Raw genomic sequence first — 56,487 nt, 5'->3', positions numbered from 1 at the left:
CCCTGGCGGACAACGAGCGCCTGGCAGAGGACCTTCGGTTGCTCTACGTCGCGCTGACCCGCGCACAACATGCGTGCTGGCTCGGAGTGACGGATCTCAAACGCGGCAATCACAGCAGTTCGGTGTTGCACCTTTCTGCGCTGGGCTATCTGTTGGGTGGCGGCGCAATGTTGAATGAGTCCAGCGGATTGGCTCGTTGGCTGAGCGATCTTCAACAGGATTGTCCGGCGCTGAGCGTTGTTGAAATGCCGGAGGCTACCGGCGAGGAGTATCAGCCCCCGCGTAACGAGGCCACGCTACGTGCCACCCTTTTACCGGCTCGCAAGGCCAGCGAGAACTGGTGGATCGCTTCGTACAGCGCCTTGCGCATCAGTGATGTGCTGAGCGTCGGCAACGATGAAGCTCCCGACAGTCCGCAAGCGCAAAAGCTGTTTGACGACGAACGCCTCGATCCCGAAGCTCCACGCGAGATCATCGCCGGCGGGGCTGACATTCACCGTTTCCCCCGTGGACCGAATCCTGGAACGTTTCTTCACGGTTTGCTGGAGTGGGCGGGGGAGGAAGGGTTCGCGGTGACTCGCGAGTCGCTGGACGACGCGATTGCCAGGCGTTGCAATCGGCGGGGCTGGGAAGGCTGGATCACCACCCTCGGTGACTGGTTGCAACACTTGCTCAAACTGCCACTGCCTGTGGGCCTCGACCAACCGCCAGTGGTGCTCGAGCAATTGAAGCAATATCGGGTCGAGATGGAATTCTGGTTCGCCAGCCACAAAGTCGACGTGCTCAAGCTTGACGAGCAGGTGCGACAGTTCACCCACAACGGTGTTGCCCGGGTCGGTGCGGAGGCGGTGCAGCTCAATGGCATGTTCAAAGGCTTTATCGACCTGACGTTCGAGCATGAAGGTCGTTACTACGTGGCCGATTACAAATCCAACTGGCTGGGTGTCGATGACGCTGCGTATACCGAACGCGCCATGGAACAGTCGATTCTCGACAACCGGTACGACCTGCAATACGTGCTGTATCTGTTGGCTCTGCATCGTCAGCTCAAGGCGCGGCTTGTCGACTACGACTACGACCGGCATATCGGCGGCGCGTTGTATCTGTTCCTGCGCGGGACGCGCGCCCCTGGCGGTGGCGTCTACTTCGCGCGACCACCACGGGAGCTGATCGAGCGCCTGGACTTCATGTTCCAGGGCAAACCGCAACCCAAGGCCGAGCCCGCGTGGGAACAGGGAGTACTGCTATGAGCCGGACATTCACCGACCTGCTGCCAACGCCACTGACCGCCGAAAAACTCGCGCAACTGACGCCCCTGACGCGTGCCGATGATCTACTGCTGTTGCTGACCCAATGGGTCGAGCGTGGCTGGTTGCGGGCACTGGACAAAGCCTTCGTGGCCTTTCTTCATGAGTTGGCACCCGATATCGATCCGCTGGTATTGCTCGCCGCCGCATTGACCAGTCACCAGCTCGGCCATGGTCATGTCTGCCTGGATCTGTTCGAAACCCTCAAGGCGCCGGATTTTGCTCTGTCCCTGCCGCCGGAGGGTGATGCACAACTCGGCGTGTTGCTGCTGCCATCGCAACTGCTGGATACCCTCGACGGAGCGCACTGGTGCAAGGTGCTGGCGGGCAGTTCTCTGGTGGCGCTGGGCGCCGACGAAGGCGCGTCGGCTCGGGAGCGCCCGCTGGTGTTGTCCGGCAAACGCTTGTACTTGCGGCGCTATTGGGCCTACGAGCGGCGTATCGACAACGCATTGCGTCAGCGCCTCGCGGAGCAGGAAGCGACACCACCCGATCTCGCACGCCGGCTGGACACACTGTTCGATCCGGCCCAGCGCGCAGATGTCATCGACTGGCAGAAACTCGCCTGCGCCCTGGCCACCCGAAGTGCCTTCAGCATCATCACCGGCGGTCCGGGCACCGGCAAAACGACAACGGTGGTCCGTCTACTGGCGCTGCTCCAGGCACCTGCGGTCGAGGCGCGTCAACCATTGCGAATTCGGCTCGCGGCGCCTACCGGGAAAGCCGCGGCGCGGTTGACCGAGTCCATCAGTCAGCAGGTGCAATCGCTGAAGGTCGCTGACAGCGTCCGGGAAAAAATCCCGACCGAGGTGACCACGGTGCACCGCCTGCTGGGCAGCCGTCCCGGCACTCGGCATTTTCGCCATCATGCCGCTAACCGTCTGCCCCTGGACGTGCTGGTGGTCGATGAAGCGTCGATGATCGACCTGGAAATGATGGCCAACCTGCTCGATGCCTTGCCGCCTCATGCCCGGTTGGTGTTGTTGGGCGACAAGGATCAACTGGCCTCGGTGGAGGCTGGTGCAGTGCTGGGGGATTTGTGTCGCGATGCCGAAGCGGGTTGGTACAGTCCGCAGACCCTCCAGTGGTTGGAAAGTGTAAGCGGCGAATCCCTGCAGGAAAGCGGCTTGCACGAAGGCTCTGACGGTTCGCACCCGCTGGCCCAGCAGGTGGTGATGCTGCGTCACTCGCGGCGTTTCGGCGAGGGCAGCGGCATCGGCCAGCTGGCGCGACGGGTGAATCAGCAACTTCCGATTGAGGCTCGGCAGTTGCTGGAAGCCAATGCTCATGGCGATGTGTTTTCGTTGCCGCTTCAAAACGAACACGACCGGAAACTCGAGCACCTGGTACTCGATGGTCACGGCGAAGGCCCCCACGGTTATCGACACTATCTGAGCGTTTTGCGCGATCGACGCCCTGCGAGTGGTACGCCGCTTGAGCATCCAGGCTGGGTCGATTGGGCGCGTGACGTCCTGCAGGCCTTCGATACCTTCCAGTTGTTGTGCGCAGTGCGCAAAGGGCCGTGGGGTGTCGAGGGGCTGAACCAGCGCATCACTGACGCGTTGCTCAAGGCGCGGCTGATCGAGAGCGACCAGCAATGGTACGAAGGTCGGCCGGTGCTGATGACTCGAAACGACTACGGTCTGGGGCTGATGAACGGTGATATCGGCATCGCCCTGAAATTGCCCGAGCGCGATGGACCGGATGCCGGTAAGTCCGTGTTGCGAGTGGCGTTCCCGCGTAATGACGGGCGCGGCGGTGTTCGCTTCGTGCTGCCGAGCCGGCTCAACGATGTCGAGACCGTCTTTGCGATGACTGTGCACAAGTCTCAGGGCTCGGAGTTCGCCCATACCGCGCTGATACTGCCGGACGCCCTGAATCCCGTGTTGACCAAGGAACTGATCTACACCGGAATTACCCGGGCCAAGGACTGGTTCACCTTGATTGAACCCCGCAGTGGCGTATTCGAGGAGGCAGTACAACGTAAGGTGAAGCGTTTGAGCGGGCTGATGCTGGAACTGGAAGAAGGGACTACGCCTCGAGGATGAAGGGGCTTTCGATTACTGCCGATCTTTGACCGGCCGGTCAGGGGCGCTGTATCGCTGGCGTTCCAACGCTGTGCTATCGTTGCGGCATCATTTCGTAACGATCCAAGAGAATCCTTGCATGAAGGTGGCTGTCTGGGCGACAGAGCGCGTAGTTGGCTGCAAGTGGGCATTGCTTGCCGGTGTGCTCTTTTGGTTCACGGGTGTGGCCGCTGCCCAGACTCAGACCCCGGTGGGCATGGCCGAACAGCGGGCCAAATCCGTCACCCAGGTTGTCCTCGGCATCCTCAGTTATGCGCGCTGGCCGGTAGAGCCGGCGCAGTTGCGTCTGTGCATCGTCGGCCCGACCGAGTACACCGACGACTTGGTCAAGGGCACGACTCAGGCCACGGGGCGTCCGGTCATCGTGCGTCGACTGTTGGCCGACAACCCGGCCCTCGTCAGCGAGTGCGACGCGGTCTACATCGGCAAACTCACGACCGACGAACGCAGCCGGCTGTTCGCGTCTCTGATCGGCCATCCGGTGCTGAGCATCAGCGAAGGCGGTGATCAGTGCACGGTCGGCAGCCTGTTCTGCCTGCGGGTCGGCGATGAACAAGTGTCGTTCGAGGTCAATCTCGACTCCGTCGCCCGCAGTGGCGTGCGCATCCATCCCAGCGTGCTGCAGTTGTCGCGCCGCAAACCGGCGGTGCCATGAGACGCGACAAATCCACAGAGCGTCCGACCCTGGGCTCGGTCATCGGCCGTGGCAACCTGATTGTGGCGCTGGTTGCCGTGGCAATGGCCAGTGTGTCGCTGACGCTGCTTGGGGTGCTGGCACTGCGGGTCTACGCCGATCACAACCTGCATTTGATCGCCCGCTCGATCAGTTACACGGTGGAAGCCGCCGTGGTGTTCAACGACAAGGCCGCCGCGACCGAAGCGCTGGCATTGATCGCCTCGACCGAAGAAGTGGCCGATGCCCAGGTGCTGGACACTCAGGGTCAATTGATCGCGCGCTGGCAGCGTCCGGAGAACGGCCTGTTTTCCGAATTGGAGATGCAGGTCGCGCGGGCCATTCTGGAAAAACCCATTAGCCTGCCGATCCTGCACCAGGATCGAGAGATCGGTCGCATCTTGTTGATCGGCCACGGCGGCAGCCTGATGCGCTTTCTGTTGAGCGGGCTGGCGGGGATCATTCTCTGCACGGCGATCAGTGCCTGGGTCGCGCTCTTTCTGGCGCGACTGCAGTTGCGCAGGATCATCGGCCCGTTGCACAGCCTGGCGGCAGTGGCGCATGCCGCCCGAAGTGAGCGGGCGCTGGACCGACGCGTACCTCGGGCGAAGATTGCCGAACTGGATAACCTCGGCAATGACTTCAATGCCTTGCTCGATGAGCTCGAAGACTGGCAAACCCACCTGCAAAGCGAGAACGAAACCCTCGCCCACCAGGCCAGCCACGACAGCCTCACCGGATTGCCGAACCGGGCCTTTTTCGAAGGCCGCCTGATCCGTGCGCTACGCAACGCTCACAAACTGAACGAGCGCGTGGCGGTGCTGTTTCTCGACAGCGACCGATTCAAGAACATCAACGACAGCTTCGGTCATGCCGCCGGCGACGCAGTGCTGGTGGCGGTGGCCAATCGGGTGCGGGCGCAGCTGCGTGAGGAAGATCTTGTCGCGCGTCTGGGCGGTGATGAGTTTGCAGTCCTGCTGACGCCCTTGCACAAGACCGAAGACGCCGAGCGCATTGCCGACAAGATCCTCGCCAGCATGGACACCCCGATTGCGCTTCCGGGCGACAGCAGTGTCGTGACGTCGCTCAGTATCGGCATCGCCGTTTACCCCGATCATGGCGCCACGCCCGGCACCTTGCTCGATGCGGCAGATGCCGCGATGTATCAAGCCAAGCGCTTGTCGCGCGGCGCCCAATTCACGGCCGGGTCGGAGCACCCGGTCGATCCCGTTCAAACCAGGAGCTGATGCCGTGTTCTCACTTTCCATTCGACTGTTTTCCACCCTGTTGCTGACGGCCATGCTGGCCTTGACCGGTTGCCAGACCGCCCCACAAAAAGGCCTGACGCCGGCTCAGGTCGCTGTCCTCAAGCAACAAGGCTTCGAGTTGACCGATGACGGCTGGGAGTTCGGCCTGTCGGGCAAAGTGTTGTTTGGCAGCGATGTCGAAAGCCTGAACCAGCAAAGTACCGAAATCGTCGAGCGTATCGGCAAGGCGCTGCTGGGTGTCGGTATCGAACGGGTGCGGGTCGATGGTCACACCGACGCTTCGGGCAAGGAAACTTATAACCAGCAACTGTCACTGCGTCGCGCGAAAAGCGTCGGCAAAGTGCTGACCTCGGTCGGCATGAAGGAAGAGAACATCCAGCTGCAAGGCCTCGGCAGCCGCGAACCGGTCGCTTCCAACGACACTGCAGCCGGCCGCACCGAAAACCGCCGGGTGTCGATCGTGGTCAGCGCCGATTAATCGGCGAACTGCATTTCACGTGTCTCACCCATCAACAGACCCTGATTGCGCTCGGTCACCTCGCGGATGTAATCCCACAACAGGGTAATCCGCTTGAGCTTTCGCAGATCCTCCCGGCAGTACATCCAGAACTGCCGGGTGATGTCGATTTCCTCCGGCAACACCGGCAGCAGACGCGGATCCTGAGCCGCGAGGAAGCACGGCAGAATCGCCAGCGACCTTCCTTGCTGCGCCGCCACGAATTGGGCGATCACGCTGGTGCTGCGCAAATGGGCGCTGGCGCCGGGCAACACGTTCGCCAGATACAGCAGCTCCGAGCTGAACGCCAGGTCATCCACGTAACTGATGAATTGATGCTTGCCCAGATCGGCGGGGCGGCGGATCGGTGGGTGTTTGTCCAGGTAATCCTGGGTCGCGTAGAGCTGCAAGCGGTAGTCGCAGAGTTTGCAGCACACGTACGGTCCGTGTTCCGGGCGTTCGAGGGCGATGACAATGTCGGCCTCGCGCTTGGACAGGCTGATGAAGTGCGGCAGCGGCAGGATGTCCACGGAGATTGCCGGGTAAGCGTCGACAAAGTGGCTCAGTTGCGGGGTGATGAAGAAGCTGCCGAATCCTTCCGTGCAGCCCATCCGCACATGCCCGGACAGCGCGACGCCGGAGCCGGACACCTGCTCGCAGGCCATGTGCAGCGTGCTTTCAATCGACTCGGCATAACTCAACAGACGCTGGCCTTCGGCAGTCAGCACGAAACCGCTGGTGCGCGACTTTTCGAACAGCAAAGTGCCGAGCGCCGCTTCCAGCGAACTGATCCGCCGCGACACGGTGGTGTAGTCCACCGCCAGGCGTTTGGCTGCCGTGCTGGCCTTGCGGGTACGGGCGACTTCGAGGAAAAACTTGAGGTCGTCCCAGTTCAGCGAGCCTAGAGAGGTGATGTTTTTTTGCATGATGGACGGGCTTATATGTGCGTTCTTATTAGAAGTTTGCACATCTATACTCCAAAAACAGTCCGACAACCAATTCGTGACACACGCCTCATCTCAAGGCGGATCTTTCGCCTTGGCTCCCAAGATAAAAACAATTTCCGGAGACCAGCATGAACGCATCGCTTACGCCCAACGAAACCACGATCCAAAAGGTCAAGCTGCTGATCGACGGCGAGTGGGTCGAGTCGCAGTCCACTGAGTGGCACGACATCGTCAACCCGGCGACCCAGCAGGTTCTGGCCAGGGTTCCGTTCGCCACCGCCGCTGAAGTCGACGCCGCCGTCAGCGCCGCCCAGCGCGCCTTCCAGACCTGGAAGCTGACCCCGATCGGCGCGCGCATGCGCATCATGCTCAAGCTGCAAGCGTTGATCCGCGAGCATTCCAAACGCATCGCCGTGGTGCTGAGCGCCGAGCAGGGCAAGACCATTGCCGACGCCGAGGGCGATATTTTCCGTGGCCTGGAAGTGGTCGAACACGCCTGCTCCATCGGCAGCCTGCAAATGGGCGAGTTCGCCGAGAACGTCGCCGGCGGCGTCGACACCTACACCCTGCGCCAGCCGATCGGCGTCTGCGCCGGGATTACGCCGTTCAACTTCCCGGCGATGATTCCGCTGTGGATGTTCCCGATGGCCATCGCCTGCGGCAACACCTTTGTACTCAAGCCATCCGAACAGGATCCTCTGTCGACCATGCTGCTGGTGGAGCTGGCGATCGAAGCCGGCATTCCGGCCGGTGTATTGAACGTCGTGCACGGTGGCAAGGACGTGGTCGATGGCCTGTGCACCCACAAAGACATCAAGGCCGTTTCGTTCGTCGGTTCGACCGCCGTCGGCACCCACGTTTATGACCTGGCCGGTAAACATGGCAAGCGCGTGCAATCGATGATGGGCGCGAAGAACCACGCGGTGGTGCTGCCGGATGCCAATCGCGAGCAAGCGCTCAATGCACTGGTCGGCGCCGGTTTCGGTGCGGCCGGTCAGCGTTGCATGGCCACCTCGGTGGTGGTGCTGGTGGGGGCGGCCAAACAGTGGCTGCCGGATCTGAAAGCGCTGGCGCAGAAACTCAAGGTCAACGCCGGCAGCGAGCCGGGCACCGATGTCGGTCCGGTCATTTCGAAAAAGGCCAAGGCGCGGATTCTCGATCTGATCGAAAGCGGTATCAAAGAAGGCGCCAAACTCGAGCTGGACGGTCGCGACATCAGCGTGCCGGGCTACGAGAACGGCAACTTCGTCGGCCCGACCCTGTTCTCCGGGGTGACCACCGACATGCAGATCTACACCCAGGAAATCTTCGGCCCGGTGCTGGTGGTGCTGGAAGTCGACACCCTCGATCAGGCCATTGCGCTGGTCAACGCCAACCCGTTCGGCAACGGCACCGGCCTGTTCACCCAGAGCGGCGCGGCGGCGCGTAAATTCCAGACTGAAATCGACGTCGGCCAGGTCGGCATCAACATCCCGATTCCGGTGCCGGTACCGTTCTTCAGCTTCACCGGTTCACGCGGTTCGAAACTCGGCGACCTCGGCCCGTACGGCAAGCAAGTGGTGCAGTTCTACACCCAGACCAAAACGGTTACGGCGCGCTGGTTCGATGACGACAGCGTCAACGACGGCGTGAACACCACCATCAACCTGCGCTGAGGAATGGCCATGAAAATCGCATTTATCGGTTTGGGCAACATGGGCGCGCCGATGGCGCGCAACCTGATCAAGGCCGGGCATTCGCTGAATCTGGTGGACCTGAACAAGACCGTGCTGGCGGAACTCGAGCAACTGGGCGGCACCATTCGCGCTTCGGCTCGCGAAGCTGCTGAAGATGCAGAACTGGTGATCACCATGCTGCCCGCTGCGGTGCATGTCCGTAGCGTCTGGCTTGGTGAAGACGGTGTTCTCGCGGGTATCGGCAAAGGCGTGCCGGCAGTGGATTGCAGCACCATCGATCCGCAGACTGCGCGCGATGTGGCGGCCGCGGCTGCCAAACAAGGCGTGGCCATGGCCGATGCACCGGTGTCCGGTGGTACCGGCGGCGCCACGGCGGGGACGCTGACCTTCATGGTCGGCGCCACTGCTGAACTGTTCGCCACCCTGCAACCGGTGCTGGCGCAGATGGGCCGCAACATCGTGCATTGCGGTGAAGTCGGTACCGGCCAGATCGCCAAGATCTGCAACAACCTGTTGCTCGCCATTTCGATGGTCGGCGTCAGCGAAGCGATGGCGCTGGGCGATGCGCTGGGGATCGACACCACGGTGCTCGCCGGAATCATCAACAGCTCGACCGGTCGTTGCTGGAGTTCGGAAATGTACAACCCGTGGCCGGGCATCGTCGAAACGGCGCCGGCCTCGCGCGGCTATACCGGTGGCTTCGGCGCCGAGCTGATGCTCAAGGATCTGGGGCTGGCCACCGAGGCGGCACGTCAGGCCCATCAGCCAGTCATGCTGGGCGCGGTGGCGCAGCAGTTGTATCAGGCGATGAGTCAGCGCGGGGAAGGGGGCAAGGACTTCTCGGCGATCATCAACAGCTATCGCAAGCCGCAGTAATCGTCGTCAGATCCAATGCAGTAGGTGTTGCCGGGAAATCACGTCGGGTGGTTTCCCGGCCTTTTTGTATCAGGCGAACACGAAATATTTGCGCACGGTCTCGACCACTTCCCAAGTGCCTTTCATGCCCGGCTCGACCACGAAGATGTCGCCGGCGCGCAGGTGGATTGGCTCCATGCCGTCCGGGGTAATCACGCAGTAGCCTTCCTGGAAATGGCAGTACTCCCACTTCACGTAATCGACCCGCCACTTGCCCGGCGTGCAGATCCAGGTGCCCATGATCTTGCTGCCGTCTTCGCTGGTGTAGGCGTTGAGGTTGACGGTGTGCGGGTCGCCTTCGAGCTTTTCCCATTTGCAGGCGTCGAGTACGGGCAGCGGGTGGGTGTCGCGCAAAACGGTGATAGGTGCGGTCATTGGTGAGTTCCAGAATGGGCCTTTGTACGGAATCTGCACCCTATAGCGCCGGGTACTTTGCCAATTGTCTGGGCTCGACATTCAGTTGCTCATAAACGCAACAACGATTTGCACTGAACGGTTAATCAATAACCCTTGGAACATTAATCAAAGCAATGTACTGATCTGGAACAAGGGTTATGAACTTATAACAAAATTACTTGCTTTAATTTCGCAGGTGATACGCCAGCGAAGTCATCGCTAAGTTGCTTTCCATAGTTGGGCTGAGCGCGGCGGGGCGCTCCATCCTACCCGGACATTGTTAAGTAAATATGTCGCTCCGACCCATCGTCCGCACCAATCGAGTGCAGCATTTACGGGCGTGTGCATGTCCGTCTCAGATCAAATAAAAAACTTTGAACAGCTCGTTGACTCTCCCCTTAAGGGCAGAGTTTAGATTTCCGCCGCGCGAGAAGTTGCTGTAGGAAAAGTTACTTCTCGTATGCGGAAAATATGAGTCAGCCACGACATATAGGGAGATAGAAATGAACAATCCATTGGACTTGGAACAGGTCATTGGCAGCACCCGCGCCATTCTCGCGCAGTTGCTAGTAATGAGCGCCGATGAAATCGATGAGCACAGCAGCATCGTCGAAGATCTGGGGGCGGATTCGCTGGACATCGTCGACCTCAGCTTCCAGCTGGGCCGCCAGTATGGTTGCACCTTGCCCAAGACCAGCGTGCTGGACCATGCGGTGGCTGTCTGCGGGGATGCCAGTGAGTTTCTGGCCAACGGCCGGATCACTGAAAACGGCAAGGCCCTGCTGGAGCAGAGCCTGAGCGCCTACGCACCGGACCAGCTCAAGGCCGGCATGCAGCCGGCGCAGGTGTTCGCGGCCACCACAGTTCTCAACTGGGCGCAGCAATGTCGCAATCTGTTCAATTACCTGCCATCGAGCTGCCCTGACTGCAACGCCCATCAAGCCGTGCTCAACGAGCGTCAGCAAGTGGTCTGCGGTGCCTGCAGCGCACGCCTGGTGCCGGCCGATGGCGACGAAGTCTCCCGTCAACTGGTCGAGCAGTTTGTGGCCACTCACGTCAAAGAGACGGTGTAGGAGCTCACATGCGGGCACGAGAAGTCTATGTGAGCGGGTTCGGCCTGGTGGCGCCCATGGCGCTGGACGCTGCCACGTTGTTCGAGCGCATCTGCCGGAAACAATCCTGTGTCCGCGAACATCCCCGGTTCCAGGCGTTGGGGTTTCGCAACAGTGCGGCCGGGTTTATCGATGACGTGCAGTGGCAGAAGATCGCGGCTGGATTCGGTGGCAATGCAGCGCTGCACCCACGTCAGAGCGTGCTGGCCGAGTACGTCGCGCGTCAGGCGTTGCAGCACGCCGGTCTGACTCCGGCCGACTTTGCCCACAGCCGCAGCGGCCTGTTCCTGGGGGCCAATAAATACTGTGCCGACAGTCACGATCTGCAGCGGGTCAGTCGATGCATGGATGACGCGGGGCGAGTCGATCTGGATCGCCTGCTCGACCATCCGGCACCGCCGAGCGCTGCGTTCGTGCGTCGGGTTGATCAACAGACCCAGCACCTGGCGGACTGGCTCGGTATACGCGACTGCATCTCGACCCATTCCGACGCTTGTGCCGCCGGCACCATGGCCATCGGCAGCGCCTACCGGGCGATCGAGCGCGGTGAGGTGGATCTGGCGATTTGCGGTGCCGTGGAGCTGATGGCCAACGAGCTGCCTTATTACATGTTCAACAGCCTTGGCGCGCTGTGCCAGGCCGACCTGCCGGCAGGCGAGCAGAGCCGTCCCTTCATGCCGGATCGCAGTGGTTTTGTGCTCAGCGAAGGCGCGGCCCTGGTGATTCTCGAATCCGCCGAGCATGCCCGACGACGCAAGGCCAGGCCATTGGGACGAGTGTTGGGCTACGCCAATGTCTGCGAAGCCCAGAAGATGACCTCCAGCAGCCGGGATGGCAGCAAGTACGAGGAATGCATGGACGCTGCAATCGAAGATGCCGGGCTGCTGCGCAGTGCCGTGCAACACGTCAATACCCACGGGACTTCCACCCAGGCCAACGACAGTTGCGAGGCCCTGGCCCTGCAACGGCTGTTTGGCGAATGTCAGGACTTCATGACCTTCACCGCCAACAAGTCGGCCATGGGTCACTCTCTGGCGGGCAGCGGCGCCATTGAAGCCGTACTGTCGCTGATGACGTTGCGCGACGGTGTGCTGTTGCCGACCTTGAACTATGAGCCTGAGCGCGCCGAGTATCCTTCATTGAAGTTCCTCAGCGAGCCTGTGCGCCAGCCGATCAACGTGGTGATGTCCAACTCCTTCGGATTCGGCGGCGTCAACAGTTCGCTGGTTCTGGGGAGGGCATGACATGAACAGAGCCCTCTACATCAACGCGGCTGCCGTGCTCAATGCCGCCGGCAGCGAATGCGCCGACCTGCTCGCGACACCGCCGGTGCCACAACCGCTGGCCTTCGACCCGCAACGTAACGCCCTGGTGTTGCCCGCGCCGCGCCTGGCCAGCGATCTGTTCGATCGCAAGATCCAACGCAGCGTCGAGCCGCAGGGGCTGCGTCTGCTGCATTGCGCCGCACGCCTGGCGCCCGCGCTGGCGTCGCTGCAACTGCCTGCTGCGCGCATTGCCCTGACCGCCGCCATTCCGGAAGTGGACGCGCCTAGTCCGTGCTGGGATGCAGTGCAGGCGATCCTCGAACAGCCGCACAAACAGCTGTCGCAACTGTTGGCCAACACCCCGCCATTGCATGCGTTGACGCTGCTCAACAGCAGTGTGATGGCTTACGTGGCCGAGGCGCTGAATTGCCATGGTCCGATGGGCGGCTTCTGCTCCCAGGACAATGCCGGGCTCGATGCGTTGATCGAGGCCTGCCAGCAAATTGCCGAACAACACGCCGATGCGGCGCTGGTGGTCAGCAGCAGTCCGAACCTGACACCGGCCCTGTACCTGCGCGAGCCCGCTTTGGCGGACGAGCCGGTTTACGGTGAAGGCGCTGCGGCGCTGTTGCTCAGTTCGACACCGGCGCAGGACGCTACGCAGATCTTGCGTGTCGCCGGGTTTGCCCGAGGTTACAGCGCCGATCCGCAGCGCGCGCTGGCCGTCGGCAAACGCGTGATCGAACGCGCCCTGAGCGAGGAAAAACTGTGTATGGGTGACGTTGCCAAGGTGGTGGCCAATCCCGCCGACCGGCAACTGATGAGCCTGTTTGAATCGACGCCACAACACCTGCGCAATGTCAGTGCAATGACCGGCGAACTGGGCGCCAGCGGATTGCTGACCGAGGTCGCCATGGCTTTGCACCACAGTCGCGGAGCAGGCGCTGTGCCTGGTTACACCTTGCTCGTCAGTCATGGTCGCGCCGGTCACTGGGGCGCATTGCTGTTGGCCAGTGAAACCCTGGAGAAGTACGCATGAGTGCGACACGGATTGTGATCACCGGAATGGGCGCGGTAACCGGATTCGGTTTCGAATGGCAGACCCTCTGGGAAAAAATGCTCGGCGCCGAACACTGCGTGCGCCCCTGGCAGCCGCAAGACCTGCAGGACAATGAGTTTCCGGTTCGCTACGCGGCGCCCGTTGACATGACGTTGTTACCCGGGCATTTGCAGGACCACCCGGCCTGGACGCTGCCCCTGGAAAAACGCAGTCGCTTTGGCTGGGTGGCTGCCACCCAGGCCGTCGCCGACAGCGGGTTGAACCCCGAGCAGTTGCGCGAGGCTGCCGTGCTGTGTGCCTCCGGGGCACCGCAACACATGCTCGCCGACATGCTCCTGACCCAGGCGCCGGACGGCGATGCAGCGGACTGGCGACACCTGATGGCGCGGGCAACAGAAGTCAGCGCCGAGGGTTCCTTGCGTCAGGCCAACGACCGTCTGGCGCGAGTGATTGCCGACGACCTCGGTTGTGAAGGCCCGGTGATCAATATCAGTAGCGCCTGTGCCGGCGCATCCCAGGCGATCGGCAATGCGTTCCAGATGATTCGTCGCGGCGAAGTGAATGTTGCCGTGGCCGGTGGTGCCGACTCGGTGCTCAACCTCGACACCATGGCCGCTTTGTACCTGCTGGGCGCAGCCTCGGGCGAGCAGCGCTGGGGCGCTGATCTGTGCCGGCCGTTCGATCGTGACCGCAGCGGTCTGATCGCCGGCGAAGGCGGCGGGTTTGTCGTATTGGAAAGTCTTGAGCATGCCCTGGCGCGAGGGGCGACCCCGTATGCCGAAGTGCTCGGTTACGGCAGCAGCCTGGATGCCTACAAGGTCACCGCACCGCAGCCAGAGGGCCGGGGCGCCGCGCTGGCAATGCAAGCGGCGCTGGACGATGCGGGGTTGCAGCCGCAGCAGATTGACCTGATCAATGCCCACGGCACCTCGACGCCCCTCAATGATGTTGCCGAGACCCTGGCCATCAAGCAGGTGTTTGCTCAGCACAAGCATTATCAGACGCTGGCGGTCAGTGCCAACAAGTCGCAATTCGGTCACCTGATCGCGGCGGCCGGGGCGCCGGAGTGCATTGTCACTGCGCTGGCCTGTCTGAACGATCTGGTCACACCCACCGTGAACCTGCACGAGGCCGATGAACGCTGTGATCTGGATTATTGCGCCGGTCAGGCCGTCAGCCGTCGTGTCGATTACGCCCTCAGCAACTCCTTTGGCTTCGGCGGCCTGAACACCTCGCTGGCCCTTGGCAAATATCGGGAGCACGGACAATGACTAGCGCTACTGCACGCATTGCCATCGCTGGCAGCGGTTGTGTGTTGCCCACGGGTTGGGGCGTCGAGTGTTTCTGGGCGGCGGCCCGGGAAGGTCGCAGTGCGATCACAGCGCTGCAAACAACGCTGTTTCACAGTGAACGCATCGCCGCATTCGGACAGATCGATGACGCCACGCACCAACGCAGTCGCCAGGACGTTGCGCAAAACCTGCAGCGTTACTGCCCGCCGGCGGTGATCTGGGGCGTCAGCGCAGTGCGTCAGGCGCTGGCCGAGGCCGGCGTCGAACCCGGTCAGGACGGTTTGCGTTATGGCCTCTATTGCTGTCAGGGCGGGTATACCCATCCGTCGGTGGCTTCCTATGGGGAACTGCTTCAGGAGTGCCGCACCGACAGCGCAGCCGACATGAACCGCCTCGCCCGTCAAGTGTTGCAGGAGCGTGCGCTCGATCCGTTTTTGGTGCTCAAGAGTCTGAGTAACGGCTTGCTCGGCGTGGTCAGTCTGGCCTTGAAGCTGGAGTGCGAGTGCAACGCCTATATGCAAGGCGTGGCCGGCAATCTGGCGGCATTGCGTCAGGCGCACAGTGCCTTGCAGAGTGGGTGCATCGACGTGGCCATCGTGGTCGGGGCCGGCAGTGAACTTGACCCGCTGGCGCTGGCCGCGCTCGCCGAGGCCGGTGTGATCGGTACCGACGGTTCCCGGCAGATGCTCGCCTTCGACCGAAAGGGTTCGGGCGGCATTGCCGGCGAAGGCGCCGCTGCGCTGGTGCTGCGGCGGGCCGCGGATCTGCCGCCGGAACCGCAGACCTGCCTGACGGCGCTGTTCGCGCACCCGCGTCTGGACGCTCTGAGCCTGCCGGACAAACAGGTCGATCTGCTGATCAGCAGCGCCACCGGCACTGCGCAACAGGACGCCGATCTGGCCCGCACCCTGGCCCGTACCGGCGCTGCACACATCACCAGCGGCACGGCGCTGACCGGCATCCTCAGCGGTGCGCCGAGCCTGGTCGACCTGATCCTCGCCCGCCAGATGCTGCAGGCCCAAAGCATCGCGCCGATTGCCGGGCTGACGCAGCCGGTGGCTACACATCTGCCGTTTGTGTCGGGCGAACCACGAGATGCCGTTCTGCACGATTGCCTGGTGATCAACCGCGACGACAACGGCTTCAGCGCCTGTTACCAACTCGACTTGCAGGCGGACGACTGACCGCTTCAAGGCAATACATCGCTTCTGAATTTTTACTCAAGGGATATGACTGTCATGGATTACCGCGATTACGTTCGGCCAAAATTCGTTGAACTGATGCAGGCCCTGGGCCTGGAGTGCCAGTTCCATCGGGCGCAGGGCAGCAAACTGTTCTACCGCGACAAGCAGGGTGACGAAGTGACCGTGACCGATTTTCTCGGTGGCTACGGTGCCGCGCTGTACGGTCACAACGATCCGCAATTCGTCGATCAGCTGTGCGGCCTGCTGCGCGCCGATGTGCCGTTCAACGCGCAAATGTCGGTGCGTGGCGCGGCGGGGCAGTTGGGGCGCGAACTCAGCGAAGCGTTCAACCGTGAGCTGAACAACACCGAGCGCTACATTTCCACGTTCTCCAACAGTGGCGCCGAGTCGGTGGAAATCGCCGTCAAGCATGCCGAGTACCGTCGTCAGAAAAACCTGCAGAAGCAGTTCGACGAACATGATTTCGAACTGGCGAATCTGGTGGCCAGTGACAAGGCCTATGTCGAGTTGGAAATCGACGATCTCGATCTGCCGGCCGGTCTGTTGCCGCCGCACCTGACCAGCGTGACCGTGCGTCAGGTGGCCGAGGCGGTGCGTCAGCACAACCTCGCGCTACTGCATGTCGAGCCGGTCTTCCTCGCGGTGCGAGGCAGCTTCCACGGCAAACTGGTGAACACCGTTCAACTGACTTACGGCAAGCAATACCGCAAGCCGTTTGCCCGTTTCGGGCTCAACGTCGAATTCATCGACCCGGATCAACCGCAGCAGTTGCAAGAGCTGCCGGCCCGCCATCAGCATCACTGGCTGAGTCTGGCGTGGAGTGGCGAAACCCTGCACGTGCGCCGTGAAGCGTTCAGCGCAATCACTGCCGTGCTGCTGGAGCCGATTCAAGGCGAGGGCGGGATCAACGAGTTTGCCAAAGAGTTCTACCTGGGCCTGCGTCGTCTGTGCAACGAGCAGCAATGCCCGCTGGTCATCGACGAAGTGCAGTCGGGTTTCGGCCGCACCGGCACCTTGCTCGGCGCCACCCATTTCAACCTGCAGGGCGACTACTACTGCCTGTCCAAGGCACTGGGCGGCGGCTTGATGAAAATCGCCGCCACCGTGATTCGCGCCAGTCATTACGAAAACGATTTCAGCTACATCCACAGCTCGACCTTCGCTGAAGACGATGCGTCGTGCCACATCGCGCTGTCGGCCCTGCGCCGCTTGTTCGAGAACGACAGTGCCATGCTCAAGGATGTGAGCAAGAAGGGCGAGTACCTCAAGACTTCGCTGCTGGAGCTCAAGGCGGCCTATCCGGACGTGATCGCCGATGTGCGCGGACGCGGCCTGCTGCTGGGCTTCGAACTGCATGACCTGACCGGTACCAGTTCGCTGGTCCAGGCGTCGGCGCAGTACAACGAAGCGCTGGGCTACATCATTGCCGGCTATCTGTTGCAGTTCGAGTCGTTGCGTGTGGCGCCGTCGGGCAGCAACGCCAATGTGATTCGCCTGGAACCCCCGGTGTGCATCACCTTCCAGGAAATCGATGGCCTGATCGCTTCGCTGCAAAAAGTCTGCGACATGCTGCGTCGCCGCGATGCCTTCCCGCTGGCCGCCGGTGTGTGTGCCGACAGCATTGCCCAGGTTCCGGCGCGCGATGTCAGCTTCACGGAGACCGAAAGCCTCCCAAAGCCTGACGAGAACGTGCGCGTGGTAGCACGCGTGGCGTTCATCAACCACCTGATCGATGCGGACATGCTCAGTGATGTCGACCCATCGCTGTCGACCCTGAGCCCGGAGCAGAAGCGCGAGTTCATCAAACGCATGGCCCCCGAGCGCCGCGCGGCGCCTATCGGCCCGGTGCAGATCCGCTCGAAACTCGGCACGGCGGTGGAGTTCACCCTCTATCCGCTGTGCATGGATTCCGATGCGATGGCGGCTTACATCGCCAGCGGCGATCTGGAAACCATCCGCGAGGAAGTCGGCAATCGCATCAAGGATGCCCGCGCCGACGGCTATGGCGTGGCCGGCCTGGGCATGTACACCTCGATCGTCACCAACAACTGTCAGGCGCTGAAAATCCCTGACATGGCGCTGACCTCGGGCAACGCGCTGACCATCGGCATGGGCCTGGAAGCGATCGAGCAGGGCTGCAAACAGCAAGGTCTGGAACTGAGCCGGCAGACCGCTGCGGTGGTCGGTGCTGCCGGCAACATTGCTTCGACCTACGCTTCGCTGTTGTCGACCCGTGTCGAGCACCTGATCCTGATCGGCAGTGGTCGCGACGGCTCGCTGCGACGCCTGGAGAAAACCGCTCAGCAGATTTACGCCGAAGCCGCCCGGGCCATTCTCAAGGGGGTTGCCGAGCATGATCGTCTCGCCAGTCGCCTGCAGCAGCTGCGGGGTATCGACGCCCTGCTGCAAGCCCATGGCAACAGTGCCGATCTCGGGCAGCGTGTGGCGCAACTGGTCGATGAGCAACTGGGAAGCGACGCGTTCATCACCGTCAGCAACGACCTGGATACCTTGAAGCAAGCGCGCATCGTGCTGTGTGCGGCAAATGCACCGCAGGCGTTTCTCGGTGCCGGACACTTTGCCGAGAACAGCGTGATCTGCGACATCGCCGTACCGCTGAACGTGGACCAGAACCTCGCCGGTCAGCGCTCCGACGTGCTGTACATGCACGGCGGGATTGTCCAGACGCCGCTGGGCGATGGCCTGGCTCCCAACGTTCGCGCCTACCTCAAGCAAGGTCAGTTGTATGCCTGCATGGCGGAGTCGGTACTGATGGGGCTGTCGGGCATGAAACAGCACTACTCCTACGGCGACATCAGCCGTGAGCAAGTGCAGCAGATCCGTGCACTGGCCGCCACCCACGGGTTCAGCCTCGCGCAGTTCAAAACCGATAACTCGCTGTAAGGAACGGTCATGCCGAACAAAGTAGCAGTAGTGACCGGCGGCAGCCGTGGCATCGGCCGCGCCATCGTCCTGGCGCTGGCAGGTGCCGGTTATCAAGTGGCGTTCAGTTATGTGCGTGATGAAGTAGCGGCGATGGCCTTGCGTGATGAAGTGCAGGCGTCGGGCGTGGATTGCCTGGCGCTGCAATGCGACATCAGCCGTGGCGACAGCATCGCGTCATTTTTCGAACGGGTCGAGGCGCATTTCCAGCGCGTCGATCTGCTGGTCAACAACGCCGGCATTACCCGTGACGGCTTGCTGGCGACGATGCCGGCGAGCGACATCCTGGAGGTGATCCAGACCAACCTGGTCGGGACCTTGCTCTGCTGTCAGCAGGTGCTGCCGGGCATGCTGCGCCAGCGCAGTGGCTGCATCGTCAATATCAGTTCGGTCGCCGCGCAAAAGCCCGGCAAGGGCCAGAGCAACTATGCCGCGGCCAAGGGCGGGGTCGAGGCCATGACCCGTGCGCTGGCGGTCGAGCTGGCGCCGCGCAATATCCGGGTCAATGCGGTGGCGCCGGGGATCGTCAAGACCGAGATGAGCACCGCACTGATCGGCAGTCAGGAGGAGCAGATCCAGTCGCGGTTGCTGATCAAGCGTTACGCCGAACCCGAGGAAATTGCCGAGGCGGTGCTGTACCTCGCTGACCGTGGCCTGTACCTGACCGGGGAGGTCCTGCCGGTGAACGGCGGGTTGAAAATGCCATGAGCCGCACCATTCTGATTACCGGTGCAGCCAAAGGCATCGGGCGCGCGGTGGCCGAGGACTTCGCGGCCAATGGCGACAATCACCTGATCCTGCTGGACCTGGACTTGCCGCAGTTGCAGGGCTGGGTCGACGAGCAGCAGGAGCGGATCAAGGCGCGGGTCGAGACCCACGCGGCGAACATCGCCGACCTGCCTGCCATGGAAGCGTTTTTCAAGCAGCTCGGCGCCCGGATCAAGCAGGTCGACGTGCTGGTCAACAGTGCCGGTATCTGCAATGAAAACGAGCCCGAAGATCTGCACAACTGGCACAAGGTGATTTCGGTCAACCTCAACGGTACGTTTTACGTGACCTCGCTGTGCCTGGCGCTGATGCCGGATCGGGGACGGATCATCAACATGTCGTCGATCCTCGGCCGGGCCGGCAAGGTGCGCAACACTGCGTACTGCGCTTCCAAGCACGGCATCGTCGGCATGACCAAGGCTCTGGCACTGGACCTGGCGTCGCGGCAGATCACGGTCAACGCGATTCTGCCGGCCTGGATCGATACGCCGATGCTCCAGGGCGAACTTGCGACGCAAGCGGCGATCGCCGGTCTGACCCAGGAACAGATCGTGCGCAACGCGAAGAAAAAACTGCCGATGCGCCGCTTCATCCAGAGCGAAGAAGTGGCGGCAATGGTGCGTTACCTGGCCAGTCCTGAAGCCGGCGGGGTCACGGCCCAGAGCCTGGTGATCGATGGCGGCGTCGGGTTGGGAATGTAGCGATGCCAGGATCTATCAACCGCATCGCCTGGGCGATGTGGGCGTGCGTGGCCGCTCCGGCGGCTGTCGCGGCCCTGGAAGTCGACGATCTCAAGCCCGATTACGCCGACGCCGAAATCGGCGTGGCCACGGCACTGCGCCTGCACGGTGACGATCAGGTCACACAGAAGGCCGTGTATTTCAAAGCCAACCTGGAGGACAACTGGGACGGCGGTTATTACAAGGCCAAGGGTCGCGTACGGTATGACGCCCGCTACGACGGCAGCAACCCGTACAGCGAACGCGCCCGGGAAAAGTACCGCTTCGATGCTGACTGGCGGCATCTATATGTCGGTCATGCGCTGGGCGACGGTGAAGTGACGGTCGGCTGGCAGCAGGTGGTCTGGGGGCGTGCGGATGAGCTGCGTGTGCTGGACCAGATCAACCCGCTGGACTATCGCGATGGCCTGACCCCGTTGCTCGAAGACAGCCGCATCGCCGTGCCGATGGTGCGCGTGACGCAGCCTGTGGGCGAGTGGGAGCTGGAAGCGCTGTGGATCACCGACTTCGTCAAGAACCGGCCGCCGGTGGCGGGCAGCGAGTTCGCCGCGCCGCTGTTCGCGGCGCCCGATCCGGAGTATTTCCTGCTTGATTCCAAACCCGGTTATGACGGTGACAAGGGCTATGCCTATGGTCTGAGCGCCAATGGCCGGATCGGGGCGGTGGACACCAGTTTTGTGGCGCTGAGCGCACGTCAGCAGGACCCGGTGTATGCCGTCGAAGGCCTGGCCGATGACGGTCGTACGCTTCTTGAACGCCAGTTTCCCCGTTACACCATGGGCGGAGCAGGTCTGGCGATCGACGCCGGCCACAGCATCGTGGTGCGCAGTGAGATTGCCTGGTTCGACAATTGGCGCGTGACCAATCCGACCCGCGCCTACGGTGCCGACAGCACGTCGATGGTCAAGTCGCTGTTGGGCGTCGACTATCTGTGGCGCGACTGGCTGATTTCGGCGCAATGGCAGGAACAGGTGTTGCTCGACTGGCAGGACGGGATGCTGCAGGACAAGCGCGAGCCGCTGTTCACCCTCTCGGCCGAGGGCACTCACTGGCAGGACCGGCTCAAGAGCCGACTGGTGGCCGCGGCCTCGCCGCCGCTCAAGGACAACGCTTTGCTGCAGGGCATCTTCACCTACAAACCGGTGGACTACATCAAGCTGGGACTGGAAGTGGACGTGTTCTTCGGCAAACCCGACAGGGCCTTCGGCGAGTACAGCAAGCGCGATCAAGTGCGCCTGTCCGCCGGCTATCTGTTTTAACCCCGTGACGCCTGCCTGCCACCGATGGCGCAGGCCCGCATGTACTCATCCGACGAAAAGGGAAATTCCGATGTTGCCGCTTTTGAAAAGTCTGACCGCCACCGCGTTGATCCTCAGTGGCGTCTGCGCCAGCGCTGCCGACGGCAGCAATGCCGATGAAATCATTCGCCAGGTGCGCGATCGCAATGACGGTAAAAGCTTCATGTCCCAGGTGTCGTTGATCCTTCACGACAAGAAGGGCAATACCCGGGTTCGTGAATTCACCTACCTGCAGAAGGACTACCCGGACAGCGACAAATTCAGCATGTATTTCTCGGCGCCGACCGATGTGCGCGACGTCGCGTTCCACATCGAAAACCCGCACGAGACGCTGGGGCTGGAAGACAGCCAGTGGATGTACCTGCCGGTCAGCCGCCAGACTCGCCGGATCTCCACCACCGACAAGCGCGGTTCGTTCATGGGCAGCGAATACTCCTATGCCGACCTGGACAAGATCCGGGTCAAGGATTACTCGCAGACATTGCTGGGAGAAGAGCAGATCAAGGGCCGCGACTGCTACGTGATCGAACGTGAACCGGCGTCCCCGGAAGTGCTGGCCAAGACCGGTTACAACAAACTCAAGGTGTGGATCGACAAGCAGAATTTCCTGGTCATGCGTCAGGACTTCTTCGACGTCAAAGGTGTGCTGATCAAGCAGATGCGCACCCAGAAGGTCGAGACCATCGACGGGATCGACAGCATCGTGCTCAGTGAAACCGAGCACTTCATCGACGGCACGCGCTCGGAAATGCGCTTCAACCAGTTGCAGTACAACGTCCCGCTGGAAGACCGGCTGTTTACCCAGACCGCCATCAAGCGCGGGCTGAAAACCGGTGACCTGCCGGAATTTTCCGTGACTGCCCGCTAAGCGCCGCTCCCGACGACCCTGGAACACATGATCATGGAAAGATACCTGAACTTCGTCGAGCGCCATGCGCGGGCGATCGTTTTCCTGCTGGTGGCGATCACCGCGTATTTCACTTATACGCTGGGCGCGCTGATCTCGGACACCAACCCTTATCTGCTCAAGGACAGCCATCCGGCGCGCAAGACCATCATCGATTTGCAGGGTGAGTTCACCGGCACCTTCGACTCGGTGATGGTGGCGTTGAACAACCCGCAGACGGTCTTCAACAAACAGACGCTCAATGCGTTGTTTTCGATGTCGCAGTCGGTGCGCAAGATGATCCTGGCCAACGACGCCGACAAGGAGCAACTGACGCAAATCGTCGCTCGCTACCCGAATGACAGCCGCGCGCAGCTATTGACCCGGGACATTCTGGAGGACGGTTTTTCCCAGAATGATTACGCTCAGGCCAAGGCCCTGCGCGATCATGCCCAGAGTCAGAACTGGGATGCTCATGATCAGTTGTTCCTGACCTTCCTCGCCGAGCGAATCAACCCGATTCGCGAAATGGCGTCGATGGGCGACCTGGAAAACATCGTGTTGACCGACGATGGCGAGTTGTTGATCCACAAGACCCTCAACGCCTATGACATGGATCCGGCCGTGGTCGAGTCACAGATCATGGGCAACGAACTGATGGTCGACGGCGTGGTGTCGAAGGACAAGAAAGTCGCGATGCTGGTGGCCGAACTCGGTACCAAGCAGGATGACGCCCAGGCGCAATTGCGCGCCTATCAGATCGTGCGGGGCATCGTCGCGAAGTATCAGGCAGATCATCCGGAGTACAAGGACGAGATTTTCATTGCCGGCATGCCGATCTTCATCGCGGCCCAACAGGAAATCATCGACCATGACCTGGCGGTGCTGTTTCCGATCGTGTTTCTGCTGATCACCCTGCTGCTGATTTTCTTCTTCCGCAAACCGCTGGGCGTGTTGTTGCCGCTGTTCAACATTCTGTTCTGCACCATCTGGACGCTGGGCCTGATGGCGCTGCTGCGGGTGCCGTTCGACCTGTTGACCAGCGTGTTGCCGGTGTTTCTGTTCACCATCTGCTGCTCGGACGCCATCCATGTGATGGCCGAATACTACGAGCAGAAAAACGCCGGCAAGAGCAACCGTGACGCCAACCGCGAGACCCAGCGGCTGATGGTCGTGCCGGTGGTGTTGACCACAGTGACGACCATCGCCACGTTCATGATTTCCACCACCAACAACATCGTCAGCATCCGTAACTTCGGCGTGTTCATGTCCATCGGCCTGACGGCGGCGCTGATCATTTCGTTGCTGCTGATTCCGGCCTGGATCTCCATCTGGGGCAAGGATCAACCAGCGCAAGCCAGGGTCGCTGCGCACAAGGAATCGATCATCTCGCGTTATCTGGTGGCGTTCTGCGCCTGGATGATCCGCTTTCGCAAACCGATTCTCATGGTCATGCTGCCGTTGCTGGCGCTGGCCACCGTGTTCACCTTCCGCGTCGATATCGAAGACTCGGGCATTGCCTATTTCAAACCCGAAAGCCATATCCGCATTTCGGACCAGTTCATCAACCACGCCAACGTCGCGGGTACGGCGCCGGGCTGGATTGCCATCGACAGCAAGGAGCCTCGCGGGGTGCTGACCACGGAGGTGGTGCAGTTCATCGACAAGCTCGACCACTTCATCAAGCAGCAGCCGAACGTGAGTTACGGCTACTCCCTGGCCACTTACGTCAAGCGCATGAACCTGGTGCTCAACGACATGAACCCTGATTACCTGCGCGTTCCCAACGCCATGGAAAAGGTGAGCTCAGTCAATGATGACGGGCAGGTCGAGCAATTCGAAGTGCCAGGCAATTCGCTGATCGAGCAGCACGTGATGCTGTTCGAAAACGGTGGCGGCTCGGACTTGAACAACGTGCTCAACGCCGACTTCTCCAAGGCCTTGACGCTGTACACCATGACCTCGTCGGTCGCCAGTGATTATCAGGGCATGCTCGATCGCCTCGACGCCTGGCTGCTGGTGAACAAACCGGCCAATCTGGAGGTGACGCATGCCGGCACGCCGTTGATCTGGACCGGTGTGTTGCAGGAAATCACCCAGGGCCAGGTACTGAGTTTTTCCCTGGCGTTGCTGGTCGTCACGCTGATGATGATGTACTGGCTCAAGTCGGTGCGGCTGGGCATTCTCGGCATGTTGACCCTGCTGACCACCTCGGTCACGGTCTACGGCTTCATGTTTCTGTTCAAGATCGAGCTGAACATCGGCACGACGCTGGTGACTTTCCTGGTGGTGGGCGTGGTCGATTACGCGGTGCACCTGCTGTCGCGCATCAAATGGCTGGTGCAGCAGGGCATTGAAGTCGACGCGGCGATTCTGCAGGCGATGCACAGCGTCGGTCGCTCGACGGTGATCAACGTGGTGATTTTCTCCGTGGGCTTCATGGCGCTGCTGTTTTCTGACTTCAAGCCGATTGTCGACCTGGGGGCGCTGGTGGCCATGGCGCTGTTCTCCAGCGGGGTCATGACCATCATTCTGGTGACGCTGGTTTCGCCGTGGTTCTTCGGCGCGATTGAGCCGATTGCCCAGCCCGCTCGGGCGCAACGCCTCGACGCAGAGGCAGTACCGGGCTGAAGCCCGAGCCGGTTCCGCCTGCCCTGATCCGACAGGCGAACCGGCCCATGCGCCGCAGAAGGGTTTTCAGTTCAGCGTAGCGGCCGGGGTTTTTTCCCCCTGCCGGGCGATGCGCTCGAACTGACATTCCTGTCGAGCCTCGTGGAGGTTGTTTTCAAACGCTTCAAGCCCATCGTACAACTGCTGCAAATCGCCGATCTGGGTCACCAGCTCGGCTTTTTTCCGGGCGATGGCATTCTGTGCCATGTCCCAGGGGAATTCCTCGCCGCGGTAGTTGTTCAGGATGACCTGCAGCTCCTTGAGCTTGAAGCCCAGTTGCTGAGCGCATTTGATGAACGTCAGGACCTCGACGCTTTCCTGACTGTAGATACGGTATTTGCCTTCACGCTTGGGCTCGGGCAACAGGCCGATTTCTTCGTAATGGCGAATGCTTTTGACTGTGGTGCCCGACAGCTGGGCGGCTTTGCCGATATACATAAAGATCCATCTCGATGATAAAACGGGGCGTAGCGTGACCAGGCTCGAGCCTGATCGGCGGGCGATTATAGGGTGAATACCATCGGCAGGTTGCAACTGTGCGTAAATGACGCGCACAGCTGACGGACGGGCTCGTGGGAGAGCCCGTGGAAGGCTGACGGCGTCGGCGGCGCCGTCAGTTGGACAGTCGCGTCAGATTCAGAACGCGGCGCTGGATCGCGCCTGTTGCAGCCACACGTCGCGCTGCTCCGGTTTGGAGCCGAGCATGGGGCCGAACGTCAGGGTCTTGATCGGTTTGACTCCGCAGAACTCCAGCGTGGTCTTGCGCACCTGGTGCAGGCCCGGCATGCGGTAGAACCATTTGTAGTACCAGTACGGCGTGTCCATGGTCACCAGCAAATGGGCGGTGCGGCCTTTGAGCAGTTTGTCCGGGAAGGCTTTGCCTTCGCGGTACTTGAACGCGAAACCGGGCAGGAAGATGCGGTCCAGAAAGCCTTTCATCAACGCCGGAATCCCGCCCCACCAGATCGGATAGACGAAAGTCAGGTGCTCGGCCCAGGTGATGTCGGCCTGGGCCTGCAGCAGATCGGGTTCCAGCGGCTGAATCTTGTTGTAACCCTCGTGCAGGACCGGGTCGAAATCCAGCGCATCCAGGCGCATCAACCGCACCTCATGCCCGGCGTCCTTGGCCGCCTGAACGTAGGTTTCACTCAGTGCTCCGCAAAAACTGTCGGTGGAGGGGTGTCCCAGAATCACGAGCATTCGTTTGCCCATAGTGTGTACTCCTGAAAAGAAGCTCACAGGATAGAGTCTGCCCCTAGCGGTAGAGTCAAGGCGTCAGAGCATCAAGCAAGGCTTGGGTGTAGGCCGGCAGATGGGCGAAGTTTCTTGAACACAGATGCAGTGTCCGTCTGGCCCAGGCATCGTCCAGCGGCACGCAGGCCAATGCGTTCGTCCGGGGCCAGCGCTCAACCGCCACTTTGGGCACGATTGCCAGGCCTGCCCCGCGCACGACCATGCGCATGAGCCCATCGAAGCCATCGGCGCGGATACGGATCGCCATGCGCTGGCCGATGTGCAGCGCCTGTTCTTCCAGATGAATCGCCAGGGCACTGTCGGCACCCAGCGCCACGTAGTCATGGGCCAGGGTTTCGGCAAAGGTCAGCGAGAGACGCTCTGCCAGCGCATGACCCGGCGGCACGAGCAGTACCAGCGGGTCGTCGCGAAAGACCCGGGTCTGCAAGTCGTGGGTGTCCACGGCGTCGGAGACAATGCCAAGGTCTGCTGCTCCCTGGCGCAAGGCGTGAGTGATGCGGGCGCTGGGCAGTTCCTGCAAGTCGATGTCGAGGTTGGGATGTTCGCGCAGGAAATCCGCCAGCACTTCCGGCAGGTATTCGCTGATGGCCGTGGTGTTGCACAGCAAACGCACCTGGCCTTTCACACCCCGGGCGTATTCGTTCAAGTCCTGCTGCATGCGCTCGGCCTGTTGCAACAGGAGTCGCGCATGTTGCGCCAGGGCCTTGCCGGCCGGCGTCGGTGTGACTCCGCGCCGCCCGCGCTCGAGAAACTCGGTGCCCAACGAAGCTTCCATCGCCCGGATCCGCGCACTGGCCGCTGCCAGCGACAGATGACTGCGGGCGGCGCCGGCGGTGATGTTGCCGCTGTCGAGAATGTGCAGGTACAGGCGCAGGTCGGTGAGGTCGAAGTGCATCGGTGGTGACTCTTGCTGAAAGAGAGGCTGCCTCAGTGTATGACAGATTTTCAGTTCATCCGTGCAGGCGCACAGTATCGCCATGAACGCACTCGCAGATTTCTATCAGAACCTCGGTCTGGCCTTGTCGTTGCTGGTGATGGCGACCTTCGTCGTCGCCGGCATGATCAAGGGTGTGATCGGTCTCGGCCTGCCCACCGTCGCCATGGGCCTGCTCGGTCTGGCTATGGCGCCAGCGCAGGCTGCGGCGTTGCTGATCATTCCGGCGACCCTCACCAACGTCTGGCAACTGGCGTTCGGCGGGCATTTGCAGGGGCTGGTGAAACGCTTGTGGCCGATGCTGCTGGCGATCTCTCTCGGCACGGCCATCGGCACCTTGTGGATCGGCATGGCCGGCGGGCATTGGGTGGTGCGCGGGTTGGGCGCGGCGTTGTTGCTCTATGCGCTGAGCGGATTGTTCCTGCCGACGCTGAGTGTCAGTCGCCGCCATGAAACGTGGCTGGGAACGCTGTGTGGCGTGATCACTGGCGTCATCACTTCGGCCACCGGCGTGTTCGTGATTCCCGCCGTGCCGTACATGCAGGCCCTGGGCTTGAGCCGCGATGAACTGGTGCAGGCGCTGGGCCTGTCCTTCACGGTTTCGACCCTGGCGCTGGCCGGTGGATTACTCTGGCGCGGGTCGCTCGGCGGCGCGGAATTGAGCGCTTCGCTGCTGGCGCTGCTCCCTGCCATGCTCGGTATGCTGCTCGGCCAATGGCTACGCCAGCGCATCAGTGCCGTGCTGTTCAAGCGGGTGTTCTTCATCGGTCTGGGCGCGCTCGGCGCCCATCTGCTGATCAGCGGCTAGCGGACGACGCGCTGAGCATTTCAATCGGGCGGATATCGAAATCCCGCTCCAGATACTCCATGCGATTGGCGAGAAACTGCTGCATGTGCGGCAGGTTCGAGTGCACGTCCAGATGCGCCTGGCTCTCCCAGATCTCGTAGAAGATGAACAGGCTCGGGTCTTCCTTGTCGCGCAGCATGTGGTACTCGATGCAGCCAGGTTCGGCGCGGCTCGGCTCGACGTAAGCGCGGAAAAACGCTTCGAAGGCCTCGGCTTTTTCCGGGCGGGTCTTGGCGTGCAGGATGAAACCCTGGCGTTCGCTCATGGCAAAAAACTCCTCAGATTCAGATGGCGGCCAATCCTACGGCAACAATCGGCATTCGATTCGTGCGTTTTAATCAAATGAATTTTGCGCAACCGATGCTTATTCCGCGCGGGGCGGATCGCTAATCTGCCGCCATTCAATTTTTCCCCTTCTCCATCCAGCGCTCTGCGCTGCGCATCGGAATCCGATCGAGGCTCTCCCATGAAAAAAGTGCTGTTGCTCAATGGCGGTAAAAAATTTGCTCACTCCGACGGTCGCTACAACACCACCCTGCACGAAGCGGCGCTGAGCGTGCTGGATCGCGGCGGTGTCGACGTCAAGACCACCTTCATCGACGAGGGTTACGACATCGCTGAAGAAGTCGCCAAATTCCTCTGGGCCGACGTGATCATTTATCAGATGCCGGGCTGGTGGATGGGCGCGCCGTGGACCGTGAAAAAGTACATCGACGAAGTCTTCACCGAAGGTCACGGCAGCCTCTACGCCAGCGATGGTCGCACCCGTTCCGACGCGTCGCAGAAGTACGGCAGCGGCGGTCTGATCCAGGGCAAGCAGTACATGCTGTCGCTGACCTGGAACGCACCGCAGCAGGCGTTCGATGACCCGACCGACTTCTTCGAAGCCAAAGGCGTGGACGCCGTGTACTTCCCGTTCCACAAGGCCAACGAGTTTCTTGGCATGACCGGCCTGCCGACCTTTCTCTGCGTGGACGTGATGAAACGCCCGAATATTGAAGCGGATGTGGCGCGTTACGAGCAGCATCTGACCGAGGTGTTTGGCCTCAAGGCCTGACGCTCGGCTACTATCGAAGGCCTGAGCTTGCGCAGCAGGCCTTTCGATTCGAGGACACCCGTGAAAGCCAGATCCGATGAGTTGCAGATTTTCGTCTGCGTGATCGAATGCGGTTCGATCTCCGCCGCCGCCGAGCAGGTCGGGCAGACACCGTCGGCGGTCAGCCGCACGCTGTCGCGGCTGGAAGCCAAGCTCGACACCACGCTGATCAACCGCACTACACGGCGCATGGACCTGACCGAGGAGGGCAAGTATTTCTTCGAACAGGCCAAGCTGATCCTCGACCAGATGGATCAACTCGAAGAACGTCTTTCTTCGCGCCAGCAAACCCCGTCAGGACGACTGCGCATCAACGCGGCGTCGCCGTTCATGCTCCACGCCATCGTGCCGTACATCGACGAATTCCGTCGGTTGTACCCGGACATCCAGCTCGAACTCAACAGCAATGACCTGATCATTGACCTGCTGGAACAAAGCACCGACGTCGCCATCCGCATCGGCCCCCTCGCCGATTCGACGTTGCATGCGCGGTCGTTGGGTTGCAGTCCGCTGTTGATCGTCGCCAGTCCCGCGTATCTGGAAAAACACGGCGCGCCGCGGGAAGTGGCTGACCTGAGCGACCACACCTTGCTCGGTTTCACCCAGAACGAAGGCCTCAACCAGTGGCCGTTGCGTTACGTGCACGGCGATCGCTGGCCGATTACCCCGGCGATCAGCGCCTCCAGCGGCGAGACGGTTCGGCATCTGGCGCTGGAGGGCCAGGGCATTGCCTGCCTCTCGCATTACATGACCATCGACGACATCCGCGCCGGGCGCCTCAAGATGTTGCTGGCGGAATTCAACAGCGGTTATCGCCAGCCGATCAACGCGGTGTACTACCGCAACTCGCAATTGGCGCTGCGCATCCAGTGCTTCCTGGATTTTATCCAGAGCAAACTGGCGGCTTACGCCAGCGCCGATTTCAAAGGCTGATTCGTGACCCCTGCGCAAGAGTGAATTGGTTGAGGGCGGGTTTTTCCACAGGACCTGCCGATCGATACTCGTTGCATCACTTACTCACGCAGGGAGTTTCCCCATGAACGTATTCGTCACCGGCGCTGCCGGTTTTATCGGCGGCTCCATCGCCACCGGTCTGGTCCAGGCCGGCCACAGCGTCACCGGTCTTGTGCGCAGCGCCGAACAGGCCAATGAGCTGAAGGCACTGGGCATCACCCCGGTGATCGGCACCCTCGACGACAAGGCACTGCTGGCCGAACAGGCCCGCGCCGCCGACGCCGTGATCAACGCCGCCAGCAGCGACCATCGCGGCGCGGTCGAAGCCTTGCTCGATGCCCTGCGCGGTTCGAACAAAGTGTTCCTGCACACCAGCGGTTCCAGCATCGTCGGCGATGCCTCGGGCGGCAAATCCAGCGACGTCATCTACTTCGAAGACAACCTGCCGGAGCCGACCGTCGACAAGGCCGCACGGGTGGCCATCGACAACCTGATCCTCGCGGCAGCGAAGGACGGCGTGAACTCGGCCGTCATCTGCAACACTCTGATCTACGGCCACAGCCTGGGCGTCAATCGCGACAGCGTGCAACTGCCGCGTCTGCTGAAACAGGCACGCAAAAGCGGCGTGGTGCGTCACGTCGGCAGCGGTCAGAACATCTGGTCCAACGTGCACATCGAAGACGTGGTGTCGCTGTACCTGCTGGCCCTGACCAAAAACGTCCCGGGCACCTTCTACTTCGTCGAAAGCGGCGAAGCGTCGTTCATCGACATGACCACCGCCATGGCCGAAGCCTTGAATCTGGGCCAGCCACAAGACTGGCCGCTCAAAGACGCTGAAGCCGAGTGGGGCTATGAAATGGCCAACTACGGCCTCGGCTCCAACAGCCGCGTACGCGGCAAACACGCCCGCGAACTGCTCGGCTGGGTGCCGAAGCGCACGTCGGTGGTTGAATGGATTCGTAACGAAATGGTGTGAGGGTTGATTAAACCCGAGAGGGCTTTGCGACTAACCTGTGAACGGCTGCCTTTGGGCAGCCGTTTGTGTTTTTTGATTTGTCCTGGCATCGGGGCAAATCCCCGGCGCTTTTCAATGTTCAGTGGCATCAGGAGGGGCAAGGATGGTTGAGGCAATCAACCAAGGGCTGAATTGCAATTACGAACCCATGGAGTATTGGGTTCGGCAGGCATTGTGGACTTGAGTGACGATCTCATTTGGCCAGAGAAAGATGCAGAAACTTGCTGTCCTTGAGCTTCAGCTTGCGTTCAATCGATTCAACGCTCTGACCCGTTTCGATGGCTGTCGAACTGGCAATCGCGCGTATCAACGCTTCGGCAGTGAGCTTTTTGGGGCGGCGGCGCGAAGCAGTCATGGCAGGAACTCGATAGAAAGCGTCTGCCGAGTATAGCGCCTGGATTGATGTTGAAAACCTTGTGGTCTGGGCAAAACCTTCAGCCGGGTCATGAAAATCCTACCCCGCGATTTTCATTATTCACGACAAGACATATCCAAAAGCGACAACCCTTATCCCTCCACGAAAATTACTTTCACTTCGTTTGAAAACTCGATCTCGAAATGATTTATGAGTTTCACAACCCATTCGAACGTGACCCTTTCGAGGAGTACCGCATGACACCGTCCTTCGGCTATTGGCTGCTGGTGTACGCCGCCGTTGCCATCATCGCCCTGATCGTTCTGATCGCCCGTTACCGGCTCAATCCGTTCATTGTCATCACCCTGATTTCCATCGGCCTGGCGCTGGTGGCGGGGATGCCGCCGTCCGGCGTGGTGGGGGCGTATGAGGCCGGGGTGGGCAAGACGCTGGGGCATATTGCGCTGGTGGTGGCGCTGGGGACGATGCTCGGCAAGATGATGGCCGAGTCCGGTGGCGCCGAGCAGATGGCGCGCACGTTGATCGAACGCTTTGGCGAAAAGAACGCGCACTGGGCGATGGTGTGTATCGCGTTTCTGGTGGGGCTGCCGCTGTTTTTCGAAGTCGGTTTCGTGTTGCTGGTGCCGATTGCCTTTACTGTGGCGCGGCGGGTCGGCGTGTCGATCCTGATGGTCGGTTTGCCGATGGTTGCCGGTCTTTCCGTGGTGCATGCGCTGGTGCCGCCGCACCCGGCGGCGATGCTGGCGGTGCAGGCCTATCAGGCGTCGGTCGGGCAGACCTTGCTGTACGCGATTGCCATCGGCATTCCGACGGCGATCATTGCCGGTCCCCTGTACGCCAAATTCATCGTGCCGCGCATTCAGTTGCCGGCGGATAACCCGCTGGAAAAACAATTCCTCGAACGCGAGCCCCGCGACAGCCTGCCGGGTTTCGGCATCACCATGGCGACCATTCTGTTGCCGGTGGTGCTGATGCTGATCGGCGGCTGGGCCAACCTGATTTCCACGCCGGGCAGCGGCTTCAATCAGTTCCTGCTGTTCATCGGCAACTCGGTGATCGCGCTGTTGCTGGCGACGCTGTTGAGTTTCTGGACGCTCGGCATTGCACAGGGCTTCAACCGGGAATCGATCCTCAAATTCACCAACGAATGCCTGGCACCGACCGCCAGCATCACCTTGCTGGTGGGCGCCGGTGGCGGTCTGAACCGGATTCTCGTGGACGCCGGCGTCACCGATCAGATCGTCGGCCTGGCTCACGAATTTCACCTGTCGCCGCTGATCATGGGCTGGTTGTTCGCCGTGTTGATGCGCATCGCCACCGGTTCGGCCACCGTGGCGATGACCACGGCTTCCGGCGTGGTCGCGCCAGTGGCCATCGGTCTGGGTTATCCACACCCGGAACTGCTGGTGCTGGCGACCGGTGCGGGCTCGGTTATCTTTTCCCACGTCAACGACGGCGGCTTCTGGTTGATCAAGGAATACTTCAACATGACGGTGGCCCAGACGTTCAAGACCTGGACGGTGCTGGAAACCCTGATCTCGGTAGTCGCTTTCGCCCTGACCGTCGGTCTTTCTTACCTGCTGTAGTCGGAGTTTTCCGCCATGGACATCCTTTATCAGATCCGCGCCCGTCAGGATTCCTTCAGCGCCGGTGAAGGACGCATCGCCCGTCTGATGCTCGACGACGTAGGATTTGCCGCCTCCGCCAGCCTCGAAGAGCTGGCGCAGCGGGCCGAAGTCAGCACCGCCACACTGTCGCGCTTTGCCCGCACCGTCGGCTGCCGCGACCTGCGCGATCTGCGTCTGCAACTGGCCCAGGCCAGCGGCGTCGGCAGCCGTTTCCTCGACCCGGCGGGCATGCCCGAGCAGTCGGCGTTTTACGGGCAGATCGTCGGCGATATCGAAACCACCCTGCGCCAGCATCTGGCGGCGTTCGACGAATCGCGCTTCGCCGATGCGGTGAAACTGCTGGGCCAGGCGCGGATGATCCACGCCTTCGGCATCGGCGGTTGCTCGACCCTGTGCAGCGATGAGTTGCAAGTGCGGCTGGTGCGTCTCGGCTATCCGATTGCGGTGTGCCACGACGCGGTGATGATGCGCGTCACCGCCGCCAGCCTCAGCGCCGAGCAGGTGGTGATCGTCTGTTCGCTGACCGGCATCACCCCGGAATTGCTGGAGACCGTGGCGCTGGCGCGCAACTACGGCGCCCGGATTCTCGCCATCACCCGCGCCGACTCGCCGCTGGCGGAACTGGCCGATATCGTCCTGCCGCTTCAAGGCGCCGAGACCTCGTTCATCTACAAACCGACGGCGGCGCGCTACGGCATGCTGCTCGCCATCGACGTGCTGGCCACCGAGCTGGCGCTGGCCAACCCTGAAGACAATCAAGAACGTCTGCGGCGGATCAAACTCGCCCTCGACGAATACCGTGGCGGCGACGATCACCTGCCGCTGGGAGACTGACATGCTGTACGACACCCTGATTCGCAACGCCCTGGTCATCGACGGCAGCAACAGCCCCGGTTATACCGCCGACGTGGCGATCCTCGATGGCCGCATCGCGCAGATCGGCGACTTGCGCGAGGCCCGCGCCAACGATGAAATCGACGCCGCCGGCCGTGTGCTGGCGCCGGGTTTCATCGACGTGCACACCCACGACGACACCGTGGTAATCCGCCAGCCGCAGATGCTGCCCAAGCTCAGCCAGGGCGTGACCACGGTGATTGTCGGCAACTGCGGAATCAGTGCGGCGCCGGTCAGTTTGCGCGGCGATCCGCCGGATCCGATGAACCTGCTCGGCTCGGCAGCCGCGTTCGTTTATCCACGCTTCAGCGATTACCGCGCAGCGGTGGAAGCGGCCAATACCACGCTGAACGTCGCGGCGCTGGTCGGGCATACGGCGCTGCGCAGCAATCATCTTGATGATCTGTTTCGCACCGCGACCGACGATGAAATCAGTGCGATGCGCGAGCAGTTGCGTGAAAGCCTGGAGGCGGGCGCCCTCGGTTTATCCACAGGTCTGGCGTATGCCAGTGCGTTCTCGGCTTCCACCGATGAAGTCATGCAACTGACCGAAGAACTGAATGCGTTTGGCGCGGTGTACACCACCCACCTGCGCAGTGAATTCGAACCGGTGCTGGAGGCGATGGATGAGGCCTTCCGTATCGGACGCCACGCACAGTCGCCGGTGATCATTTCCCACCTCAAATGTGCTGGCGCCGGTAACTGGGGCCGCAGTCCGCAGTTGCTCGCCTCGTTGGAAGAAGCGGCGAAAACCCACCCGGTCGGCTGCGATTGCTATCCGTATGCGGCGAGTTCTTCGACCCTGGATCTGAAGCAGGTCACCGATGCCCACCGCATCACCATCACCTGGTCGACGCCGCATCCGGACATGGGCGGTCGCGACTTGATGGACATCGCCGCCGAATGGAACCTGTCGCTGCTTGACGCCGCCAAACGCCTGCAACCAGCGGGCGCGGTGTATTACGGGATGGACGAGAACGACGTGCGCCGGATCCTCGCCCATCCGCTGTCGATGGTCGGTTCGGATGGCCTGCCGGAAGACCCGTTCCCGCATCCGCGTCTGTGGGGCGCTTTCCCACGGGTGCTCGGACATTTCAGTCGCGATGTCGGGTTGTTTCCACTGCACACCGCGGTGCACAAGATGACCGGTCTGTCGGCGGCGCGTTTTGGCCTGAAGGAAAGGGGCGAGATTCGAGAAGGGCACTGGGCGGATCTGGTGTTGTTCGACCCGGCAACCGTGCGTGACGTGGCGGATTTCAATGACCCGCAACGCGCCGCGCAAGGCATCGAAGGGGTGTGGATCAATGGTGTGTTGAGTTATCGCGACGGCCAGGCCAGCGGGCAAACAGCAGGGCGGTTCCTGGCGCGCCAGGGCGATCTGCGCGACGGCTTTCGTTGAATTTTGCTGACTGCGTCACGGTGATGGCACATTGCAATTAAAGAAAGCCATCACCAGGCCGAATTGCTGACATTCACCCCGGCTACACGCCGGGGCCAATCAGTCAGGGAGCAACCCATGAGCTTCGGCAAAACCACCCCGATCCTGCGGATTTTCGATGAAGCCAAAGCCGTGGAGTTCTACGTCGACTTCCTCGGCTTCAAGATCGATTGGCAGCATCGTTTCGAGTCTGGTTTCCCGTTGTACCTGCAAATCTCCCGTGGCGAGTGCGTGCTGCATTTGTCTGAACACCACGGCGATGCGACTCCCGGTTCAGCCCTGCGGATCGAGACCGATGAGCTGGAGGCGTTTCAGCAGCAGTTGCTGGCCAAGGAATACAAGTTTTCGCATCCACAGATTCAGGCCATGCCGTGGGGCAGCCAGGACATGACCATCGCCGATCCGTTCGGCAACCGTTTGGTGTTCACCAACGCGATCAGCCTCTAGCCGTCGTTCGATACCCGGTGAGTCTGGCGAAATTCACCGGGCGGCATCCCGCGTCGGCTCTTGAAGGCGCGGTGAAACGAGCGTGATTCGCTGAAGCCCAGATACTGGGCGATGTCCTGAATCGGCAGGGTGCTGTTGAGCAGGTAATGCTCGGCCAGTTCCTGGCGCAGTTCATCGAGAGTCTGCTGATACGACGTGCCGGCCTGATGCAACTGGCGTTGCAGCGTGCGCACCGACACGGCGAGATGTTCGGCCACCTGCTCCTCGCGCGGCAGACCTTCCTTGAGCAACTGGCGCAGGATGCTTTTGACCCGCTGTTCCAGCGACGCATCCTCCAGTGTCGCCATCAGACTCTGCGCGTGTTCTTCCAGGGTGCGCAGCAAATGCGCATCGGCCTGGCGCAACGGCAACTGCAAATACGGCAACGGCACGATCAGCGCGGAATACGGTTGATCGAACAGCACCGGGCAGTCGAAAAACTGTTCGTACTGCGCCAGCGTCGTGCCCGCCGGGAGTGAGTGTTCCAGCCACACCGCGGCCGGTGACAGTCGGGTATCGGCGATCCAGCGCGCGTATTGCAGCCAGGAGCCGAGCACGTTTTCCACCAGATGCCGGCGAATTCGCGGGCGCTCAAAGCGGCAGCTCCAGATCAGGTGCACGTGGTTTTCGTGAACCTCGGCGCGGCTGACACCCATGTCACCCACCAGTTTTTCGAACGGCATGATGCGGCTCATGGCGTCGCCCAGTGTCGCGCAGTTCATGGTGATGTAACCCAGCACGCTCCACGAGTTGGGCAGGACGAAATTGGCCGCGTTGAGGCCGAACAGCGGATCGCCCGAGTGTTCGCAGAAATAATCGAGCAACCGCTCATGGGCTTCACCCGGCAAGCGCAGGCTGTTGTCGCTCAACTGCTGCGCCTGCAACCCGGCCGCCGCCAACGCAGGCTCGATGGCCATGCCCAGATGTTCGGCATGGCGCAGGTACTTGAGCAGCGGTGGGACGGAGGTGAAGCCGAGCGATTGCATGACCGAATCCTCTTGATCGAGGCCGCCGTGGGCGGAGGAGCGCTCTGAAAGGTAATTTGAATCCGCGAATAAAGTAAATGGCTGGCCTTGGGACCATGCAGAGGTCTTCGAGCTGGTTTGTTAGTCTGCGATCACTCATTTCACGGATTGCAGGAAGCCTTATGACCAGCATCACTATTCGACTCGATGAGCAGATGACAGAGCAACTGCGTATCGCTGCCGCCCAAAATGGCCATTCCATGGAGGACGAAGCGCGGCAGATTCTGGAAAACGCATTGGCTACGGTTGATCGAGCTGGCGGGTTAGGTACTCGGATACACAATCGATTCGGCGCCATGGGTGGCGTCGAGCTCGATCTGCCATCACGTTCAGAAAACCTCAGCGGCTGATAAACACCGCTCACAAAAAGCCCGCCGCCACACTAAAACCAGTGTGGCGGCGGGCTTTTTACAGGGTGCAAAAAAATGGCGAGTGCACCGCACTCGCCACCTCCCGCATCAATCCGTCGGCACGACCTTGTCCAGCGCCCGGTTAACGGCCAGTTCGGCGATCATCACGATCTGGGCGATGCCTTGCAGAGTCTTGCGGTGGCTGCCCTCGACCAATGCCACATGATTGTTGAGCATGACGGTGGCGGAGCCGAGGGATTCGCTGGCGTCTACCAGCAGGGATTCGGTGTCGGCTTCGGGGTGAGCCTGATAGAGGGTGTTGGGTTTGTAGGGCGCGGCCATGATCTGGGCGCTGAGGGGGCCCAGGTGATAATCGAGGGCGCGTTCGGCGGCTTCGTTGAAGCGTTTCGAGCCGGGGCATTCGTAGGGAGATGCCGGATCCGGGATGATTGTGGGTTCGGTGAGCGGTGGGTTTGGCGTTACCTTGAACATGGGTGACTAACCTCTGGTTGAGGCTGCACCTTTTCGCCGCTAAGCAAAAGGGTGGCAGCTGTGCGCAAGTTAGCGGACCGGTAGTCACCCTCAACCCGGCGCACCCGAAGGTGCCATGCGCACAGCCACCATCAAGTGCAGGCTGGCGCCTGACTGGATTCGACATGTGCAACCGTAGGGGACATTCCGAACCGCTAAGTTCGATCACTGGAAATCAATGACGCAATCAAATTACGCAGCCAGCCCAAGGCGCACAAGCCGGCGGATTCTGGCGTAGCCGTAGGCAACGGCGCAAGGTTTTGTGGGCTTCGGGACGTATCACCGCGTGTCCTTAAACACCAATCGCCAAACGCGTGTAATCACGTTTCAGAACGCGTCATCCAATTCCTGAAAATGGCAATTTCAGGGCAAAAAAGAAGGGCAGCTTCTCAGCTGCCCTTCTTTGTACATCGGCTTTCGTGTGCAGGGTTTACACGCGGAAATGACTCACCATCTGCTGCAATTGCCCACCCAAACGCGCCAGTTCAACGCTGGACTTGGCCGTCTCATCACTCGCCGCCGCGGTCTGTTCCGACACGTCGCGGACGTTGATGATGCTGCGGCTGATTTCTTCGGCCACGGCGCTCTGCTGTTCGGCGGCAGCGGCGATCTGCTGGTTCATCGACTGGATATTCGACACCGTGCGGGTGATGTTTTCCAGCGAGTCGCCGGCCTTGCGGGTCAGGGCGACGCTGCTGTCGGTCAGGGCGCGGCTGTTGTTCATCACGGCGGACACCTGTTGCGTGCCGTTCTGCAGACCGGCCACCAGGCCTTCGATTTCCTCGGTGGATTTCTGGGTACGCTGGGCCAGGCCACGGACTTCGTCGGCAACCACGGCAAAACCACGACCGGCTTCACCGGCACGGGCGGCTTCGATGGCGGCGTTGAGGGCCAGCAGGTTGGTCTGTTCGGCCACGGCCTTGATCACGTCCATGACGCTGCCGATCTTGTCGCTTTCCTGTTGCAGCACGCTCATGGCTTCGGTGGAACGCACCACTTCGCTGGCCAGACGCTCGATCTGGGCGATGGCTTCGTTCACCACCTTGTCACCTTCGCGGGCTTCGCCGTCAGCGGCGGCTGCGGCTTGCGAGGCTTCTTCGGCGTTGCGCGCGACTTCCTGCACGGTGGCGGTCATCTCGTGCATGGCGGTGGCCACCTGATCGGTCTCGACCTTCTGGCTGTTCACGCCGGCGCTGGTCTGTTCGGTCACGGCCGACAGTTCTTCGGCGGCGCTGGCGATCTGGGTCACCCCGTCGCGGATGCCGCTGATCAGGTCGCGCAGGGTCACGCCCATGCGCGCGATGCCTTGTTGCAGCACGCCGAGTTCGTCGCGGCGGGTGACGATCACGTTGTGGCTCAGGTCGCCGCTGGCGATGCGGTCGACCACGGCCATGGTTTCCTGCAGCGGACGGGTGATCTGACGGGTGATGATGAACGCGGCGATAACACCTACCAGCAAGGCCAGCAGGGTGCTGATCAATTGCAGGGTGCGAGCCTGGGCGCTTTCGGCGTCACGACGGTCGAGCTGGATCTGATACAGCTGCTCACTCAGGCTGACGATGGTCGCGCCCTGATCGGTCATTTCCTTGCGCGCCTGCACCGCATCGCTGTTGGCGTTTTTGAAGGCCTGCAAGGCGCTGCGGTAGTTGGTCAGTGCGGTTTCCAGCTGACGCAGGGCGTCTTGTTGGCTGCTGGCGAAATGCATGTTCAGCGGCTTGAGGCTGGCGATGGCTACGTCCAGCTGGCCGACGGCTTTCTGCTCGGTCTCGGCGTTGGCAGTGGCGGTGTAGCCGCGCACTTCGTAGCGCGCCAGGATGAACGCTTCCTTGGCGGCGGTGACAGCCTGGAACTGCTCGAAACGCTCATCGCTCAGCGGCATTTGCTGGACCCGGTTGCTCAGCGCTTCGATCAGGCCGTAAGCCGTCGCGGCACTGGTGGCCATCGAGTCGCGCGCCGTGTTGCCGGTGCGGTAGGCGTTACGCATCTTGTTCAGGGACGTCTGGTACTCGGCGATGGTCGCCGCCTGCTGCTTGAGCAGCTTGAGGTTTTCCGGGCTCTTGAAGCTGCTGATCAGCTTCTGCTGCTGCGCGGCAAAACCGTCGAGGGTGGTCTGCACGTTCTGCGCGGCGGTTTCGTCGCCGTTGGTCAGCATGTATTGCAGGCGCACCACGCGCAGTTTGGTCAGGCCAGCGTTGAGCTGGGTGATGTCGCTCATCCAGTTGCTGCGGTCAATCAGGCCGCCCAGGCTGGTCCAGCCGGTGAGCGCCAGGATGCAGGTCAGGGCCAGGACGAGGCCGAATCCGAGCCCCAGTTTCAGGTTCACGCTGATGTTGCCGAACCAGCTATTCATCACAAAAATCCTCCAGAAAAACGTTGTGCTACTTGATCGTCGGTCAGGCTGGAAGATTGTTGTTTTTTTGCGCCAGCAAGGGTGTAAGCAGGACTGTATCGGCCGCAAATCCGAGAGCTGAAAGGATTTTGTCCGACGGATTTTGTAACAAGGGATCCCAAGATTTTTTTCACATGGGTTTCACTGGCTGCCCACGCCGTGCTCTTTAACCTCGCCGCATCGAATGACAAGTGATGGCGGCTTTTTGTGGAATTGCGACTGAGTCTGTTCGGCGTCAAGCGCTCGATTGATCTGAGCGGTCTGGCCCGTTTTCGAAACACCTGGGTGGTATTGGCAGCTTCGGTGCTGGTGATTCCGCTGACCCTCTGGCTGCTCGCCCCGGCGGCGGTGCCGGACCTTGCCCACGGCAACGTGGCCGGGGCCAAGGCGCTGAAGGAAGGCTGGAGCAAAGGCGAAATCATCGTGCTGGTGCGCCATGTCGAGCGCTGCGATCACTCGAAAGCGGCGTGCCTGAGCGGCCACGATGGCATCACCGACCGTTCGCGCAGTGTCGCGGTGAGCGTCGGCGCGCAGTTCGAGCAGTTGGGCCTGGACACGGCCGACGTCTACAACAGCCCGATGATGCGCACCGTGCAGACGGCCGGCTACATGTTCAACCAGGCGGCGACCGGCGAAGACTGGCTAATCAGTTGCAAGGGCCGGATGCTGCAGGACGCGCTGGCGCACAAAGTCCTGGGACGCAACCTGATTCTGGTGACCCACAGCGAATGCATGGCGCAGCTGGAAAAAGACCTCAAGGTGCCGGCCTCGACCCTCGGGTACGGCGCTTCGCTGTTTGTTTCCGCCGCCAGCCCGGCGGCCCCACGGATGCTCGGCTTCATTGAAGCCTCAGACTGGCGCACGGTGACCACCCAATGAAATCCCGCTTTTACGCTTACAACTTCGGCATCCCGCTGCTCTGCGCAGCCGTGGTTTTTCTGATGTTCGACATGACCAATATCGACATCGCCTTCAGCAACCTGCTGTTCGATCCACTGACCCACACATTCCCGCTCGACAAGATTCATTTCTTCGAAAAGCTGACCCACAAGTGGGCGCGGATCATTCCGAACTGGACTGCCGAAATTGCCTTGATCGGCGCCATGCTGTCGTTTGTCTGGCCACTGGTGAAGCCGCAAAAGCATCCGCGCCTGGGCGGTTTTCTCGAGCGTTGCAAAGTCGCGCCGGTGCTGCGCTTTGCCGCTGATCACCGTAGGGATTTTCTGTTTATCGTGGTGGCTTTCGCGGTCTGCACCGGGGTCATCCATTTCCTCAAGGCGCACACCAGCGTTTACTGCCCGATCGAGACCACGCTGTACGGCGGAAAGATGCCGCATATCGAGTGGTACAACAATTTCCAGCTGTTCCACGAAGCGGGTGAAGGGCGTTGCTGGCCGGGCGGTCATGCTTCCGGTGGCTTCACCATGCTGGCGCTGTATTTCGTCGGGCGTCGTTATCAATGGCGCTTTTCCAGCGCGTTGTTGTGGGGCTCGCTGCTGCTCGGTTTTGTCTACGGCACTACGCGAGTCCTACAGGGCTGGCACTACATGTCCCACACGTTCTGGGCCGGGATCTTCGTGTGGCTGGCGTGTTTGCTGACGGCGCTGGCGTTCTACGGGCGGGCTCGTCTGGAATTGCCGGTGTTGAGCAAACGTGAACGTAAGGTGTTCGCTGCACAGCCTGAGGCTTCGCTCTGAGTCCTCGCCGCTGAAATGAAAAAACCGCCATCGCCGGCGGGTTTTTCGTTGGTGCTGTGGTGGTTTCAATAGCCCACGAAGTAATACGCCTGGCGTCCGACCATCATGGTCTTGTGGACTTTCAGCGGGGCGGCGGGTTCGCTGTCTCCCGAGATCACGGCGATGTTCGATGGCGATGCACTGAGAAACTCCCGTAGCTGCGCATCGGTGTCCAGGCCCTTGAGTACACTTCGGGTATAGAACACGCTGGCACCGCCGACCCGTTCGTTGGCTTGAAACAGCGCGACCTGATTGCCGCTCGCTTGCAGCGACTGGATGTGTTCGGTCAACGGCAGGAACGACAGGCGTTTGTCGGCATTTGGCAGTGCCCATTGCGCGGCGCCAAGGTAGCTGGCGATGACCACCGTCAGTATCCCCGCCGCCAGTGGCTGACGATGACGGGCGATTCGTCCGACAAAACCCTTCCTGTGATCCTTCAACTTGTCGAACAGCACGCCCGCATATTCGGCGGCAATCACTGCCGCTGCGGGTGTCATCGACATCAGGTAAACCGTGCGTTTGCTCGAGGCCAGGGTCAGCAGGATGAATTGCGCAATGATCCACAGGCTGAAAAACAGCAGGTAACGATTGGCCTTCAGTTCCTTGCGAAAATGCCACAGGCCCAGGTACACCAGAATGTTCCACGGCAGAAACGCCTGCGGCAGCTTGGCGAGGTAGTAGTAGAACGGCTCGTAGTGGCCGGCTTCAACGAACGATCCGCTGAAACGTCCTACGCTGTTGGTCAGCAACACTTCGTTGACCGCCTGGACGCCGCCGCGCTGATAGAGCACGGCGAGCCAGATCATCAGCGGGATCAGACCGACAAGGGTCAGCAAGCCCGGACGCAGCCAGTCCGTCAGTTTGAAACGCTTGTCCATCAGATTGTCGGCCAGCAGAAAAGCGAAAATCACCACGCCCGGCATCGCCAGTCCGAGCACGCCTTTGCTCAACGTGGCGATGGCGATCCCGGCGATAAACAGCGACGAATTGCCTGGGGTCGGTGCTCGCTGCGCCTGGAAGAACGCCAGCAATGCCGCAGTCACACCGAGGGCGAGCAACGCATCCTCGCCGACCCCGCGCACGTTGCTCCAGTAACTGGCCATGGTCGCCAGCAGAATCCCCGCCGTCCAGGCGATGGCCTTCGGGCGGTCGAAGCGGCGCAACATGGCGTACAGCAGCATCACGCTGAGCAACCCGGCCACCGCCGACGCCAGTCGCACCGCCCAGGGCGAGACGCCGAAAACGCGCAGGGCGCCGGCGTCCAGCCAGAGGCTCAGGGGCGGTTTTTCCAGGAAGGGTTCACCGAACAGACGCGGCGTCACCCAGTCGTTGTCCAGATGCATTTCCATCGCAATGCCCGCCACCCGGGCCTCGGTGGAGCCTTGCAGTTGATGGTTGCCAAGGGCGAAAAAGAACAGCAGGGCGGCAAGCAGAAGCAGGGAAGAGGCGGCACGCGACATGGGTTCAGGCAACCGGAAGTGAACGGAAACCCGAGCTTACGCGGCCAATCCTTAACAATTTGTGAACGTCACGACAGCGGTCGTGACCAGCGCTGATCCGGCGTTTCGAAACGCGGATTGACCCGCGCCGTCAGCACATGATCCTGCCAGCGCCCGGCAATGTTCAGGTAGGCCTTGGCGTAGCCTTCCCGTTCGAATCCAAGGCGCTCCAGCAACCGTTCGCTGCGCTCATTGCCGGGAATGTAATTGGCCATGATCCGGTGCAGGTTCTGGGTGTCGAACATGTAAGCGATGGCCGCCTCCAGCGCTTCCTGCATCAAACCCTTGCCCTGATGCGCTTCGTCGATGTGATACCCCAGATAACAGGCCTGAAACGCACCGCGGATGATCCCGCTGAAATTGCAGGCGCCGATCATCTGCCCGCCATCCGGAGTCAGCAACGCCATATGCACCGCCAGCCCGGCGTCGAAGGCGCTGGCCTGTATCTCTAGACGTCGGCGGATCTGTTCAGTGGAAAAATAGTCGGTGGTGCGAATCGGCGACCACGGCGCGAGGTGGCGTTGATTGCGCTGGTAGAACGCGCTTTCCAGCGGCGCCTGATCCGGGTCGAGTACCGCGAGCGTCAGGCGTTGACAGGGCAGGGTCAGCAGCGGCATCGGGTGCTCCGGGTCTCGGGATTGATCACCAGAATTGCCCGGTGATCAGGAAAATACAAATCGCCGCCAGATTCCGGGCGAAAAAAAGCCCGCAGGAGCGCGGGCGAACCGTAGTTTCTTGAATGAGCGAGGCCAATGTACACGGCCATCACCGCCGCCGGGGTGAAGAAAAGTTCATGTCGATGAACGACTTGCGTCATCGACGAGCGGTCGTTTTTCAGTGAACGACCGGTGCCGTCGTACGAGGCACCAGATTCACCGGATCAAAGTTCTCCACGGCGCGATTGACCAGCATTTCGGTCATGATCGACAGCTGCCGGATCGCCAGCAACCGGCTGCGCTGAGAGCCAGTGAAATCATCGGCGATGTTGGCCGTCATCATGTTCAGCGCCGCCAGGGTCTCACAGGCATGGGTCAGCAGAGTGGCCGTGTCCACGTCGGTGCGCACGGAGAAAATCTCGTTGAACGGCAGGGTGCGACGCGGCTTTCTCACGTATTCCTGAGGCTGGGCAAGCACAGCCGGTTCTTTCGATTCGGTCTCGTGAGGCGGTGTTTGATCAGGCAGGCTTGGGTTGTCTTTTTTCATGACGAGGCTCCATGGTTTCAGTCTCCCGGCGAATCCCTTTGGTAAACCATCTGCCGGGTTGCAGCGGAGCGCGAAGACTAGCGTTTGGAAGCATCTTGAACCAGTTCATGGAAGTCGACGCGGGTTGCGGGAAATTTCCTAGGACGTTGGGTGGAGACGTTGTCCGGATGGGGAACTGCAGATGCGACAAGGCCCGCACTTGGCGGGCCTTGTCGTTGAGAGTTGGTGGAGCCGGGGGGATTTGAACCCCCGTCCGCCAGTACTCCGCTGTCGGTACTACATGCGTAGCCGTGTCTATTAAGTTAACCCTCAGCGACCCGACGGGCAGGGTGCTTTGGGCGAGTTGTGTAAGTTTTAGCCGCTTCGTCCACAACGTACTGCACGGCGATTCTGTTCTATATGACAATCATTTTGGGTTTACAGACATCCCCTGATGATTGCTGGACCCGAAGGTACCAGGAGTGCATGTCAGCTGCAATTAAGCAGCGAGAGCAGCACCGTATTGGTCGTCATTGGCAACTATAAGTAGTTGCAACAGTGGATTTACGACTTCTGTTACCAAGTCGGCATGCACCTAGAGTTTCGCAACCGGCGTCGAATCCTGAACGGCCCCGAACTCATTGCCCGGTATATCTGTTCGAGCAACAAGCACGCGCAGTGTACGCCAAACGGCCCGCAAGGCCAACCCGAAGGTTGGCCTCAGCTTCGATCAGTTGTTGGTTCCGCTGGTTTTGCGGATTTCCAGAATGGTTTGCTGGGTTTCAGCCACACATTCGTCGATCTTGCCCTGGGCTTTGAGTGCCTGGGCCTTCTGCACACTGGCCTCTACCCTTTGACTCAGGTCAGGCGACGACATGGCTTGGGCCTTGGCGTTGTTGATGGTTTGCAGATTGGCATCGCACAAGTCAGCAGGCTTGTCAGCAGCAAAGGACGTGGAAGCCATCATCGAGGCAGTAACGAACAGACCTAACAGTACAGAACGTTTCATGTGTATCTCCTTGAACTGAGGGATCCAGACTTCGCTGGCCGTCAGGACGGGCGACCGAATGGAGGAAAAGCCCCGATTGTTCGGGGCCTGTTCTGTGGACTGCGCTCACTCGCAAGGGTTCTATTTTTCTTCACATGGCGGTTGCGGGGGCTTTGGCCCGGGTCACCCGATCCACCAGATACACCAGGCCGTGGTAGTCGATTCCGCCGTGTTGCGTCAGGCCGATCTCACAGGTGCGGCTGGTGGAAATCCCCTCGCTGCACTGTTGCACCGCATCCTTGAGCGTTCGCAGGGAATGGCTGTTGAGTTCCGGCGTGGTGAAACCCTTGTCGCCGGCGAAACCACAGCAGTGAATGCCTTCCGGGATCACCACGTTCTTACTGCATTTGCGCGCCAGTTCGATCAGCGCCTGGCTTTCCCCAAGGTGCTGAGTGCTGCAGGTCACGTGAACGGCAATCGGTGCTTCCTGCGGCGTGAAGTCGAGCCGGTCCATCAGATGCGTACGGATGAATCGCACGGGGTCGTACAGATCCAGGCGAACATTTCCCACATCCTGCGCCAGCCGCAACGTGCAGGGGCTGGTGTCGCAGTAGATCGGATCAAGCCCGCCGCGACTGGCCTGAAGCAATGCACCGATCAGTTCCTGACGCTTGTGTTCGGCCTGCTCGGCATAGCCCTTGGACGCGAAAGGCTGACCGCAGCAGAGGTTGTCCAGATTGTCCGGGAACACCACCTGATAACCGGCCTTCTCCAGCAGACCACGGGTTTTGTCGTACAGCGACATCTGCTCTTTGTCGCCCGCCGCCGGCCCCATTACCCGCGAGACGCAGGCTGCCAGATACACGACGCGCGGACGCTCGTCCGACACGGCAGGGCTGAAGCGGATGGCTTTTTCCGGCTGTGGCATCGCGTTGGTCCACAGCGGCACCTGACCTTTGGACAGCCGCGTCAGGGTCGCTGAAAGCTTCGCCAGGCGTGGTGCACCCAACAACATTCGCGCACCGTTGGCCACATGCAGGGTGAAGCGCGCACCTTGCAGGGTGGTGGCGAAATTTCCTTCGATCAGGTTGGCGGTTTTCGTATGGGTTGCGTGATGGCCGCGAAGCTTTTTCACCAGCTCACCGGTATTGATGCCTACAGGACAGCGTTGCGCACACAAACCGGTCGCGGCGCAGGTATCGATGCCTTGGTACTCGTAGGCTTTTTCCAGTTCGGTGGTGTCGATCCCGGCGCGCTTTCGCGCTTGAATATCGCGCCAGATCACGATGCGCTGGCGCGGGCTCAGGGTCAGGCCTTTCGAGGGGCAGACCGGCTCGCAGAAACCGCACTCGATGCATTTATCCACAATCTCGTCGGCCGCCGGCAGCGGTTTCAGGTGCTTGAGGTGGATCTGCGGGTCTTCGCTGAGCACCACGTCCGGATTGAGAATGCCGTTGGGGTCGAGCAGGCGTTTGAGCTGCCACATCAACTGATAGGCGTCGCTGCCCCATTCCAGTTCAACGAAGGGCGCCATGTTGCGTCCGGTGCCGTGTTCCGCTTTCAGCGAGCCGCCGAACTCCACGGCCACCAATTGCGCCACGTCGTCCATGAACGCCTGATAGCGTGCGACTTCTTCCGCGCTGTTGAAGCCTTGGGTGAAGACGAAGTGCAGATTGCCTTCCAGCGCGTGTCCGAAAAGGATCGCTTCGTCGTAGTGATGTTTGTCGAACAGCTCGATCAGACGGTTCACGCCGATCGCCAGTTGTTCCACCGGAAAGGTCACGTCTTCGATGATCACCGTAGTGCCGGTCTTGCGCACGGCGCCGACGGCGGGGAAGGTGTCCTTGCGGATCGCCCAGAGGCGGGCGTTTTCGACCGGGTCTTCGGTGAAGTCGACCTGTTTTTCCACCGGGAAATCGCCGAGCGACGCCATGATCTGCGCCAGTTGTTCCTGCAGCAACGTGGAAGAAGCGGCGCGGGATTCGATCAGCAGCGCGCAGGCATTGTTCGACAGGTGCTGTACGAAATCCGGCATCCCGGGTTTGTCCTGCACCGAGCGCAGGCTGCGGCGATCAAGCAGTTCCACGGCGGACACCGGTTGGCTTTTCAGCACGGTGACCGCGTTGCAGCAGGTTTCCACGTCCGGGAAAACGATCAGTGCCGAGGCCTTGTTCGGGTGGTCGATCACGGTGTCGTAAGTCACCGCGCTGATGAAACCGAGGGTGCCTTCGGAGCCGACCAGCAAGTGGCTCAAGATATCCACAGGCTCATCGAAATCCACCAGGGCGTTGAGCGACAGGCCGGTGGTATTTTTCAGACGGTATTTGTGGCGGATTCGCGCGGCCAGTTCGGCATTGGCGCGGGTCTCGCGGCCCAAAGTCGCCAGACGTTCCAGCAATTCACTGTGGCTGACTCGAAACGCCTCGACGCTGGCGGCATCTTCGGTGTCGAGTCGGGTGCCGTCGGCCAGCACCAGACGAATCCCGGCCAGCGTGTGATAGGTATTTTGCGCAGTGCCGCAGCACATGCCGCTGGCGTTGTTGGCGACGATGCCGCCGATCTTGCAGGCGTTGATCGACGCTGGGTCCGGACCGATCTTGCGCCCGAATGGCGCGAGCCATGCGTTGGCCTGGGCGCCGATCACACCCGGTTGCAAGCGGATTTGCGCACCTTGCCCTCGGATCTCGCGCGCGTTCCAGTTATCCCCGAGCACGATCAACACCGAATCGCTGATCGCCTGGCCGGACAGGCTGGTGCCGGCGGCGCGGAAGGTCACCGGAACCTGATCGCGCTGGGCCAGTTTCAGTAGCGCCACCACTTCATCTTCGGACTCGACGCGGATCACCAGTTGCGGAATCAACCGGTAGAAGCTGGCATCGGTGCCGAAGGCCAGGGTCGACAGCGGATCGTCGAAGCGCCGTTCGGCCGGAATCAGTTGCTGCGCATCGCGCAGGAAAGTCGCCGGTAAGGTCATTGGTCCTCCAGGATCAACAACACCAGGTCTTTCGGGCCGTGGGCGCCGTAAGCCAGGACTTGTTCGATGTCGGCGGTTTTTGACGGGCCGGACACCAGCAGCGCATTGGTCGGCATGCCTTGCGCCCACTCGAATTCCTGCTGCACCTGATAGAAGTTGTCGCGGATCTGGCTGGCCTTGAGCAGGGCGAAATGCACCGGCGGCACCAGGCTCATCAGCCTTGGTTCTTCGCGGGTTGGCCAGAGAATCAGGCTGCCGGTGGCGGCGATGGCGCCGAGGGTGCCGGTCAGGCTGGCCGGCGTGTCGTTGAACAGCTCGGCTTTCCACTCTTCCATTGGCCGGTCGTAGGACTTCAGCGTCGGCAGATCAGGATTGTTCGCCCAGTGCTGTGAGATGCGCTGCCCGTGAGGCGTAGTCGGTGCGATCAGCAGACTCGGCAACTGGCGGTCGCGCAGTAATTGCGCCAGCAGCGCCGGCCACGCTTCAGCAGACGTCAGGTGGATTTCGGTGTGCACCGCTTCCATCAGTTTGCGCAGTTGCGGGATCCGTTGTTCGGCGCTGTAGGTGTAAGGCCGGGTTACCAGATCGACATCGAAGTTGTCGGCAATCGGTGTGGTGCCGGTCAGACTGTTCCTTAACTTGCCGAGGATGTTTTGCTTGGCGCTCATCAACGGTCTCCTTGTTTGGCCAGGTGTTCGCGAGCCATGTCATGCAGTGAGCGGGGGGCAGGTTTCGGAGCGCTGTGATTCTGCGTCCACGGCCCGACGTTGTTCGGCGCCAGTGCGCGCAGGCGCGTGGCGAAAAACGCAAACAGTCGATACAAAGTCGGCGAGCTATTGAGCTTCGCCCAGGCGTTCCAGATGAAGCGTTCCTTGCGCGAATACTTGCTGCCCTGGCCGCGCATCACTTGATGAGGACTGTCGGGGGCTTTGACGTTCTCTTCGCGCAGGCGGCGCAGCAGTGCGGGGATAGGAATTTTTACCGGACATACTTCACCGCAGGCGCCGCACAGCGAAGACGCGCTTGGGTGATCCGGGACTTTCGCCAGACCGACCATGTGCGGGGTGATGATTTTGCCGATCGGGCCGGGGTAGACCTCGCCGTAGGTGTGGCCGCCAACGCGGGTGTAGACCGGGCAATGATTCATGCAGGCGCCGCAGCGGATGCAGTTCAACGTCTGGCGCAGTTCGCTGTCGGCGAAGGCCTGGCTACGACCGTTGTCGAGCAGTACCAGATGCACTTCCTGCGGGCCGTCGAGTTCATGTTCCTTGCGCGGGCCGGAGATCATGTTGACGTAGGTGGTGATCGGAATGCCGAGCGCCGAGCGGGTCAGCAATGACAGCAGCGGCACCACGTCGCGCAGGTTTTCCACGACTTTTTCGATGCCGGTGACGGCGATGTGCACCGGCGGCACGGTGGTGGTCATGCGGCCGTTGCCTTCGTTTTCCACCAGCAGCAGAGTGCCGGTTTCGGCCACGGCGAAGTTGACGCCGGAGACGCCGATGTCCGCTTCGAAGAATTTCTGCCGCAGAACCCTGCGACCGATCTGTATGAGTTGGTCAACGTCCTTGGTGTATTCCACGCCAAGTTTGTCGTGGAACAAGGACGCGACCTGACCGGCATTCTTGTGGATTGCCGGCATGATTATGTGTGAAGGCTTCTCGTGGTCGAGCTGGACGATGTACTCCCCCATGTCGGACTCCAGACATTCAATGTCCCGAGCCTCGAGGAAATGGTTCATCTCCATCTCTTCGCTGACCATCGATTTGCCCTTGATCACTTGCCGCGCCTCGTGAGCGCGGATGATCGAAAGGACGATGCCATTGGCCTCGTCCACCGTTTCCGCCCAGTGCACTGTCACACCGTTGCGGGTCAGGTTCTGTTCCAGTTGCTCGAGCAGGTCGGGCAACTTGGAGAGCGCGCGGGCACGGATCGCATTGCCCAGTTCACGCAGGTGTTCTCTTTCGTGGGCATCGCTGAAAGCCGCTGCCCGCTTGGTCATCAGTGAATCCATCGCGGTGCGGAAGTTGTTCCGTAACTGCGAATCGCCCAGGGCGTTGTGTGCCCGGGTGCGGAAATCTTCTTCTACGGCAACAGTAGGAATAATCGTGGAAGTGCTCATCGCGCACCTCCGGTTCGTTGCCAGAGGAAGCTCGCCAGGTGTTGCCCGCGCAGCGCTTCCTTCTGTTTTTCCAGCGAGCCGTTGATGTTCATCAGACAGCCGCAGTCGGCACTGAGTACCTGATGTGCGCCGGATTCCTTCAACGCCCGGGTCTTGTCAGCCACCATCGCGCCGGAAATATCTGGCATACGGACGCTGAATGTCCCACCGAAGCCACAGCATTCGCTTTCATGGTCGTGGTTGACCCGTTCCACGTTGCTCAACTGCGCCAACAACTCGCGGCCGTGCAGGTGGGTGTTCATTTCCCGCCGCGCCGAACACGAGGTGTGCAGCGCCACTTTGACCGGCTCGCCGCTGTCCTTGAGCTGCACCTTGCAGACGAACAGCAGGAACTCGGCCAATTCATAGGTGCGGGCCGCGAGGGCCTGAACCTGTTTCAGCGTTTGCGGCTCGTCCTTGAACAAGTCGGCGTAATGCTCGCGGATCATCCCGGCGCACGAACCCGATGGCACCACCACCGGAAAATCCCCGGCAAACAGCGCCAGTTGCGAGCGCGCCACCGTGCGTGCCTGCTCGGTGTAACCCGAGGTGTAGGCCGGTTGTCCGCAGCAGCTCTGCCCTTGCGGGTAGTCGACCCGGATGCCTTCGCGTTCCAGCAAGTGGATCGCGTCCATCCCGGCTTCCGGGTAGAACAGGTCGACCACGCAGGTGCCGAACAGGTAGACCCGCGACGGTTTCTCGCTGGGGTATTGCCGGGGTTCGGGCAGTGGCGGTGCGACGCGAGTGGCGTTGGGCACAGCGTTGTAAAAAAGCTCGCTCATCAGGCGTGTCTCCGGGTGGGCCCGGTTATCCGTCTGTTGAGGCTGCCGAATATAGAGCGCGTTGCTTTCAGCAGCCTTACAGACCGGGTTGTGAATTGCTGACGCCGGAATCACGAACCGGCGTCGGTTATTTCCATGCTTCTTGTAGGTTTCTTGCAGTTATCAGTGCACCAGCATGCCGGTGAACCAGTAGGCCTGGGCCAGGGTGATCAGGCCGACGATCGTGGCAAAGAATAGGCTGTGCTTGAGGGTGAAGCGGAACAGATCGGATTCCTTGCCCACCAGACCGGTCGCTGCGCAAGCCACGGCGATCGATTGTGGCGAAATCATCTTGCCGGTCACGCCGCCGCTGGTATTGGCCGCTACCAGCAAGGTGTCGTTGACGCCGATCTGGTGTGCGGTGGTCGCTTGCAGCGAACTGAACAGGGCGTTGGACGAGGTATCGGAACCGGTCAGGAACACTCCCAGCCAGCCGAGGAACGGCGAGAAGAACGGGAATGCCGCGCCGGTTGCCGCCAGCACCAGAGCCATGGTCGAAGACATGCCGGAATAGTTGGTGACGAAGGCAAACGCCAGCACCATGCCGATGGACAGGATTGGCCAGCGCAGTTCGTAGAAGGTCTCTTTCAAAGTGGTCAGACCAGTTTTGATATTGATCTTCAGCACCAGCATCGAGATCAGTGCGGAGAAGAAAATCGCTGTACCGGTCGCGGAAATCGGGTCGAGTTTGAACACGGCCGGAATCGCCGTCGGGGCGGCAACGATCGGTGCGGTTTTGATCACCAGTTGATCAAGGTGCGGGATCGCGAAGTTGAACACCCAGGCGTACATCGAACCGCCGGCGGCGAACATGGCCTTGAAAGGCTTGAGGGTCCAGATGGTCACCAGCACGGTGAGGATCAGGAACGGCGACCACGCCTTGAAAATTTCCCCGAGGCTGTAAGGCGAAGCGACGGTGGTGCGCTTCTGGCCGAAACCGCCGGCGCTGGCGATTACCACCGAAGCGGAAACGGCACCGGCAATGTGCTGGCCGGCGGCACGTTTTGGCTGCCAGACCTTGAGGAACAGGGTCAGCGAAATCAGGCTGGCCAGGGCTGACGTGATGTCCGGCAGTTCCGGGCCGATGAAGTTCGAAGTGAAGTACTGGGTGACGGCAAAGCTCAAGCCTGCAACCAGCGCCGCCGGCCAGGTTTCACGCACACCGCGCAGGCCATCCATCATGAACACCAGCCAGAACGGCACGAACAACGACAGCAGTGGCAACTGGCGGCCGGTCATTGCGCCGATCTTGAACGCGTCGATACCGGTGACTTGCCCGGCCACGATGATCGGAATCCCCAATGCGCCGAACGCCACCGGTGCGGTGTTGGCAATCAGGCACAGGCCGGCGGCGTACAGCGGATTGAAGCCGAGTCCCACCAGCAGCGCAGCGGTAATCGCCACTGGCGCACCGAAACCGGCGGCACCTTCCAGGAATGCTCCGAAGCAGAAACCGATCAGCAGCACCTGCAGACGCTGGTCGTCAGTGATCGACAGTACCGAGCTGCGGATGACCTCGAACTGACCGCTCTTGACCGTGAGTTTGTACAGAAACACCGCCGCCACAATGATCCAGGCAATCGGCCACAGACCATAAGCGAAGCCGTAACCGGCGGCGGCGAACGCCATGTCGACCGGCATCTGGAACGCGAAGATCGCCACGGCGATGGCCAGGGCGAGCGTGATGCTGCCGGCCACATGACCTTTGAGGCGGAACACCGCCAGGGCGAGGAAGAAGAAAACGATGGGGATGACGGCCGCGAGTGCGGACACGCCGAGACTGCCGAGCGGGCTGTAGAGCTGTTGCCAGGTTTGCATATGGGGTGGCCCCTAATTGTTGTTGGTCAGGCACTGTCAGCGTACTTGGGTAATTGGTAAGACCAATTTACAAGTGCTGTCGGCTAGGGTAAAAGCCTTGATATCGGTGTGTCAATTTGCCGCCCTAAAACTTTTGTCGAACAACCGGACGGCAAGTCGGAGTGCACCGGTTGAATTGGCGTCATCTGGCAGGTGTCGGCGCAGCGTCGATAGGCCAGAATAGAGAGCCCGGCGAGCGGTCGGGATGGTGGAGAGTTGAGTGATGGGGTTTGATCAGATACGTCAGCGCCGTTTGTCTGACGACATTGTCGAGCGACTGGAAGGGATGATTCTCGAGGGCACGCTGAAGTCCGGCGAACGTCTGCCGGCCGAGCGGACTTTGGCGGAACAGTTCGGCGTTTCCCGGCCCTCGTTGCGCGAGGCGATTCAGAAACTGGCGGCCAAGGGTTTGCTGGTGAGCAAGCAGGGCGGCGGCAACTATGTCGTGGAAAGTCTCGGTTCAACCTTCAGCGATCCGCTGCTGCAATTGCTGGAAAGCAATCCCGAGGCGCAGCGCGATCTGCTGGAATTTCGCCACACGCTGGAGGCATCGTGCGCCTATTACGCGGCATTGCGCGCCACGGATGTGGATCGTGAGCGGTTGACGACTGCGTTCGAAGAATTACAGGACTGCTATTCGCGGCATGACGAAGTGAGCCGGGCGGAAGAGGGCGCGGCGGATGCGAAATTCCATCTTGCGATTGCCGAGGCCAGTCACAACGCGGTGTTGCTGCACACCATTCGCGGGCTGTTCGACCTGCTCAAGCGCAACGTGGTGACCAACATCGGTGGCATGTACAAACAGCGTGCGGAAACCCGCGACATGCTGATCACACAGCATCGGGAATTGTATCTGGCGATTATCGAGGGGCGCGCGGAACAGGCGCGTGAGGTATCCAGCCGACACATTCTTTATGTACAGGAAGTGCTGGAAGAGGTGCGACAGGAAGTACAGCGCATGGCTCGCGCCGAACGACGCAAGGGAATGTAGGCATGACCGTTCTCGCGGCGGGCGCGGGAACGGTCATTCAGGCAGAGGAATCAGTCTTCCTTGCCCTTGTTGCGCACCGCACGCTGCAACTCGCGACCAGCATCGCGTTCGCGTTCGGTATCACGCTTGTCGTATTCCTTCTTGCCCTTGCCCAGTGCGATCTCGCACTTGACCATGTGCTTGCTCCAGTACCAGGACAGGCACACGCAGGCGTAACCCTTTTGCTGCACGGCGGCGGCGAGCTTGTCCAGCTCGCGACGGTTGAGCAGCAACTTGCGGGTACGCACCGGGTCGGCAATGACGTGGGTGCTGGCGGTCATCAGAGGCGTGATGTGGCTGCCGAGCAACCAGGCTTCGCCATCCTTGAGCAACACGTAACTGTCGACCAGTTGCAGTTTGCTTGCCCGCAGACTTTTTACTTCCCAGCCGGCCAGGACCAGACCAGCCTCGAACTTGTGCTCGATGAAGTAATCGTGTCGCGCCTTTTTGTTTTGCGCGATGGTCCCTGTTGGGTGTTTCTTCTGTTTAGCCATAGGGGCGGCATTATATGGAGATAAACGGCTGTCGGCTACGGTGATGCTGCGTGCTTGAGCAGGTTGTGTGAATCCCGGACAATGCGGCCTCTTTTTCTAACGCTTGGGCGTGATAAACGATGTCGACAGACAAGGTTTCTGTCCACGGCAGTTGGGCTAGCCGCTGGGTTTTCATTTTCGCCGCGACCGGCTCGGCCGTGGGACTGGGCAGCATCTGGAAATTCCCCTACATGGTCGGGGTCTACGGTGGCGGCGCCTTCGTGCTGATGTTTCTGGCGTGTATCGCGCTGATCGGCATCCCGGTCATGCTCGCCGAGACCCTGATCGGCCGACGTGCGCGCCAGAGTCCGGCGAATGCCCTGAAGGCGCTGGCGCTGGAAGCCGGTCACTCGGGCAAATGGTCGTGGGGCGCATTCGCCGGGATGATCACGGCGTTGCTGATCCTGTCTTTCTACAGTGTGGTCGGCGGCTGGTCGCTGGATTACATCATTGATATGGGACGCGGCGACTTCCAGGGCGCGACGGCCGATCAAGTCGGGGCGTACTTCGGTAATGTCATCGCCGATCCGTGGCGCCTGACTCTCTGGCACACGGCCTTCATGCTGCTTTCGGCCGTGGTCATCGCCAAGGGCGTGGTCGCAGGGCTTGAGCGCAGCCTGCGGATCATGATGCCGCTGCTGTTCGTGATGGTGCTGGTGCTGCTGGGTTACAGCATGACCACCGGGCATTTCATGGAGGGCGTGCATTTCATGTTCGACTTCCATCCGGAGAAAGTCCTCGACGGCTTGCTGCCGGCCATGGGGCACGCGTTTTTCTCGCTGAGCGTGGGCGTGGGCTCGATCATGATCTACGGCGCCTACATGACCAAGGAAGCCTCGCTGTCCGGCACGGTCGTGGGTGTGGCGCTGCTCGATACTTTTGTTTCGCTGGTGGCCGGCCTGGCCTTGTTTCCGATTGTGTTCGCCGGTGGTTTGAACCCGAGCGAAGGCCCGGGGCTGATGTTCGTCAGCCTGCCATTTGCTTTCGGTAACGTGCTTTTCGGCCAGTTGATGGGCGTGGTGTTCTTCGTTCTGGTGGCCATTGCGGCCTGGAGCTCGGCGATTTCCCTGCTGGAGCCAATGGTCGCCTATCTGGTCGAGCGGACTAAAATCAGTCGTGCCTGGGTGACGTTCTGGTTGGCATTCATTTGCTGGTTCGTCGGCCTGGGTACGGTGTTTTCCTTCAATATCTGGAAGGAAGCCAAATTTTTCGTGAACGATGGCGGGGTGTTCCATCTCTACCAATGGGGTGCGGCCGGTGGTCTGGACTTCTTTGGGGTGATCGACTTCTTCACCTCGCGGATCATGTTGCCGCTCGGCGGGCTGTGCTTCGTGCTGTTTGCCGGTTGGGTGATGGGGCGTGAAGCGGTGCGTGACGAGTTGTCGATTCGCAGCCCGGTGCTGTTCGCCCTGTCTCTGTTCTTGATGCGCTATGTGGCGCCCATCGGCATTCTTGTAGTGTTTGCCACCCAGCTCTGGAAGTGAC

At 61.0% G+C, this 56,487-nt stretch carries 51 protein-coding genes, 1 other RNA gene and 1 pseudogene (1 of these 53 cut by a window edge); 31 read left to right on the top strand and 22 right to left on the bottom strand.

Annotation, left to right across the window (positions count from 1 at the left end):
• The 5 genes from recB to MKZ87_RS26700 all read left to right on the top strand — a co-directional run.
• Positions 1-1,250, top strand: the final stretch of a protein-coding gene (recB, locus tag MKZ87_RS26720; RefSeq protein WP_085702392.1) for an exodeoxyribonuclease V subunit beta. The gene continues 2,440 nt to the left of window position 1, outside the view; 1,250 of the gene's 3,690 nt are visible here — the last part of the coding sequence; its start codon lies beyond the left edge, outside the window; its stop codon occupies positions 1,248-1,250.
• Positions 1,247-3,355: an exodeoxyribonuclease V subunit alpha gene (recD, locus tag MKZ87_RS26715; protein WP_085702393.1), complete on the top strand. Its 2,109-nt coding sequence runs from the start codon at positions 1,247-1,249 to the stop codon at positions 3,353-3,355. Before recB ends, recD begins: the two co-directional genes overlap by 4 nt.
• Before the next feature lie 118 nt (positions 3,356-3,473).
• Positions 3,474-4,049, top strand: coding sequence for a YfiR family protein (locus MKZ87_RS26710; protein ID WP_085701332.1), 576 nt, complete (start codon positions 3,474-3,476; stop codon positions 4,047-4,049).
• Positions 4,046-5,314, top strand: coding sequence for a diguanylate cyclase domain-containing protein (locus MKZ87_RS26705; RefSeq protein WP_085701333.1), 1,269 nt, complete (start codon positions 4,046-4,048; stop codon positions 5,312-5,314). The genes MKZ87_RS26710 and MKZ87_RS26705 overlap by 4 nt, the downstream gene beginning before the upstream one ends.
• A gap of 52 nt (positions 5,315-5,366) precedes the next feature.
• Positions 5,367-5,813, top strand: coding sequence for an OmpA family protein (locus MKZ87_RS26700; RefSeq protein ID WP_371807405.1), 447 nt, complete (start codon positions 5,367-5,369; stop codon positions 5,811-5,813).
• On the opposite strand, the gene MKZ87_RS26695 is transcribed toward MKZ87_RS26700, so the two are convergent.
• On the bottom strand, positions 5,810-6,757 hold the full coding sequence (locus MKZ87_RS26695; protein WP_085701334.1) for a LysR family transcriptional regulator: 948 nt from the start codon (positions 6,755-6,757) through the stop codon (positions 5,810-5,812). The genes MKZ87_RS26700 and MKZ87_RS26695 overlap by 4 nt on opposite strands.
• Positions 6,758-6,906: 149 nt before the next feature.
• Here MKZ87_RS26695 and MKZ87_RS26690 point away from each other — a divergent pair, with 149 nt between their 5' ends.
• On the top strand, positions 6,907-8,433 hold the full coding sequence (locus MKZ87_RS26690) for a CoA-acylating methylmalonate-semialdehyde dehydrogenase (protein WP_085701335.1): 1,527 nt from the start codon (positions 6,907-6,909) through the stop codon (positions 8,431-8,433).
• 9 nt (positions 8,434-8,442) lie between these two features.
• Complete coding sequence (gene mmsB / locus MKZ87_RS26685; RefSeq protein WP_085702396.1) at positions 8,443-9,330, top strand: 3-hydroxyisobutyrate dehydrogenase; 888 nt, start codon at positions 8,443-8,445, stop codon at positions 9,328-9,330.
• Between the two features lie 69 nt (positions 9,331-9,399).
• Here the strand turns inward: mmsB and MKZ87_RS26680 are convergent, their stop codons facing one another.
• Positions 9,400-9,744 (bottom strand): cupin domain-containing protein, encoded by a 345-nt coding sequence (locus MKZ87_RS26680; protein WP_039592382.1) that lies wholly within the window; start codon positions 9,742-9,744, stop codon positions 9,400-9,402.
• A 524-nt stretch (positions 9,745-10,268) separates the two neighbouring features.
• Here MKZ87_RS26680 and MKZ87_RS26675 point away from each other — a divergent pair.
• From MKZ87_RS26675 to MKZ87_RS26625, 11 genes are all read left to right on the top strand, one after another.
• Positions 10,269-10,838: an acyl carrier protein gene (locus tag MKZ87_RS26675; RefSeq protein ID WP_064382630.1), complete on the top strand. Its 570-nt coding sequence runs from the start codon at positions 10,269-10,271 to the stop codon at positions 10,836-10,838.
• Between the two features lie 8 nt (positions 10,839-10,846).
• A complete protein-coding gene (locus tag MKZ87_RS26670) occupies positions 10,847-12,121 on the top strand; it encodes a beta-ketoacyl-[acyl-carrier-protein] synthase family protein (protein ID WP_085702397.1) in 1,275 nt (424 codons plus the stop codon).
• A 1-nt stretch (position 12,122) separates the two neighbouring features.
• Positions 12,123-13,181 (top strand): beta-ketoacyl synthase, encoded by a 1,059-nt coding sequence (locus MKZ87_RS26665; protein ID WP_085702398.1) that lies wholly within the window; start codon positions 12,123-12,125, stop codon positions 13,179-13,181.
• Positions 13,178-14,473 (top strand): beta-ketoacyl-[acyl-carrier-protein] synthase family protein, encoded by a 1,296-nt coding sequence (locus MKZ87_RS26660; RefSeq protein ID WP_227234384.1) that lies wholly within the window; start codon positions 13,178-13,180, stop codon positions 14,471-14,473. Before MKZ87_RS26665 ends, MKZ87_RS26660 begins: the two co-directional genes overlap by 4 nt.
• Positions 14,470-15,678 (top strand): beta-ketoacyl synthase N-terminal-like domain-containing protein, encoded by a 1,209-nt coding sequence (locus tag MKZ87_RS26655; protein WP_266202156.1) that lies wholly within the window; start codon positions 14,470-14,472, stop codon positions 15,676-15,678. Before MKZ87_RS26660 ends, MKZ87_RS26655 begins: the two co-directional genes overlap by 4 nt.
• 54 nt (positions 15,679-15,732) lie before the next feature.
• Positions 15,733-18,603 (top strand): aminotransferase class III-fold pyridoxal phosphate-dependent enzyme, encoded by a 2,871-nt coding sequence (locus tag MKZ87_RS26650; protein ID WP_266202155.1) that lies wholly within the window; start codon positions 15,733-15,735, stop codon positions 18,601-18,603.
• A gap of 9 nt (positions 18,604-18,612) precedes the next feature.
• Positions 18,613-19,350: a 3-oxoacyl-ACP reductase family protein gene (locus MKZ87_RS26645; RefSeq protein ID WP_085685527.1), complete on the top strand. Its 738-nt coding sequence runs from the start codon at positions 18,613-18,615 to the stop codon at positions 19,348-19,350.
• Complete coding sequence (locus MKZ87_RS26640) at positions 19,347-20,111, top strand: SDR family NAD(P)-dependent oxidoreductase (RefSeq protein ID WP_085701344.1); 765 nt, start codon at positions 19,347-19,349, stop codon at positions 20,109-20,111. The genes MKZ87_RS26645 and MKZ87_RS26640 overlap by 4 nt, the downstream gene beginning before the upstream one ends.
• Before the next feature lie 2 nt (positions 20,112-20,113).
• Entirely contained in the window at positions 20,114-21,409 is a 1,296-nt protein-coding gene (locus tag MKZ87_RS26635; protein WP_416383558.1) for a DUF1302 family protein, read from the top strand.
• Positions 21,410-21,479: 70 nt separating this feature from the next.
• Entirely contained in the window at positions 21,480-22,316 is an 837-nt protein-coding gene (locus MKZ87_RS26630; RefSeq protein ID WP_085701346.1) for an outer membrane lipoprotein-sorting protein, read from the top strand.
• A gap of 33 nt (positions 22,317-22,349) precedes the next feature.
• The gene (locus MKZ87_RS26625) at positions 22,350-24,965 is read left to right on the top strand and encodes an efflux RND transporter permease subunit (protein ID WP_085702528.1); all 2,616 of its coding nucleotides are present in this window, start codon (positions 22,350-22,352) and stop codon (positions 24,963-24,965) included.
• A 66-nt stretch (positions 24,966-25,031) separates the two neighbouring features.
• On the opposite strand, the gene MKZ87_RS26620 is transcribed toward MKZ87_RS26625, so the two are convergent.
• From MKZ87_RS26620 to MKZ87_RS26610, 3 genes are all read right to left on the bottom strand, one after another.
• Positions 25,032-25,442 carry a MerR family transcriptional regulator gene (locus MKZ87_RS26620; RefSeq protein WP_085685536.1) on the bottom strand — a complete coding sequence of 137 codons (411 nt, stop codon included), beginning with the start codon at positions 25,440-25,442 and terminating at the stop codon, positions 25,032-25,034.
• 198 nt (positions 25,443-25,640) lie between these two features.
• Positions 25,641-26,216, bottom strand: a complete 576-nt coding sequence (locus MKZ87_RS26615) for an NAD(P)H-dependent oxidoreductase (RefSeq protein WP_085702403.1) — start codon at positions 26,214-26,216, stop codon at positions 25,641-25,643.
• A gap of 55 nt (positions 26,217-26,271) precedes the next feature.
• Positions 26,272-27,153 carry a LysR substrate-binding domain-containing protein gene (locus MKZ87_RS26610; RefSeq protein WP_085701348.1) on the bottom strand — a complete coding sequence of 294 codons (882 nt, stop codon included), beginning with the start codon at positions 27,151-27,153 and terminating at the stop codon, positions 26,272-26,274.
• Between the two features lie 82 nt (positions 27,154-27,235).
• Between MKZ87_RS26610 and MKZ87_RS26605 the strand changes: the two genes are divergently transcribed.
• Complete coding sequence (locus tag MKZ87_RS26605) at positions 27,236-28,000, top strand: sulfite exporter TauE/SafE family protein (protein ID WP_085701349.1); 765 nt, start codon at positions 27,236-27,238, stop codon at positions 27,998-28,000.
• Here the strand turns inward: MKZ87_RS26605 and MKZ87_RS26600 are convergent.
• Positions 27,990-28,304, bottom strand: a complete 315-nt coding sequence (locus MKZ87_RS26600) for a putative quinol monooxygenase (protein ID WP_065261059.1) — start codon at positions 28,302-28,304, stop codon at positions 27,990-27,992. The genes MKZ87_RS26605 and MKZ87_RS26600 overlap by 11 nt on opposite strands.
• A 201-nt stretch (positions 28,305-28,505) precedes the next feature.
• Between MKZ87_RS26600 and MKZ87_RS26595 the strand changes: the two genes are divergently transcribed.
• From MKZ87_RS26595 to MKZ87_RS26585, 3 genes are all read left to right on the top strand, one after another.
• Positions 28,506-29,096 carry an NAD(P)H-dependent oxidoreductase gene (locus MKZ87_RS26595; protein ID WP_085701350.1) on the top strand — a complete coding sequence of 197 codons (591 nt, stop codon included), beginning with the start codon at positions 28,506-28,508 and terminating at the stop codon, positions 29,094-29,096.
• 60 nt (positions 29,097-29,156) lie between these two features.
• Positions 29,157-30,068 (top strand): LysR family transcriptional regulator, encoded by a 912-nt coding sequence (locus MKZ87_RS26590; RefSeq protein WP_085702404.1) that lies wholly within the window; start codon positions 29,157-29,159, stop codon positions 30,066-30,068.
• A 103-nt stretch (positions 30,069-30,171) separates the two neighbouring features.
• Complete coding sequence (locus tag MKZ87_RS26585) at positions 30,172-31,065, top strand: NAD-dependent epimerase/dehydratase family protein (protein WP_085702405.1); 894 nt, start codon at positions 30,172-30,174, stop codon at positions 31,063-31,065.
• A 232-nt stretch (positions 31,066-31,297) separates the two neighbouring features.
• On the opposite strand, the gene MKZ87_RS26580 is transcribed toward MKZ87_RS26585, so the two are convergent.
• A complete protein-coding gene (locus tag MKZ87_RS26580; RefSeq protein WP_170929807.1) occupies positions 31,298-31,459 on the bottom strand; it encodes a hypothetical protein in 162 nt (53 codons plus the stop codon).
• 257 nt (positions 31,460-31,716) lie between these two features.
• Here MKZ87_RS26580 and MKZ87_RS26575 point away from each other — a divergent pair, with 257 nt between their 5' ends.
• From MKZ87_RS26575 to MKZ87_RS26560, 4 genes are all read left to right on the top strand, one after another.
• Positions 31,717-33,066, top strand: coding sequence for a GntP family permease (locus tag MKZ87_RS26575; RefSeq protein ID WP_085702529.1), 1,350 nt, complete (start codon positions 31,717-31,719; stop codon positions 33,064-33,066).
• A gap of 15 nt (positions 33,067-33,081) precedes the next feature.
• Entirely contained in the window at positions 33,082-33,942 is an 861-nt protein-coding gene (locus MKZ87_RS26570; protein ID WP_085702406.1) for a MurR/RpiR family transcriptional regulator, read from the top strand.
• 1 nt (position 33,943) lies between these two features.
• Entirely contained in the window at positions 33,944-35,401 is a 1,458-nt protein-coding gene (locus MKZ87_RS26565) for a D-aminoacylase (RefSeq protein ID WP_085702407.1), read from the top strand.
• 117 nt (positions 35,402-35,518) lie between these two features.
• Entirely contained in the window at positions 35,519-35,887 is a 369-nt protein-coding gene (locus tag MKZ87_RS26560) for a glyoxalase superfamily protein (protein ID WP_085702408.1), read from the top strand.
• Here MKZ87_RS26560 and MKZ87_RS26555 read toward each other — a convergent pair.
• Complete coding sequence (locus tag MKZ87_RS26555) at positions 35,884-36,912, bottom strand: AraC family transcriptional regulator (RefSeq protein WP_085701355.1); 1,029 nt, start codon at positions 36,910-36,912, stop codon at positions 35,884-35,886. The two genes, MKZ87_RS26560 and MKZ87_RS26555, sit on opposite strands and share 4 nt — an antisense overlap.
• Positions 36,913-37,073: 161 nt before the next feature.
• Between MKZ87_RS26555 and MKZ87_RS26550 the strand changes: the two genes are divergently transcribed.
• Positions 37,074-37,301 (top strand): FitA-like ribbon-helix-helix domain-containing protein, encoded by a 228-nt coding sequence (locus tag MKZ87_RS26550; protein WP_085701356.1) that lies wholly within the window; start codon positions 37,074-37,076, stop codon positions 37,299-37,301.
• Positions 37,302-37,409: 108 nt separating this feature from the next.
• Here the strand turns inward: MKZ87_RS26550 and MKZ87_RS26545 are convergent, their stop codons facing one another.
• From MKZ87_RS26545 to MKZ87_RS29165, 3 genes and pseudogenes are all read right to left on the bottom strand, one after another.
• Positions 37,410-37,793 carry a DUF6124 family protein gene (locus MKZ87_RS26545; RefSeq protein WP_085701357.1) on the bottom strand — a complete coding sequence of 128 codons (384 nt, stop codon included), beginning with the start codon at positions 37,791-37,793 and terminating at the stop codon, positions 37,410-37,412.
• A 469-nt stretch (positions 37,794-38,262) separates the two neighbouring features.
• Positions 38,263-38,967: a methyl-accepting chemotaxis protein gene (locus MKZ87_RS29170; RefSeq protein WP_412546960.1), complete on the bottom strand. Its 705-nt coding sequence runs from the start codon at positions 38,965-38,967 to the stop codon at positions 38,263-38,265.
• A gap of 201 nt (positions 38,968-39,168) precedes the next feature.
• Positions 39,169-40,047: pseudogene (locus MKZ87_RS29165) on the bottom strand (methyl-accepting chemotaxis protein); the annotation flags it as partial.
• Between the two features lie 381 nt (positions 40,048-40,428).
• Here MKZ87_RS29165 and MKZ87_RS26535 point away from each other — a divergent pair.
• Together MKZ87_RS26535 and MKZ87_RS26530 are read left to right on the top strand one after the other, a co-directional pair.
• Entirely contained in the window at positions 40,429-41,100 is a 672-nt protein-coding gene (locus MKZ87_RS26535; RefSeq protein WP_085702410.1) for a histidine phosphatase family protein, read from the top strand.
• Positions 41,097-41,918: a phosphatase PAP2 family protein gene (locus MKZ87_RS26530; protein ID WP_085698357.1), complete on the top strand. Its 822-nt coding sequence runs from the start codon at positions 41,097-41,099 to the stop codon at positions 41,916-41,918. Before MKZ87_RS26535 ends, MKZ87_RS26530 begins: the two co-directional genes overlap by 4 nt.
• A 65-nt stretch (positions 41,919-41,983) precedes the next feature.
• Here MKZ87_RS26530 and MKZ87_RS26525 read toward each other — a convergent pair whose 3' ends face one another.
• The 10 genes from MKZ87_RS26525 to MKZ87_RS26480 form a co-directional block, all read right to left on the bottom strand.
• Positions 41,984-43,417 carry an ArnT family glycosyltransferase gene (locus tag MKZ87_RS26525; RefSeq protein WP_085702411.1) on the bottom strand — a complete coding sequence of 478 codons (1,434 nt, stop codon included), beginning with the start codon at positions 43,415-43,417 and terminating at the stop codon, positions 41,984-41,986.
• A 68-nt stretch (positions 43,418-43,485) separates the two neighbouring features.
• Positions 43,486-44,073, bottom strand: a complete 588-nt coding sequence (rimJ, locus tag MKZ87_RS26520) for a ribosomal protein S5-alanine N-acetyltransferase (protein ID WP_085702412.1) — start codon at positions 44,071-44,073, stop codon at positions 43,486-43,488.
• Between the two features lie 217 nt (positions 44,074-44,290).
• Positions 44,291-44,659 carry a DUF6124 family protein gene (locus MKZ87_RS26515; protein WP_085702413.1) on the bottom strand — a complete coding sequence of 123 codons (369 nt, stop codon included), beginning with the start codon at positions 44,657-44,659 and terminating at the stop codon, positions 44,291-44,293.
• 223 nt (positions 44,660-44,882) lie between these two features.
• Positions 44,883-45,272: a transfer-messenger RNA gene (ssrA, locus tag MKZ87_RS26510) on the bottom strand.
• A 96-nt stretch (positions 45,273-45,368) separates the two neighbouring features.
• Positions 45,369-45,647: a hypothetical protein gene (locus MKZ87_RS26505; RefSeq protein WP_085698372.1), complete on the bottom strand. Its 279-nt coding sequence runs from the start codon at positions 45,645-45,647 to the stop codon at positions 45,369-45,371.
• 130 nt (positions 45,648-45,777) lie between these two features.
• Positions 45,778-48,600 carry an FAD-binding and (Fe-S)-binding domain-containing protein gene (locus MKZ87_RS26500; RefSeq protein ID WP_085702431.1) on the bottom strand — a complete coding sequence of 941 codons (2,823 nt, stop codon included), beginning with the start codon at positions 48,598-48,600 and terminating at the stop codon, positions 45,778-45,780.
• On the bottom strand, positions 48,597-49,268 hold the full coding sequence (locus MKZ87_RS26495) for a LutC/YkgG family protein (protein WP_085702432.1): 672 nt from the start codon (positions 49,266-49,268) through the stop codon (positions 48,597-48,599). The genes MKZ87_RS26500 and MKZ87_RS26495 overlap by 4 nt, the downstream gene beginning before the upstream one ends.
• Entirely contained in the window at positions 49,268-50,722 is a 1,455-nt protein-coding gene (locus tag MKZ87_RS26490; RefSeq protein ID WP_085698375.1) for a LutB/LldF family L-lactate oxidation iron-sulfur protein, read from the bottom strand. Before MKZ87_RS26490 ends, MKZ87_RS26495 begins: the two co-directional genes overlap by 1 nt.
• Positions 50,719-51,543, bottom strand: coding sequence for a (Fe-S)-binding protein (locus MKZ87_RS26485; RefSeq protein WP_085702433.1), 825 nt, complete (start codon positions 51,541-51,543; stop codon positions 50,719-50,721). The genes MKZ87_RS26490 and MKZ87_RS26485 overlap by 4 nt, the downstream gene beginning before the upstream one ends.
• 162 nt (positions 51,544-51,705) lie before the next feature.
• Positions 51,706-53,400: a lactate permease LctP family transporter gene (locus MKZ87_RS26480; protein WP_085702434.1), complete on the bottom strand. Its 1,695-nt coding sequence runs from the start codon at positions 53,398-53,400 to the stop codon at positions 51,706-51,708.
• Between the two features lie 262 nt (positions 53,401-53,662).
• Between MKZ87_RS26480 and MKZ87_RS26475 the strand changes: the two genes are divergently transcribed.
• Entirely contained in the window at positions 53,663-54,430 is a 768-nt protein-coding gene (locus tag MKZ87_RS26475) for an FCD domain-containing protein (protein ID WP_085698378.1), read from the top strand.
• A gap of 50 nt (positions 54,431-54,480) precedes the next feature.
• Here the strand turns inward: MKZ87_RS26475 and smpB are convergent, their stop codons facing one another.
• On the bottom strand, positions 54,481-54,963 hold the full coding sequence (smpB, locus tag MKZ87_RS26470; protein WP_007953781.1) for an SsrA-binding protein SmpB: 483 nt from the start codon (positions 54,961-54,963) through the stop codon (positions 54,481-54,483).
• Positions 54,964-55,082: 119 nt separating this feature from the next.
• On the opposite strand from smpB, the gene MKZ87_RS26465 reads away from it, so the two are divergent.
• The gene (locus MKZ87_RS26465) at positions 55,083-56,486 is read left to right on the top strand and encodes a sodium-dependent transporter (protein ID WP_266202154.1); all 1,404 of its coding nucleotides are present in this window, start codon (positions 55,083-55,085) and stop codon (positions 56,484-56,486) included.
• Position 56,487 lies beyond the last annotated feature (1 nt).

Source organism: Pseudomonas sp. MCal1, from assembly GCF_026341415.1.
Taxonomy (GTDB): Bacteria; Pseudomonadota; Gammaproteobacteria; order Pseudomonadales; family Pseudomonadaceae; genus Aquipseudomonas.
Note: the sequence above shows the minus strand (reverse complement) of the source record. Positions and strands in the feature narration are given on the sequence as shown.

Coding starts and splice junctions, on each gene's coding strand:
- recD (WP_085702393.1), top strand. CDS start 1,247: ATGAGCCGGACATTCACCGACCTGCTGCCAACGCCACTGACCGCCGAA.
- MKZ87_RS26710 (WP_085701332.1), top strand. CDS start 3,474: ATGAAGGTGGCTGTCTGGGCGACAGAGCGCGTAGTTGGCTGCAAGTGG.
- MKZ87_RS26705 (WP_085701333.1), top strand. CDS start 4,046: ATGAGACGCGACAAATCCACAGAGCGTCCGACCCTGGGCTCGGTCATC.
- MKZ87_RS26700 (WP_371807405.1), top strand. CDS start 5,367: ATGCTGGCCTTGACCGGTTGCCAGACCGCCCCACAAAAAGGCCTGACG.
- MKZ87_RS26695 (WP_085701334.1), bottom strand. CDS start 6,757: ATGCAAAAAAACATCACCTCTCTAGGCTCGCTGAACTGGGACGACCTC.
- MKZ87_RS26690 (WP_085701335.1), top strand. CDS start 6,907: ATGAACGCATCGCTTACGCCCAACGAAACCACGATCCAAAAGGTCAAG.
- mmsB (WP_085702396.1), top strand. CDS start 8,443: ATGAAAATCGCATTTATCGGTTTGGGCAACATGGGCGCGCCGATGGCG.
- MKZ87_RS26680 (WP_039592382.1), bottom strand. CDS start 9,744: ATGACCGCACCTATCACCGTTTTGCGCGACACCCACCCGCTGCCCGTA.
- MKZ87_RS26675 (WP_064382630.1), top strand. CDS start 10,269: ATGAACAATCCATTGGACTTGGAACAGGTCATTGGCAGCACCCGCGCC.
- MKZ87_RS26670 (WP_085702397.1), top strand. CDS start 10,847: ATGCGGGCACGAGAAGTCTATGTGAGCGGGTTCGGCCTGGTGGCGCCC.
- MKZ87_RS26665 (WP_085702398.1), top strand. CDS start 12,123: ATGAACAGAGCCCTCTACATCAACGCGGCTGCCGTGCTCAATGCCGCC.
- MKZ87_RS26660 (WP_227234384.1), top strand. CDS start 13,178: ATGAGTGCGACACGGATTGTGATCACCGGAATGGGCGCGGTAACCGGA.
- MKZ87_RS26655 (WP_266202156.1), top strand. CDS start 14,470: ATGACTAGCGCTACTGCACGCATTGCCATCGCTGGCAGCGGTTGTGTG.
- MKZ87_RS26650 (WP_266202155.1), top strand. CDS start 15,733: ATGGATTACCGCGATTACGTTCGGCCAAAATTCGTTGAACTGATGCAG.
- MKZ87_RS26645 (WP_085685527.1), top strand. CDS start 18,613: ATGCCGAACAAAGTAGCAGTAGTGACCGGCGGCAGCCGTGGCATCGGC.
- MKZ87_RS26640 (WP_085701344.1), top strand. CDS start 19,347: ATGAGCCGCACCATTCTGATTACCGGTGCAGCCAAAGGCATCGGGCGC.
- MKZ87_RS26635 (WP_416383558.1), top strand. CDS start 20,114: ATGCCAGGATCTATCAACCGCATCGCCTGGGCGATGTGGGCGTGCGTG.
- MKZ87_RS26630 (WP_085701346.1), top strand. CDS start 21,480: ATGTTGCCGCTTTTGAAAAGTCTGACCGCCACCGCGTTGATCCTCAGT.
- MKZ87_RS26625 (WP_085702528.1), top strand. CDS start 22,350: ATGGAAAGATACCTGAACTTCGTCGAGCGCCATGCGCGGGCGATCGTT.
- MKZ87_RS26620 (WP_085685536.1), bottom strand. CDS start 25,442: ATGTATATCGGCAAAGCCGCCCAGCTGTCGGGCACCACAGTCAAAAGC.
- MKZ87_RS26615 (WP_085702403.1), bottom strand. CDS start 26,216: ATGGGCAAACGAATGCTCGTGATTCTGGGACACCCCTCCACCGACAGT.
- MKZ87_RS26610 (WP_085701348.1), bottom strand. CDS start 27,153: ATGCACTTCGACCTCACCGACCTGCGCCTGTACCTGCACATTCTCGAC.
- MKZ87_RS26605 (WP_085701349.1), top strand. CDS start 27,236: ATGAACGCACTCGCAGATTTCTATCAGAACCTCGGTCTGGCCTTGTCG.
- MKZ87_RS26600 (WP_065261059.1), bottom strand. CDS start 28,304: ATGAGCGAACGCCAGGGTTTCATCCTGCACGCCAAGACCCGCCCGGAA.
- MKZ87_RS26595 (WP_085701350.1), top strand. CDS start 28,506: ATGAAAAAAGTGCTGTTGCTCAATGGCGGTAAAAAATTTGCTCACTCC.
- MKZ87_RS26585 (WP_085702405.1), top strand. CDS start 30,172: ATGAACGTATTCGTCACCGGCGCTGCCGGTTTTATCGGCGGCTCCATC.
- MKZ87_RS26580 (WP_170929807.1), bottom strand. CDS start 31,459: ATGACTGCTTCGCGCCGCCGCCCCAAAAAGCTCACTGCCGAAGCGTTG.
- MKZ87_RS26575 (WP_085702529.1), top strand. CDS start 31,717: ATGACACCGTCCTTCGGCTATTGGCTGCTGGTGTACGCCGCCGTTGCC.
- MKZ87_RS26570 (WP_085702406.1), top strand. CDS start 33,082: ATGGACATCCTTTATCAGATCCGCGCCCGTCAGGATTCCTTCAGCGCC.
- MKZ87_RS26565 (WP_085702407.1), top strand. CDS start 33,944: ATGCTGTACGACACCCTGATTCGCAACGCCCTGGTCATCGACGGCAGC.
- MKZ87_RS26560 (WP_085702408.1), top strand. CDS start 35,519: ATGAGCTTCGGCAAAACCACCCCGATCCTGCGGATTTTCGATGAAGCC.
- MKZ87_RS26555 (WP_085701355.1), bottom strand. CDS start 36,912: ATGCAATCGCTCGGCTTCACCTCCGTCCCACCGCTGCTCAAGTACCTG.
- MKZ87_RS26550 (WP_085701356.1), top strand. CDS start 37,074: ATGACCAGCATCACTATTCGACTCGATGAGCAGATGACAGAGCAACTG.
- MKZ87_RS26545 (WP_085701357.1), bottom strand. CDS start 37,793: ATGTTCAAGGTAACGCCAAACCCACCGCTCACCGAACCCACAATCATC.
- MKZ87_RS29170 (WP_412546960.1), bottom strand. CDS start 38,967: ATGACCGCCACCGTGCAGGAAGTCGCGCGCAACGCCGAAGAAGCCTCG.
- MKZ87_RS26530 (WP_085698357.1), top strand. CDS start 41,097: ATGAAATCCCGCTTTTACGCTTACAACTTCGGCATCCCGCTGCTCTGC.
- MKZ87_RS26525 (WP_085702411.1), bottom strand. CDS start 43,417: ATGTCGCGTGCCGCCTCTTCCCTGCTTCTGCTTGCCGCCCTGCTGTTC.
- rimJ (WP_085702412.1), bottom strand. CDS start 44,073: ATGCCGCTGCTGACCCTGCCCTGTCAACGCCTGACGCTCGCGGTACTC.
- MKZ87_RS26515 (WP_085702413.1), bottom strand. CDS start 44,659: ATGAAAAAAGACAACCCAAGCCTGCCTGATCAAACACCGCCTCACGAG.
- MKZ87_RS26505 (WP_085698372.1), bottom strand. CDS start 45,647: ATGAAACGTTCTGTACTGTTAGGTCTGTTCGTTACTGCCTCGATGATG.
- MKZ87_RS26500 (WP_085702431.1), bottom strand. CDS start 48,600: ATGACCTTACCGGCGACTTTCCTGCGCGATGCGCAGCAACTGATTCCG.
- MKZ87_RS26495 (WP_085702432.1), bottom strand. CDS start 49,268: ATGAGCGCCAAGCAAAACATCCTCGGCAAGTTAAGGAACAGTCTGACC.
- MKZ87_RS26490 (WP_085698375.1), bottom strand. CDS start 50,722: ATGAGCACTTCCACGATTATTCCTACTGTTGCCGTAGAAGAAGATTTC.
- MKZ87_RS26485 (WP_085702433.1), bottom strand. CDS start 51,543: ATGAGCGAGCTTTTTTACAACGCTGTGCCCAACGCCACTCGCGTCGCA.
- MKZ87_RS26480 (WP_085702434.1), bottom strand. CDS start 53,400: ATGCAAACCTGGCAACAGCTCTACAGCCCGCTCGGCAGTCTCGGCGTG.
- MKZ87_RS26475 (WP_085698378.1), top strand. CDS start 53,663: ATGGGGTTTGATCAGATACGTCAGCGCCGTTTGTCTGACGACATTGTC.
- smpB (WP_007953781.1), bottom strand. CDS start 54,963: ATGGCTAAACAGAAGAAACACCCAACAGGGACCATCGCGCAAAACAAA.
- MKZ87_RS26465 (WP_266202154.1), top strand. CDS start 55,083: ATGTCGACAGACAAGGTTTCTGTCCACGGCAGTTGGGCTAGCCGCTGG.